General features: G+C 59.3%; 56 protein-coding genes (2 of these 56 cut by a window edge). 28 read left to right on the plus strand and 28 right to left on the minus strand.

The features are described 5' to 3' along the window. Positions 1 to 79 carry the beginning of a DUF4124 domain-containing protein gene (locus ACSAMW_RS14490; RefSeq protein WP_500590885.1) on the minus strand. The gene continues 515 nt to the left of window position 1, outside the view, so only the first 79 of its 594 coding nucleotides appear in the window; its start codon is at positions 77 to 79; its stop codon lies off the left edge, out of view. 2 nt (positions 80 to 81) lie between these two features. Further along, positions 82 to 723, minus strand: coding sequence for an orotate phosphoribosyltransferase (gene pyrE, locus ACSAMW_RS14495; protein ID WP_500590886.1), 642 nt, complete (start codon positions 721 to 723; stop codon positions 82 to 84). A gap of 81 nt (positions 724 to 804) precedes the next feature. On the opposite strand from pyrE, the gene crc reads away from it, so the two are divergent. Beyond that, positions 805 to 1,584: a catabolite repression control protein Crc gene (gene crc / locus ACSAMW_RS14500; RefSeq protein ID WP_168083439.1), complete on the plus strand. Its 780-nt coding sequence runs from the start codon at positions 805 to 807 to the stop codon at positions 1,582 to 1,584. A 49-nt stretch (positions 1,585 to 1,633) separates the two neighbouring features. On the opposite strand, the gene rph is transcribed toward crc, so the two are convergent. Then, positions 1,634 to 2,356, minus strand: a complete 723-nt coding sequence (rph, locus tag ACSAMW_RS14505) for a ribonuclease PH (RefSeq protein ID WP_500590887.1) — start codon at positions 2,354 to 2,356, stop codon at positions 1,634 to 1,636. Positions 2,357 to 2,553: 197 nt separating this feature from the next. Here rph and ACSAMW_RS14510 point away from each other — a divergent pair, with 197 nt between their 5' ends. From ACSAMW_RS14510 to ACSAMW_RS14535, 6 genes are all read left to right on the plus strand, one after another. After that, on the plus strand, positions 2,554 to 3,417 hold the full coding sequence (locus ACSAMW_RS14510; RefSeq protein WP_500590888.1) for a YicC/YloC family endoribonuclease: 864 nt from the start codon (positions 2,554 to 2,556) through the stop codon (positions 3,415 to 3,417). 9 nt (positions 3,418 to 3,426) lie between these two features. Then, positions 3,427 to 4,056 (plus strand): guanylate kinase, encoded by a 630-nt coding sequence (gene gmk, locus ACSAMW_RS14515; protein WP_500590889.1) that lies wholly within the window; start codon positions 3,427 to 3,429, stop codon positions 4,054 to 4,056. A gap of 126 nt (positions 4,057 to 4,182) precedes the next feature. Further along, positions 4,183 to 4,446, plus strand: a complete 264-nt coding sequence (gene rpoZ, locus ACSAMW_RS14520; protein WP_168083447.1) for a DNA-directed RNA polymerase subunit omega — start codon at positions 4,183 to 4,185, stop codon at positions 4,444 to 4,446. Between the two features lie 57 nt (positions 4,447 to 4,503). Next, positions 4,504 to 6,612, plus strand: coding sequence for a bifunctional GTP diphosphokinase/guanosine-3',5'-bis pyrophosphate 3'-pyrophosphohydrolase (gene spoT / locus ACSAMW_RS14525; protein ID WP_500590890.1), 2,109 nt, complete (start codon positions 4,504 to 4,506; stop codon positions 6,610 to 6,612). A 19-nt stretch (positions 6,613 to 6,631) separates the two neighbouring features. After that, positions 6,632 to 7,012, plus strand: a complete 381-nt coding sequence (locus tag ACSAMW_RS14530) for a RidA family protein (protein ID WP_500590891.1) — start codon at positions 6,632 to 6,634, stop codon at positions 7,010 to 7,012. Between the two features lie 50 nt (positions 7,013 to 7,062). Then, on the plus strand, positions 7,063 to 7,794 hold the full coding sequence (locus ACSAMW_RS14535) for a hypothetical protein (RefSeq protein WP_500590892.1): 732 nt from the start codon (positions 7,063 to 7,065) through the stop codon (positions 7,792 to 7,794). Positions 7,795 to 7,799: 5 nt separating this feature from the next. On the opposite strand, the gene ACSAMW_RS14540 is transcribed toward ACSAMW_RS14535, so the two are convergent. After that, positions 7,800 to 8,651: an NAD-dependent epimerase/dehydratase family protein gene (locus ACSAMW_RS14540; protein ID WP_500590893.1), complete on the minus strand. Its 852-nt coding sequence runs from the start codon at positions 8,649 to 8,651 to the stop codon at positions 7,800 to 7,802. A 156-nt stretch (positions 8,652 to 8,807) separates the two neighbouring features. Between ACSAMW_RS14540 and exbB the strand changes: the two genes are divergently transcribed. From exbB to ACSAMW_RS14570, 6 genes are all read left to right on the plus strand, one after another. Further along, positions 8,808 to 9,749, plus strand: a complete 942-nt coding sequence (gene exbB, locus ACSAMW_RS14545) for a tonB-system energizer ExbB (RefSeq protein ID WP_500590894.1) — start codon at positions 8,808 to 8,810, stop codon at positions 9,747 to 9,749. 2 nt (positions 9,750 to 9,751) lie between these two features. Then, positions 9,752 to 10,177, plus strand: coding sequence for a TonB system transport protein ExbD (gene exbD / locus ACSAMW_RS14550; RefSeq protein ID WP_500590895.1), 426 nt, complete (start codon positions 9,752 to 9,754; stop codon positions 10,175 to 10,177). After that, positions 10,174 to 10,905: an energy transducer TonB family protein gene (locus ACSAMW_RS14555; RefSeq protein ID WP_500590896.1), complete on the plus strand. Its 732-nt coding sequence runs from the start codon at positions 10,174 to 10,176 to the stop codon at positions 10,903 to 10,905. Before exbD ends, ACSAMW_RS14555 begins: the two co-directional genes overlap by 4 nt. A gap of 90 nt (positions 10,906 to 10,995) precedes the next feature. Then, positions 10,996 to 11,931, plus strand: coding sequence for a hydrogen peroxide-inducible genes activator (locus ACSAMW_RS14560; RefSeq protein WP_168083459.1), 936 nt, complete (start codon positions 10,996 to 10,998; stop codon positions 11,929 to 11,931). After that, positions 11,928 to 14,003, plus strand: a complete 2,076-nt coding sequence (recG, locus tag ACSAMW_RS14565; RefSeq protein ID WP_500590897.1) for an ATP-dependent DNA helicase RecG — start codon at positions 11,928 to 11,930, stop codon at positions 14,001 to 14,003. The genes ACSAMW_RS14560 and recG overlap by 4 nt, the downstream gene beginning before the upstream one ends. Before the next feature lie 75 nt (positions 14,004 to 14,078). Then, a complete protein-coding gene (locus ACSAMW_RS14570; protein ID WP_500590898.1) occupies positions 14,079 to 15,479 on the plus strand; it encodes an aminoacyl-tRNA deacylase and HDOD domain-containing protein in 1,401 nt (466 codons plus the stop codon). A 73-nt stretch (positions 15,480 to 15,552) separates the two neighbouring features. Here the strand turns inward: ACSAMW_RS14570 and ACSAMW_RS14575 are convergent, their stop codons facing one another. Both ACSAMW_RS14575 and rd read right to left on the minus strand, forming a co-directional pair. Then, entirely contained in the window at positions 15,553 to 15,822 is a 270-nt protein-coding gene (locus tag ACSAMW_RS14575) for an HU family DNA-binding protein (protein WP_500590899.1), read from the minus strand. A gap of 184 nt (positions 15,823 to 16,006) precedes the next feature. Further along, positions 16,007 to 16,174 (minus strand): rubredoxin, encoded by a 168-nt coding sequence (gene rd, locus ACSAMW_RS14580; RefSeq protein ID WP_168083463.1) that lies wholly within the window; start codon positions 16,172 to 16,174, stop codon positions 16,007 to 16,009. 78 nt (positions 16,175 to 16,252) lie between these two features. On the opposite strand from rd, the gene ACSAMW_RS14585 reads away from it, so the two are divergent. The 5 genes from ACSAMW_RS14585 (at position 16,253) to ACSAMW_RS14605 (ending at position 21,366) form a co-directional block, all read left to right on the plus strand. Then, positions 16,253 to 16,819 carry a chorismate--pyruvate lyase family protein gene (locus ACSAMW_RS14585; protein WP_500590900.1) on the plus strand — a complete coding sequence of 189 codons (567 nt, stop codon included), beginning with the start codon at positions 16,253 to 16,255 and terminating at the stop codon, positions 16,817 to 16,819. After that, a complete protein-coding gene (gene ubiA / locus ACSAMW_RS14590) occupies positions 16,819 to 17,709 on the plus strand; it encodes a 4-hydroxybenzoate octaprenyltransferase (RefSeq protein WP_500590901.1) in 891 nt (296 codons plus the stop codon). Before ACSAMW_RS14585 ends, ubiA begins: the two co-directional genes overlap by 1 nt. Before the next feature lie 145 nt (positions 17,710 to 17,854). Further along, the gene (gene phoB / locus ACSAMW_RS14595; RefSeq protein WP_168083466.1) at positions 17,855 to 18,544 is read left to right on the plus strand and encodes a phosphate regulon transcriptional regulator PhoB; all 690 of its coding nucleotides are present in this window, start codon (positions 17,855 to 17,857) and stop codon (positions 18,542 to 18,544) included. Between the two features lie 32 nt (positions 18,545 to 18,576). Beyond that, positions 18,577 to 19,890, plus strand: a complete 1,314-nt coding sequence (gene phoR, locus ACSAMW_RS14600) for a phosphate regulon sensor histidine kinase PhoR (protein WP_500590902.1) — start codon at positions 18,577 to 18,579, stop codon at positions 19,888 to 19,890. A gap of 135 nt (positions 19,891 to 20,025) precedes the next feature. Continuing rightward, a complete protein-coding gene (locus tag ACSAMW_RS14605) occupies positions 20,026 to 21,366 on the plus strand; it encodes a hemolysin family protein (RefSeq protein ID WP_500590903.1) in 1,341 nt (446 codons plus the stop codon). Here ACSAMW_RS14605 and ACSAMW_RS14610 read toward each other — a convergent pair whose 3' ends face one another. The 8 genes from ACSAMW_RS14610 to ACSAMW_RS14645 form a co-directional block, all read right to left on the minus strand. After that, positions 21,367 to 22,263: a peptidoglycan DD-metalloendopeptidase family protein gene (locus ACSAMW_RS14610; protein WP_500594047.1), complete on the minus strand. Its 897-nt coding sequence runs from the start codon at positions 22,261 to 22,263 to the stop codon at positions 21,367 to 21,369. 4 nt (positions 22,264 to 22,267) lie between these two features. After that, positions 22,268 to 23,188, minus strand: coding sequence for a response regulator (locus ACSAMW_RS14615; RefSeq protein ID WP_500590904.1), 921 nt, complete (start codon positions 23,186 to 23,188; stop codon positions 22,268 to 22,270). A gap of 149 nt (positions 23,189 to 23,337) precedes the next feature. Next, positions 23,338 to 24,096: a phosphate signaling complex protein PhoU gene (gene phoU, locus ACSAMW_RS14620; RefSeq protein WP_500590905.1), complete on the minus strand. Its 759-nt coding sequence runs from the start codon at positions 24,094 to 24,096 to the stop codon at positions 23,338 to 23,340. A 65-nt stretch (positions 24,097 to 24,161) separates the two neighbouring features. Next, a complete protein-coding gene (gene pstB, locus ACSAMW_RS14625) occupies positions 24,162 to 24,995 on the minus strand; it encodes a phosphate ABC transporter ATP-binding protein PstB (protein WP_500590906.1) in 834 nt (277 codons plus the stop codon). Positions 24,996 to 25,041: 46 nt separating this feature from the next. Then, positions 25,042 to 26,709, minus strand: a complete 1,668-nt coding sequence (gene pstA / locus ACSAMW_RS14630; RefSeq protein ID WP_500590907.1) for a phosphate ABC transporter permease PstA — start codon at positions 26,707 to 26,709, stop codon at positions 25,042 to 25,044. A 14-nt stretch (positions 26,710 to 26,723) separates the two neighbouring features. After that, positions 26,724 to 28,994, minus strand: coding sequence for an ABC transporter permease subunit (locus tag ACSAMW_RS14635; protein ID WP_500590908.1), 2,271 nt, complete (start codon positions 28,992 to 28,994; stop codon positions 26,724 to 26,726). Positions 28,995 to 29,075: 81 nt separating this feature from the next. After that, a complete protein-coding gene (locus ACSAMW_RS14640) occupies positions 29,076 to 30,095 on the minus strand; it encodes a PstS family phosphate ABC transporter substrate-binding protein (RefSeq protein WP_500590909.1) in 1,020 nt (339 codons plus the stop codon). Between the two features lie 40 nt (positions 30,096 to 30,135). Continuing rightward, positions 30,136 to 31,425: an MFS transporter gene (locus ACSAMW_RS14645; protein ID WP_500590910.1), complete on the minus strand. Its 1,290-nt coding sequence runs from the start codon at positions 31,423 to 31,425 to the stop codon at positions 30,136 to 30,138. Positions 31,426 to 31,634: 209 nt separating this feature from the next. Between ACSAMW_RS14645 and ACSAMW_RS14650 the strand changes: the two genes are divergently transcribed. After that, positions 31,635 to 32,036 carry an acyl-CoA thioesterase gene (locus tag ACSAMW_RS14650; RefSeq protein WP_168083476.1) on the plus strand — a complete coding sequence of 134 codons (402 nt, stop codon included), beginning with the start codon at positions 31,635 to 31,637 and terminating at the stop codon, positions 32,034 to 32,036. Between the two features lie 57 nt (positions 32,037 to 32,093). Then, on the plus strand, positions 32,094 to 32,990 hold the full coding sequence (locus ACSAMW_RS14655; RefSeq protein WP_500590911.1) for a D-hexose-6-phosphate mutarotase: 897 nt from the start codon (positions 32,094 to 32,096) through the stop codon (positions 32,988 to 32,990). 92 nt (positions 32,991 to 33,082) lie between these two features. Here the strand turns inward: ACSAMW_RS14655 and ACSAMW_RS14660 are convergent, their stop codons facing one another. The 5 genes from ACSAMW_RS14660 to ACSAMW_RS14680 form a co-directional block, all read right to left on the minus strand. After that, positions 33,083 to 33,616, minus strand: coding sequence for a DUF3299 domain-containing protein (locus ACSAMW_RS14660; RefSeq protein WP_500590912.1), 534 nt, complete (start codon positions 33,614 to 33,616; stop codon positions 33,083 to 33,085). 57 nt (positions 33,617 to 33,673) lie between these two features. Then, positions 33,674 to 33,919, minus strand: a complete 246-nt coding sequence (locus ACSAMW_RS14665; protein WP_168083479.1) for a GlsB/YeaQ/YmgE family stress response membrane protein — start codon at positions 33,917 to 33,919, stop codon at positions 33,674 to 33,676. 99 nt (positions 33,920 to 34,018) lie between these two features. Next, positions 34,019 to 35,101, minus strand: a complete 1,083-nt coding sequence (locus ACSAMW_RS14670; protein WP_500590913.1) for a 5-(carboxyamino)imidazole ribonucleotide synthase — start codon at positions 35,099 to 35,101, stop codon at positions 34,019 to 34,021. Between the two features lie 2 nt (positions 35,102 to 35,103). Continuing rightward, entirely contained in the window at positions 35,104 to 35,595 is a 492-nt protein-coding gene (gene purE / locus ACSAMW_RS14675; protein ID WP_500590914.1) for a 5-(carboxyamino)imidazole ribonucleotide mutase, read from the minus strand. 173 nt (positions 35,596 to 35,768) lie between these two features. Next, entirely contained in the window at positions 35,769 to 36,668 is a 900-nt protein-coding gene (locus tag ACSAMW_RS14680) for a LysR substrate-binding domain-containing protein (RefSeq protein ID WP_500590915.1), read from the minus strand. Positions 36,669 to 36,842: 174 nt separating this feature from the next. On the opposite strand from ACSAMW_RS14680, the gene ACSAMW_RS14685 reads away from it, so the two are divergent. From ACSAMW_RS14685 to ACSAMW_RS14695, 3 genes are all read left to right on the plus strand, one after another. Next, complete coding sequence (locus ACSAMW_RS14685) at positions 36,843 to 38,267, plus strand: aspartate ammonia-lyase (RefSeq protein WP_500590916.1); 1,425 nt, start codon at positions 36,843 to 36,845, stop codon at positions 38,265 to 38,267. Between the two features lie 227 nt (positions 38,268 to 38,494). Beyond that, positions 38,495 to 39,910: an alanine/glycine:cation symporter family protein gene (locus ACSAMW_RS14690; RefSeq protein ID WP_500590917.1), complete on the plus strand. Its 1,416-nt coding sequence runs from the start codon at positions 38,495 to 38,497 to the stop codon at positions 39,908 to 39,910. Positions 39,911 to 39,913: 3 nt separating this feature from the next. Beyond that, positions 39,914 to 40,918, plus strand: coding sequence for an asparaginase (locus tag ACSAMW_RS14695; RefSeq protein ID WP_500590918.1), 1,005 nt, complete (start codon positions 39,914 to 39,916; stop codon positions 40,916 to 40,918). A gap of 34 nt (positions 40,919 to 40,952) precedes the next feature. Here the strand turns inward: ACSAMW_RS14695 and pdxR are convergent, their stop codons facing one another. Next, entirely contained in the window at positions 40,953 to 42,500 is a 1,548-nt protein-coding gene (gene pdxR / locus ACSAMW_RS14700; RefSeq protein ID WP_500590919.1) for a MocR-like pyridoxine biosynthesis transcription factor PdxR, read from the minus strand. 97 nt (positions 42,501 to 42,597) lie between these two features. Here pdxR and ACSAMW_RS14705 point away from each other — a divergent pair, with 97 nt between their 5' ends. From ACSAMW_RS14705 to ACSAMW_RS14715, 3 genes are read left to right on the plus strand one after another with little or no spacing between them, the layout of a single operon-like run. Continuing rightward, positions 42,598 to 43,239, plus strand: coding sequence for an FMN-binding negative transcriptional regulator (locus ACSAMW_RS14705; protein WP_500590920.1), 642 nt, complete (start codon positions 42,598 to 42,600; stop codon positions 43,237 to 43,239). A gap of 14 nt (positions 43,240 to 43,253) precedes the next feature. Then, on the plus strand, positions 43,254 to 43,700 hold the full coding sequence (locus ACSAMW_RS14710) for a GNAT family N-acetyltransferase (RefSeq protein ID WP_500590921.1): 447 nt from the start codon (positions 43,254 to 43,256) through the stop codon (positions 43,698 to 43,700). 8 nt (positions 43,701 to 43,708) lie between these two features. Beyond that, entirely contained in the window at positions 43,709 to 44,383 is a 675-nt protein-coding gene (locus tag ACSAMW_RS14715) for a GNAT family N-acetyltransferase (protein ID WP_500590922.1), read from the plus strand. 55 nt (positions 44,384 to 44,438) lie between these two features. Here the strand turns inward: ACSAMW_RS14715 and ACSAMW_RS14720 are convergent, their stop codons facing one another. The 4 genes from ACSAMW_RS14720 to ACSAMW_RS14735 form a co-directional block, all read right to left on the minus strand. Beyond that, the gene (locus tag ACSAMW_RS14720) at positions 44,439 to 45,758 is read right to left on the minus strand and encodes an MFS transporter (RefSeq protein ID WP_168083489.1); all 1,320 of its coding nucleotides are present in this window, start codon (positions 45,756 to 45,758) and stop codon (positions 44,439 to 44,441) included. A 163-nt stretch (positions 45,759 to 45,921) separates the two neighbouring features. Further along, positions 45,922 to 47,250: a sigma-54-dependent transcriptional regulator gene (locus ACSAMW_RS14725; RefSeq protein WP_500590923.1), complete on the minus strand. Its 1,329-nt coding sequence runs from the start codon at positions 47,248 to 47,250 to the stop codon at positions 45,922 to 45,924. After that, on the minus strand, positions 47,247 to 48,992 hold the full coding sequence (locus ACSAMW_RS14730) for a sensor histidine kinase (RefSeq protein ID WP_500590924.1): 1,746 nt from the start codon (positions 48,990 to 48,992) through the stop codon (positions 47,247 to 47,249). Before ACSAMW_RS14730 ends, ACSAMW_RS14725 begins: the two co-directional genes overlap by 4 nt. 20 nt (positions 48,993 to 49,012) lie before the next feature. Further along, on the minus strand, positions 49,013 to 50,272 hold the full coding sequence (locus ACSAMW_RS14735; protein ID WP_500590925.1) for an RNA-guided endonuclease InsQ/TnpB family protein: 1,260 nt from the start codon (positions 50,270 to 50,272) through the stop codon (positions 49,013 to 49,015). Between ACSAMW_RS14735 and tnpA the strand changes: the two genes are divergently transcribed. Further along, positions 50,153 to 50,581, plus strand: coding sequence for an IS200/IS605 family transposase (tnpA, locus tag ACSAMW_RS14740; RefSeq protein WP_500590926.1), 429 nt, complete (start codon positions 50,153 to 50,155; stop codon positions 50,579 to 50,581). The genes ACSAMW_RS14735 and tnpA overlap by 120 nt on opposite strands. Positions 50,582 to 50,770: 189 nt before the next feature. On the opposite strand, the gene oadA is transcribed toward tnpA, so the two are convergent. Next, positions 50,771 to 52,579, minus strand: coding sequence for a sodium-extruding oxaloacetate decarboxylase subunit alpha (gene oadA, locus ACSAMW_RS14745; RefSeq protein WP_500590927.1), 1,809 nt, complete (start codon positions 52,577 to 52,579; stop codon positions 50,771 to 50,773). 95 nt (positions 52,580 to 52,674) lie between these two features. Next, positions 52,675 to 54,090, minus strand: coding sequence for an acetyl-CoA carboxylase biotin carboxylase subunit (locus tag ACSAMW_RS14750; RefSeq protein ID WP_500590928.1), 1,416 nt, complete (start codon positions 54,088 to 54,090; stop codon positions 52,675 to 52,677). Positions 54,091 to 54,255: 165 nt separating this feature from the next. Here ACSAMW_RS14750 and ACSAMW_RS14755 point away from each other — a divergent pair, with 165 nt between their 5' ends. Then, the gene (locus ACSAMW_RS14755) at positions 54,256 to 55,197 is read left to right on the plus strand and encodes a LysR family transcriptional regulator (protein WP_500590929.1); all 942 of its coding nucleotides are present in this window, start codon (positions 54,256 to 54,258) and stop codon (positions 55,195 to 55,197) included. Here the strand turns inward: ACSAMW_RS14755 and ACSAMW_RS14760 are convergent. Together ACSAMW_RS14760 and hexR are read right to left on the minus strand one after the other, a co-directional pair. Continuing rightward, positions 55,160 to 55,360, minus strand: coding sequence for a PA3496 family putative envelope integrity protein (locus tag ACSAMW_RS14760; protein WP_500590930.1), 201 nt, complete (start codon positions 55,358 to 55,360; stop codon positions 55,160 to 55,162). The two genes, ACSAMW_RS14755 and ACSAMW_RS14760, sit on opposite strands and share 38 nt — an antisense overlap. Before the next feature lie 93 nt (positions 55,361 to 55,453). Beyond that, a protein-coding gene (gene hexR / locus ACSAMW_RS14765; RefSeq protein ID WP_168083496.1) for a transcriptional regulator HexR crosses the window boundary here: on the minus strand, positions 55,454 to 55,914 show its 3' portion. It continues 406 nt past the right edge of the window; the window shows 461 of its 867 coding nt (coding positions 407-867); its start codon lies beyond the right edge, outside the window; it ends in the stop codon at positions 55,454 to 55,456.

Here is a 55,914-nt window from a genome sequence, read left to right on the forward strand (position 1 = left end):
GAACGGGTGCGACCGGCGGAGCAGCAAATACTGCCAATGGCAGCAGCCACACTGCATACCCCGCCAGGCCGCGGGCCATGATCAGATACCGTACTGAGCGCGGTAGGCCTCGACCGCCGGGAGATGCTGCTTGAGCTGCGCATCCTCGGCAAGGTATTCGAGCACCTGGTCCAGGGATACGATGCTGACCACGGGAATACCGTAATCACGCTCTACTTCTTGAATGGCAGACAATTCGCCCTTGCCGCGCTCCTGGCGGTTGAGTGCGATCAATACGGCGGCAGCATGTGCCTGTTCTGCCTGGATGATGGTCATGACCTCACGAATGGCCGTACCGGCGGTGATCACGTCATCAATGATCAGTACATTGCCCTTGAGGGGGGCGCCCACCAGGCTACCGCCTTCCCCATGGTCTTTAGCCTCCTTGCGGTTGAAGCACCAGGGCACGTCCTGGCCATGCTTGTCTGCAAGAGCTACGGCAGTTGCCGACGCCAGAGGGATGCCCTTGTAGGCAGGGCCGAACAACACATCGAAGCTCAGGCCACTGTTGACGATGGCCGAGGCATAGCACTGCCCAAGGTGCGCCAGGGCAGAGCCGGTATTGAACAGGCCGGCATTGAAGAAGTAAGGACTGGTGCGCCCGGACTTCAGGGTAAACTCACCGAAGCGCAGTACGCCCCGCTCGATGGCAAAACGAATGAAGTCACGCTGGTAGGCTTGCATGTAAAAGTCCTGAATACCACGGATTTAGCTAAATAACTTGACCTCGGGTATCATACACGCACGAGATTTTTGGGGCCATTTATGCGGATCATCAGTGTGAACGTCAATGGGATACAGGCAGCTGTGGAGCGTGGCTTGCTCAGCTGGTTGCAGGCCCAGAACGCCGACGTGATCTGCTTGCAGGATACACGCGCTTCGGCGTTCGAACTGGACGACTCCGCCTACCAGCTCGATGGTTACTTCCTGTATGCAGCGGACGCGGAAGTGCCAGCGCAGGGTGGCGTTGCGCTGTATTCCCGGTTGCAACCCAAGGCAATCATCAGCGGCCTGGGGATCGAGTCATCGGACCGCTTCGGCCGCTACCTGCAGGCAGACTTCGACAAGGTCAGCATCGCGACCCTGCTGTTCCCTTCGGGGCGGGGCGGCGATGAGGAACTGAACCAGAAATTCAAGCTGATGGACGATTTTGCCCGGTATCTGGACAAGCAGCGTCGCAAGCGCCGGGAATATATCTACTGCGGCTCGCTGTACGTGGCTCAGCAAAAACTGGATATCAAGAACTGGCGTGACAGCCAGCAGTCACCAGGTTTCCTGGCGCCTGAGCGGGCCTGGATGGACGAGGTCGTTGGCAACATGGGGTACGTGGACGCCCTGCGCGAAGTCAGCCGCGAAGGCGATCAGTACAGCTGGTGGCCAGACAGTGAGCAGGCCGAGATGCTGAACCTTGGGTGGCGCTTCGACTACCAGTTGCTGACGCCAGGGCTTCGCCGCTTCGTGCGCAGCGCACGGCTGCCGCGCCAACCGCGCTTTTCGCAGCATGCGCCCTTCATTGCTGATTACGACTGGACGCTAACCATCTGAGTTGCCCACCTGCAGGCGCAGTACGCGCCTACAGGAAAGCACCACGGCTTCAGTCGGCCAGTGCAGCCTGCTGCGCGTTGAACAGCTCTGTCATACCCTGGCGCGCCAGGGCCAGCATGGCATTCAGCTCTTCAGGCTGGAACGGTGCACCTTCGGCTGTCCCCTGCACCTCGATAAACCCGCCGCCGCTGGTCATTACCACGTTAAGGTCCGTTTCAGCCGCCGAATCCTCAGGGTAATCCAGGTCCAGCACAGGTTCACCCTGGTACATGCCCACTGAAACCGCCGCGATCATCTGCTTGATCGGGTCACCACCTTTGAGCCCACCGCGCTTTTTGATTACCTTCAGCGCGTCCACCAGTGCAACCATGGCGCCCGTGATGGATGCGGTACGCGTCCCGCCATCGGCCTGAATCACATCGCAATCCACATACAACGTGATATCGCCCAGCTTGGACATGTCCAGAGCAGCGCGCAGCGAGCGGCCGATCAAACGCTGGATTTCCAAGGTACGGCCACCTTGCTTGCCGCGGCTGGCTTCACGCTGGTTACGCTCGCCCGTGGCCCGCGGCAACATGCCGTATTCGGCCGTAAGCCAGCCCTGCCCTTGCCCTTTGAGGAAGCGCGGCACGCCGCTTTCGACACTGACGGTACAGATCACCCGGGTATCACCAAATTCCACCAGCACCGAGCCTTCAGCATGCTTGGTGTAGTTACGGGTGATGCGGATCGGGCGAAGCTGATCGGCGGCGCGACCACTTGGACGTTTCATCTGGCTTACCTGTACGGATTGAAAAACTGCCCGACAGTATAAAGCCGTAGTGCCGGTGCCGGTATTTAAAACACCAAAACCGACACACGGGCCGGGGTTGCACCATCGCCGTGCATTGGGAGCAGCGCGTGCTTGAGGTACACTCTTGCGCCTTTATTGTCGCCTGCAGGCGACCTGCCCCTACGAGGTTCGCGCCCATGGCCCACAGCATGACCGCCTTTGCCCGCGTTGAGCGCGCCAGTGCACAGGGCACCTTGTCCTGGGAGTTGCGTTCGGTCAACCATCGCTACCTCGAGCCGCACTTGCGCCTGCCGGATGCCTTCCGCGAGCTTGAAAGCGCGGTGCGCGAGGCATTGCGCGCCGGCCTGTCACGCGGAAAAGTAGAGTGCACGCTTCGCCTGAACGAAGAAACGCTTACCCACGCACCCCAACTGAACAAGGACCGTGCCCGGGAGCTGATCCAGGCGGCAGAAGCCGTGGCTGCATTAATAGCGCAGCCGGCGTCTATTGACCCGCTTCACGTTCTGGCGTGGCCCGGTGTACTCGCCAGCCAGCCCATGGACACCCAGGCGCTGCAGGCGAGTGCGTTAGCGCTGTTCAGCGAAGGGCTGGAAGAAATGAAAGCTGGGCGAGCACGCGAAGGTGCCGAGCTGGCCAGGCTGATCAACGATCGGCTAGATGCCATGGCCCAAGACATTACAGCCCTGCGTGAGCAGGTACCGCACATGCTGGCCACCCAGCGGCAGAAGATCCTTGATCGCTTTGCCGAGATGCGGGCCGAACTGGACCCTGCCCGCCTCGAACAGGAGATGGTACTGCTTGCACAGAAAAGCGACGTGGCCGAGGAGCTGGATCGCCTTTCCACCCATGTGCAGGAAGTGCGTCGTGTGCTGGCCAGCACAGGCGCCTCGGGCCGCCGCCTGGATTTCCTTATGCAGGAACTCAACCGTGAGGCCAATACCCTGGGCTCCAAGGCTTTTGACCCGCGAAGCACCCAGGCTGCGGTAAACCTGAAAGTGCTGATCGAACAAATGCGCGAACAAGTACAGAACATTGAGTAGGCTATTTTGATGAAACCAACACCCGGCACCCTGTACATCGTCTCCGCGCCTTCCGGCGCTGGCAAAACCAGCCTGGTCAACGCATTGATCGACGCCGACGCTGGCATCTGCGTGTCCGTGTCCCACACCACGCGCGCCATGCGCCCCGGCGAGGTGAACGGCGTGAACTATCACTTCGTGGACCGAGATACCTTCCTGGCAATGATCCAGCATGGGGACTTCCTGGAGCAGGCTGAGGTATTCGGCAACCTCTATGGCACCTCCATGAGCAGCCTTCAGCAGACGCTGGATGCAGGCCAGGACCTGATCCTGGAAATCGATTGGCAAGGCGGTGAACAGGTTCGCAAGCTGATTCCTGGCACACGCTCCATCTTCATTCTTCCGCCGTCCCAGGAAGCCCTATTCCAGCGGCTGACCAACCGCGGCACCGACAGTGATGACATCATCGAGGGGCGGATGCGCGAGGCTGTCAACGAAATGCGCCACTATGTGGAGTATGACTATCTGGTCATCAACGACGATTTCGCCACAGCCTTGTCTGATTTAAAAGCCATATTCCGCGCCAATCGCCTGTCCCAGCCACTGCAGAATACTCGCCATGCGCAGCTGTTGCAGGGCCTGCTGGCCGAGCGCGGCTGACCAACGGCCAGGGAAATACCGGCTCACATAGCGCTAGCCCTTCCATTAAGGCTAGCGTTTTTCTAAACTACCGAGTCCGCTCACCCGCTTATGCGGGGGCTCACTGTATTTGTAACGAGGAACACCATGGCCCGCGTGACCGTTGAAGACTGCCTTGAACATGTCGATAATCGCTTCGAGCTGGTCATGCTCGCCACCAAGCGCTCCCGTCAGCTGGCAACCGGTGGCAAGGAGCCCAAGGTAGGTTGGGAAAACGACAAGCCTACCGTGGTCGCCCTGCGCGAAATTGCTGCTGGCCTGATAGATTACGACGTAATCGCCGAGGCAGAGATCGTTGATGAAGAGCCGCTGTTTACCGCATTCGAAGACGAGGCCAACGAGGCCGTTTAAGGGTATGCCCTGTCGACCTGTTTGGGCGATAGCGCCTTGCTGGCGGGAGGTTCCTCCTTGCCAGGCATAGACGTTCTCGCCGAGCGGTTGTCGGACTATCTCGGTAACGACCAGGTCAACCTGGTCCGCCGGGCGTACTACTACGCCGAACAGGCTCACGACGGTCAGCGCCGCCGTAGCGGAGAGCCTTACGTCACCCATCCTCTTGCGGTGGCCAATATCCTTGCCGACATGCACATGGACCATCAAAGCTTGATGGCGGCCATGCTGCATGACGTGATCGAAGACACAGGTATCGCCAAGGAAGCGCTCTGCGCGCAGTTTGGCGACACTGTGGCCGAATTGGTCGACGGTGTCAGCAAGCTGACCCAGATGAACTTCGAAACCAAGGCAGAGGCGCAGGCCGAGAATTTCCAGAAAATGGCCATGGCCATGGCGCGGGATATTCGCGTCATTCTGGTAAAGCTCGCTGACCGCTTGCATAACATGCGTACGCTTGAAGTGCTCTCCGGTGAAAAGCGCCGACGCATTGCCAAGGAAACCCTGGAAATCTACGCCCCCATTGCCAACCGGCTGGGCATGCACAACGTGCGCGTGGAATTCGAAGACCTGGGTTTCAAGGCCATGCACCCCATGCGCTCCGAGCGTATCCACCAGGCTGTGAAGCGTGCCCGTGGCAACCGCAAGGAGCTCGTCAACAAGATCGAAAGCTCCCTGGCCAACTGCCTGGCAGTGGACGGTATCGAAGGAGACGTGAGCGGGCGCCAGAAGCACCTTTACGGTATCTACAAGAAGATGCGCGGCAAGCGGCGCGCCTTCAATGAAATCATGGACGTCTATGCGTTCCGCATCGTGGTAGACAAGGTGGACACCTGCTATCGCGTATTGGGCGCCGTGCACAATCTGTACAAGCCGTTGCCAGGCCGCTTCAAGGATTACATCGCCATTCCCAAAGCCAACGGCTATCAGTCCCTGCATACCACCTTGTTTGGGATGCATGGCGTGCCCATTGAAATCCAGATCCGAACGCGGGAAATGGAGGAGATGGCCAACAACGGTATTGCCGCGCACTGGCTGTACAAGTCCGACAACGAGGAGTTGCCCAAAGGTACTCATGCACGGGCGCGCCAGTGGGTAAAAGGTGTTCTGGAGCTGCAGCAGCGCGCAGGCAACTCACTGGAATTCATTGAAAGTGTGAAGATCGACCTGTTCCCGGACGAGGTCTATGTGTTCACGCCCAAGGGCAAGATCATGGAGCTGCCTAAGGGCTCCACGGCGGTGGACTTTGCCTACGCTGTGCATACTGATGTGGGTAACAGTTGCATCGCTTGCCGGATCAACCGTCGCCTGGCACCGCTGTCCGAGCCGCTGCAAAGCGGGTCTACTGTGGAAATCGTCAGCGCACCCGGCGCCCGGCCCAACCCTGCCTGGCTTAACTTCGTGGTCACAGGCAAGGCACGCACGCATATACGCCATGCGCTCAAGCTGCAACGCCGGTCAGAGTCTGTAAACCTGGGTGAACGGCTGCTCAATAAAGTATTGAACAGCTTCGACGCCTCGCTGGAGCACATACCGGCTGATCGTATCCAGCACCTGCTGGCCGAATACCGCCTGGACGTGGTCGAGGACCTGCTCGAAGAGATCGGCCTCGGCAACCGCATGGCCTATGTAGTCGCACGTCGAATGCTCGCTTCAGAAGGCGAGGCCTCGCCCAGTCACGAAAACCCGTTGGCCATTCGCGGTACCGAAGGCTTGGTGCTCAGCTATGCCAAGTGCTGTACACCTATCCCCGGCGACCCTATCGTGGGCCACTTGTCTGCTGGCAAAGGGATGGTCGTCCACTTGGAAAACTGCCGCAATATCAGTGAAGTGCGGCACAACCCCGAGAAGTGCATACAGCTGGCTTGGGCCAAGGACGTCAGCGGGGAGTTCAATGTCGAACTGCGCGTGGAGCTGGAACACCAGCGCGGCCTGATTGCCTTGTTGGCCAGCAGCGTGAATGCTGCAGACGGCAATATTGAAAAGATCAGCATGGACGAACGCGATGGCCGCACGAGCGTAGTCCAACTGGTGGTCAGCGTTCATGATCGGGTTCACTTGGCCCGTGTGATTCGCAAATTGCGTGCGCTCAATGGAGTGATCCGTATCACTCGCATGCGTGCCTAGTTCATACAAGGAAACCCTCATGCCTAAAAGCGTCATCCACAGCGACAAAGCCCCGGCTGCCATCGGTACCTACTCTCAAGCCATCAAAGCCGGGAATACCGTGTACATGTCCGGGCAGATCCCTCTGGACCCAGCCACCATGGAGCTGGTTGAAGGCTTCGAAGCGCAGACCGTACAGGTGTTCGAGAACCTCAAGTCTGTGGCGGAAGCAGCAGGCGGCTCGTTCAAAGATATCGTGAAGCTCAATATCTTCCTCACTGACCTCAGCAATTTCGCCACAGTGAACGAAGTCATGGGCCGCTATTTCCAGCAACCCTACCCTGCCCGCGCCGCCATTGGCGTTGCCGCGCTGCCCAAAGGCTCGCAGGTTGAAATGGACGCTATTCTGGTTTTGGAATGACCACTGGCGGCTTGCCTTCAAGCCGCGGCATTTATCTGCAAGGATTCTCCATGCGCACCCTGTTTCTAGCGATCCCCGTGATGGCGACGCTGCTCGCTGGCTGTGCGAGCCACCCTGTTGACGCAAGTGGCGTATGGGTGAACGAAAATGCAATAGAAGCTGCCCTCAAAGGCGGTAACCTGCGCCAGGCCCTGCTTGGCATGGGGCCTACACTGGAATGGCAGATCGACTCGGCCGCCAGCAAGGCTACATCCAGTAATGGCTTCGAAGTGGCTGAGGGCTCTCTTGCTACCACAGGCAAAGGCGAGTGGCGTGTCGACTTCTACGGTAATGGCGCCGAAAACCTTGCGCTCGAAGGCAAGGAGCTCGTTCAGAGCGCCAGTGACACCGCAGCCGAGCAACGCTTCACACGGCCCGAACCTGCTCAGGCTGCACTGCCGCCGGGCGGGGCATTCGAGCACCAGCTGTATGCTGCCTACATGGGCGGTAACTGGGCGGTTAGCGAAGGTACAGGGTTAGGCGCTGCTGTTCGCTTCCTGCCGGATGGGCACGTTGAAGGCCTGGAAGGCATTGATCGCTATGCCCTGTGCCTAGGCGGTGACTGCGCAGCCATGAGTGGCGCATTCGACAGCATCTGGCTGCAGGGCGGCGACCAGGGTGCAGCTTATATTCTTCAGCGTACCGATCATCAGCTGGATATCTATCAGGCCGCCAACCAGGCGGCGGAAGGCGAGATGCCTAGCCTGCGACCCGGTGCAGTAGCCTGGCGGCTTACGCGCTAAGCGGTCTACGTTTCAAGCAGGGTGGCATACCCCTCACGGTAGGTTGTGTAACGAGGCACCCACCCCGTGCCTCTGGCCAAGGCATTGCTGCATCGCTTGCTGCCTGTGCGGCGCAACGGTGCCTGCTGCAGCTCTGCTTGTACACCTAACCGTTCTCTTAACCACGCCAGCACCTCGTGCAGGGCTGCCGGGGCGTCATCCACACCCAGGTAGCAGCCCGCGAGTGACAGGCCGGCCCAATCCTGGCGCAGCAAATGAGCAATGAGGCCAGCAGCGTCGTCAGCATGGATTCGGTTGCCGTACTGGGGTGGCTCTTGCTCGGCGTAATAGCCTTGCCTTGCCTGGTTAATCAACCGCTCCCGCCCAGGGCCGTAGATGCCTGTCAGCCTTACCACCGTCGCAGGCGTTGAGCTGGCATATGCCAGCGCTTCGGCTTCCAGCATTACTGCACCTGAATAGCCTGCCGGTTCAGTGGGCGATGTTTCGGTCACCCAATCGCCGTTTGTCTGCCCATAGACACTGCTGCTGGATACGAACACCAGCCGCCGTGGCGCTTGCCCATGCTGCCTGATCCAGCTCATTACATTAGCTAACCCGTCAATGTAGGCACGGCGATACCCCGCCTCATCGTGCTGGTCGGCCGCTACGGCATAGACAAGGTAGTCCGGGGCAAGCGTTTCCCAGCCCGCTGGGCAACGAGCATCGTTGAAATCGGCGCCAAGCCCCGCCACACCCTGTGGCAAACGTGCCGGATTGCGACGTACGCCCGTCACTCGCCAGCCGGCCTGCTGAAGCTGCAGCGCAAGGCGGCTGCCTACGTCACCGCAACCGGCAATAACTACTTGGGGAATGCTCATGGTTACCTCAATAAAGGGCCGATACACCCGCCCATATGAAAAATCCGACGCAAATGCTTCTGCTATTAAGAATTACTTGCAATAATGCCGCATTCTTTGTCCCGGCGCCCCTCTGCCTGCATGGACTGCCACCTACATTATTCGGGTTCAGCCAGCATGACTTCTACTCCGCTATCTACATCGCTTTCCACGGTACGCCTAGTGCCACGTGCCTGGGCCACCCTTGCCGTTCTGCTTGCGAGCCTGGCAACGCCGGTAGCGTTTGCAGACACGCCTGCAGCATCGTCGCCACCTGCAACCCTGACGGCCCCAGCTACGACCGAGGCACCGGCTACTGATACCCCGGTTCTTGCTGAGGGTGCGCCAGACGTGGCCGATACGTCATTGAACCTTGGCCACGACCTGTCGCCCTGGGGCATGTACCAGAACGCCGACATTGTGGTGAAGGCCGTCATGATCGGCCTCGCCATCGCCTCCATCATCACCTGGACGCTATGGGTTGCCAAAGGCCTGGAAGTACTAGGCGCCAAGCGCCGCCTGCGCCGCGAAATCGACGTACTTAAGCGCGCGGCCACCCTTAAGGCTGCTGGCGACGCCACCAATCATCCCGGCACCCTGGCGCACCTGCTGGTACAAGATGCAATGGAAGAACTGCAGCTGTCTGCAAATGCACGTGACAAAGATGGCATCAAGGAGCGCGTTAGCTTCCGCCTGGAGCGCCTTGTTGCTGCCTGCGGCCGCAAGATGAGCAGCGGCACTGGGGTGTTGGCGACCATCGGTTCGACTGCCCCCTTCGTGGGTTTGTTCGGCACGGTATGGGGCATCATGAACAGTTTCATCGGCATCGCCAAAACCCAGACCACCAACCTTGCGGTGGTCGCGCCTGGTATTGCCGAAGCGTTGTTGGCAACGGCCTTGGGCCTGGTGGCAGCCATTCCTGCGGTAGTGATCTATAACGTGTTTGCCCGCTCTATCACCGGTTACAAGGCGCAGGTTGCCGACGCCAGTGCCCAGGTACTGCTGCTGGTAAGCCGTGACCTGGACCACCAGCCAGCCGAACGTGCAAGCCAGCCTCACACCATGGTCAAAGTGGGTTAAGCATGGGCCTGCACCTGAAGGAAGGCGCTGACGAGCTCGCCGAAAACCACGAAATCAACGTTACGCCCTTTATCGACGTAATGCTGGTTCTGCTCATCATCTTCATGGTCGCCGCGCCATTAGCCACTGTAGATATAAAGGTCGATTTGCCTGCCTCAACAGCCAAGCCCTCGCCCCGGCCTGAGAAGCCAGTGTTCCTAAGTGTGAAGGCAGACAAGCAGCTGTACCTGGGTGACGATGCCGTGGACAGAGCCGCATTGGGCCAGGTGCTCGACGCCCGTACCCATGGAAAAAAGGACACTACGATTTTCTTCCAGGCTGACAAAGGCGTGGATTACGGCGACTTGATGGAAGTCATGGATGCCCTGCGCAGCGCCGGCTACCTGAAGGTAGGCCTGGTAGGGCTTGAGACGGCAGGCAAGCAATGATCGCCGCCAGTCGCCCCCTACCGGAATTCACGCGGTATGGCGGTAGCCTGCTGCTGGTGCTGGCCGTACATGCAGTGGCTATTGCGGTTGCCTTGAACTGGAAAAGCTCACCCTCGCCTGCACCATTGCCACCACCTGCGATGATGATGGAGCTGGCCCCATTACCCGAGCCCCAACCATTGCCGCCACCGGTGGTACAGCCGCCTGCGCCGGTTGAGGAGCCGCCACTGCCCAAGGTCGTGGAGGCGCCCAAGCCTGTGATCGAAGTGCCCAAGCCCAAGCCTAAACCCAAGCCGCAACCGCCTAAGCCGCAGCCTAAGCCACAACCGCAGCCCCCCAAGGAGGTTCCGGTGGAGCAACCCGCGGCTGCCGCTGCGCCTGCACCTGCCAAGGCGCCTGCTGCGCCGCCTGCGCCACCGCCCCCTCCCGCCAATGCAGCGCCAAGCTGGCAAGGCGAGATCATGGCCCGCTTGCAGCGCTTCAAGGAGTACCCTCCGCCAGCACGCGCCCGTGGGACCACGGGTACAGTGGTAGTGGAATTCACCATGGACGCCCAAGGCCGCGTGCTGGATTCTAGCGTTTTAACCAGCTCTGGCAGCAGCCTTCTGGACCGTGCAGCCCTGCGTGCGGTAAGCCGTGCCCAGCCGCTGCCGGTACCGCCCGCAAGCCAATTGATCAATGGCACGGTAAAGCTCAAGGCACCGTTCAATTTCACACTTACGAAATAAACGTATTTTGTTGCACGCTTAAGCGTTCGATAACGTGCGTCTATCGACGGCAGCCGCTATGCTGGGGCGGCAACCTCATGGACGCCCGTTATGACCCTTACAGAACTACGCTACATCGTCACGCTCGCGCAGGAGCAGCACTTCGGCCATGCGGCTGAGCGCTGCCATGTGAGCCAGCCTACGTTATCGGTCGGGGTGAAAAAACTCGAAGACGAACTAGGCGTGCTGATCTTCGAGCGCAGCAAGAGCGCCGTCCGGCTCACACCCGTGGGCGAAAGCATCGTGGCCCAGGCACAAAAGGTGCTTGAGCAGGCTCAAGGCATTCGTGAACTGGCGCAGGCAGGCAAGAACCAGCTCACTGCGCCATTGAAGGTAGGGGCTATCTATACCGTAGGGCCTTACCTGTTCCCCCACCTTATTCCACAGCTGCACCGGGTTGCCCCGCAGATGCCGCTGTACATCGAAGAAAACTTTACCCACCTGCTGCGCGACAAGCTGCGTAACGGTGAGTTGGATGCGGTGATTGTAGCCCTGCCGTTCAACGAAGCCGATGTGCTGACGCTGCCCCTGTACGATGAGCCTTTCCAGGTGCTGATGCCCAGTGACCACCCGTGGACACGCAAGGAAACCATCGACTCGGCCCTGCTTAACGATAAGAGCCTGTTGCTACTGGGTGAAGGCCACTGCTTCCGTGACCAAGTGCTCGAAGCCTGCCCAACCATGGGCAAAGGTGCAGAAGCGGCCAGGCATACCACGGTGGAATCCAGCTCACTGGAAACCATTCGCCACATGGTTGCTTCGGGGCTGGGCGTATCGGTACTTCCTCTTTCGGCGGTCCATAGCCACCACTATGCACCAGGGGTGATCGAGGTACGGCCCATGACGGCACCCGCACCTTTCCGCACGGTGGCCATCGCCTGGCGTGCAAGCTTCCCACGGCCCAAGGCTATTGAAATACTGGCCGACTCGATTCGCCTGTGCTCAGTGGCCAAGGCACCCAACCCACCTGCCAAAGCCTCTGTATGACCGAACTGGCCGGTGTGCCAGTTACGGCACTCAAGGGCGTAGGCGATGCCATGGCGGAAAAGCTCGCCAAGGTAGGCCTTGAAACCGTACAAGACGTACTGTTCCACCTGCCCCTGCGCTATCAGGACCGAACCCGGATAATACCCATCGCAAGCCTGCGCCCTGGCCAGGACGCCGTCATTGAAGGCACGGTGCGCGGGGCAGATGTCATGATGGGCAAGCGGCGTAGCCTGCTGGTGCGCCTGGGCGATGACACAGGCGTGGTGAGCCTGCGTTTTTATCACTTCAGTAATGCGCAGAAGGAAGCCCTCAAGCGCGGGACTGCCGTGCGCTGCTATGGTGAAGCCCGGCCGGGGGCCTCGGGGCTGGAGATCTACCATCCCGAGTACCGCGCACTGATCGAAGACGAGCCTGCCCCAGTCGAACAGACCCTTACGCCCATCTACCCATCGACCGAAGGCCTGACGCAGCAACGCCTGCGCCAACTGTGTGTTCAAAGCCTGGCCATGCTGGGTCCTCGTAGCTTGCCCGACTGGTTGCCTGATGAAGTGGCAAAGGCGCATCACCTGGGTGCATTGGCAGATGCCATTCGCTATCTGCATCAGCCCCCTGCCGATGCCGACGTGGATGAATTGGCCTTGGGTCATCACTGGGCGCAGGAGCGCCTGATCTTCGAAGAACTGCTTACCCATCAATTATCGCAGCAGCGGCTTCGAGAAAGCGTTCGCGCCCAGCAGGCGCCACCCCTTCCTCTTCCTCGGACCCTGCCGGCGCGTTACCTGGCGAACCTGGGCTTTGCGCCTACGGGTGCCCAGCAACGTGTTGGCAAGGAGATCAGCTACGACCTCAGCCAGAATTCGCCCATGCTGCGCTTGGTACAGGGCGATGTAGGCGCAGGCAAAACGGTAGTCGCGGCTTTGGCGGCCCTGCAGGCCATTGAGGCGGGCTACCAGGTTGCCCTGATGGCACCCACTGAAATCCTCGCAGAGCAACATTACCTCAACTTCCAGCGCTGGTTCGAGCCATTGGGGGTTGAAGTGGCCTGGTTGGCTGGCAAACTAAAGGGCAAGGTGAGGCAGGCCGCGCTGGAGCGTATCGCCAGCGGCGCGCCCATGGTGGTGGGTACGCATGCGTTGTTCCAGCCTGAGGTCTGTTTCAGCCGCCTGGCGCTGGCAATCATCGACGAACAACACCGTTTCGGTGTGCAGCAGCGCCTGGCCTTGAGGCAGAAAGGCGTGGACGGTCGTTTATGCCCGCATCAGCTGATCATGACCGCTACACCCATCCCGCGGACGTTGGCCATGAGCGCCTATGCGGACCTGGACACCTCTGTGCTCGACGAGCTGCCCCCCGGCCGTACCCCGGTTAATACCGTGCTGGTGGCAGACAGTCGCCGTATTGAAGTGGTCGAACGCGTACGCGCTGCCTGCGCCGAGGGGCGCCAGGCGTATTGGGTATGTACGCTGATCGAAGAGTCCGAGGAGCTGACCTGCCAGGCCGCGGAAACCACGTTCGAAGAGCTTACCAGCGCCTTAGGTGAATTGCGGGTAGGGCTGGTACACGGCCGAATGAAACCGGCAGAAAAAGCCGACGTCATGGCGCGATTCAAGCAGGGCGAACTCCAACTGCTGGTGGCCACCACTGTAATTGAAGTGGGAGTAGACGTGCCCAACGCCAGTCTGATGATCATTGAAAACCCCGAGCGCCTGGGCCTGTCACAGCTGCACCAGCTACGTGGCCGCGTAGGCCGTGGCAGCGCAGCCAGTCATTGTGTATTGCTGTACCACCCCCCACTCTCCTTCATTGGCCGTGAGCGCTTGGGTATCATGCGCGAAACCAATGACGGCTTTGTGATCGCTGAAAAAGACCTGGAGCTGCGTGGGCCTGGTGAAATGCTCGGTACACGGCAAACGGGCCTGCTACAGTTCAAAGTGGCTGACCTGATGCGAGATGCGCATTTGTTGCCTGCGGTACGTGAAGCCGCGCAGCAACTGATCGCACGCTGGCCTGACCACGTAACACCCCTGCTTGAACGCTGGCTGCGACACGGGCAGCAATACGGCCAAGTGTAAAACGCCTTTCTTAATGTGACCGCGAGTTTTCCCTAGAGGGGTATACTGCGGCTTTGTAAACGTTCGGATACAGCCATGACTGAAGTTGCCCTGGAAGTAGCAACACCGCACGCTCCCGATGCCATCCAGCAGTTGCTGCGCACCCATGGCATCGGCTATCGCGAGGTGACTGACTCACCCCTGCTCAACCCTGCCCGCCAAGTGCAAGCGGTTCTGCTAGGAGATGCGGTTGGCCTGCTTCTGGTGCTGCTGCGCAAGGACCAACTGCTGGACCTCACGCGCCTGGCCGAGATCTATGGCCGTACCCTGACTGCCGTGCCGCTTGAGAAACTCACCAGGCTGCTACACCCCCTGAACCTGGGCGAGTTGCCCGGTATTCCACTGGCCGTCAGCGCGCCTTGTGTCTATGACGAGCGCTTGCTGGACATCGAGTATGTGTTGGTCGCTTCGGGTCAACCGGGCATTCTCCTGGAAATCTCCACCGACCAAGACCAGTTCCGCAAGGCCTTGGCCAATGCCAGCTCGGCCCGGTTTGGCGAAGACGTGCGCAAGCCAACGGTGCAACCGCTATCGGGTTCCTTGAGTGTCATATCCAAGGGTGTGCAGGCGTTTACTGCCCGGCGTATCCAGCAGCGCCTTGAGGACACCATCGAGATCCCGCCCCTGGCGACTACCGCGCAGAAGATCATCAAGCTACGGGTAGACCCGGATGCCAGCACTGACGATGTGACCGGCGTGGTGGAAACTGACCCCGCGCTGGCCGCGCAGGTCGTGAGCTGGGCTGCATCGCCTTATTACGGCTCGGTTGGCAAGATCCGCTCCGTAGAAGATGCCATTGTGCGGGTGCTAGGTTTCGACCTGGTAATCAACTTGGCTCTAGGCCTGGCCTTGGGTAAAACCCTCACCTTGCCCAAAGACAAACCGCAGCATGCCACGCCCTATTGGCAGCAGTCGCTGTATACCGCCGCGGTGGTCGAAGGCCTTACCCGTGCCATGCCGCGTGCCGAGCGCCCTGAAGCGGGTCTTACTTATCTGGGTGGCCTGCTGCACAACTTCGGTTACCTGCTGCTGGCGCATGTCTTCCCGCCACACTTTTCGCTGGTGTGCCGCCACCTTGAGGTCAATCCACACCTGCCTCATGCCTACGTTGAACACCACTTGCTGGGGATCAGCCGCGAGCAGGTAGGGGCTTGGCTGATGAGGCACTGGGACATGCCAGACGAACTGGTCACGGCCCTGCAATATCAGAATGACGCTACCTACGAGGGTGAGCATGCCGTGTATGCCAACCTGGTGTGCCTGGCCGTGCGCCTGTTGCGTACCCGTGGCAAAGGTTTCGAGGTGGAAGAAGAGATTCCCGAAGCGCTATTGGCACGGCTGAGCATTACCCGCGAGAAGGCGGATGATGTAGTCACCAAGGTATTGAATGCCGAACAGCTGCTACGTGAGCTGGCACAGCAGTTCGGGCAAGGTTAAACCTCCTGCCGTGTCGCATGGGCCGGGGCGCCACCCCCGGCTCATGCCTATCAATAGCACCGGCCGCTAGTAGTTAGCCAATACTCTCGCGCAGGTTCTTGCCCGGCTTGAACGCCACGGTGTTGCTTGCGCGAATCTTCACCGGCTCACCTGTCTGCGGGTTTTTGCCCGTACGGGCGCCACGATGGCGCTTTTCGAAGGTACCAAAGCCCACAAGGGTAACGTTGCCCTTGTTGACCGCTTGAGTAATTTGTTCAAGCAGCACGTTCAGCACGCGGTTGGCTTCGTCTTTCGTAATGTCGGCCCGGTCGGCGATAGCCTGGGCGAGTTCAGGTTTGCGCATGAATGATGCCTCTTCGCAATTTTTGTTTTTATGGCCAGCCGGGCGTACCCGTGCCGGATGTGCGCGTGGACCCCTATCCACGGCTGACGCATCGAGAATGGCACGCCCAGCGCACCCGCGCCAGTGCTACAAACGGCTTTATTACGGTTATTTCGGGCAAATTCCGACGGCTAGTACAACCGCCTTACAGGACTTCGATCATTTCAAAGTCGGTTTTCCCCACCCCGCAGTCGGGGCATAGCCAATCCTCGGGGACGTCTTCCCAGCGTGTACCCGGAGCCAGGCCTTCGTCTGGATCGCCCGCCACTTCATCGTAAATGTAGCCACATACCACACACTGCCATTTCTTCATGTCACGCCTCTTCGTTGCGTCTGGCCAAGTACTGGAGCCGCTGACCATTCATGCTAAGCTCACGGCCTGCCTATTGCCATGTTCCATACCGTGCCGCTGCCTGCCGATGTTTCCCGACTGCCCGACTGGGCAGGCCTTGCCAAGCCTGCCGATACCCTGTGTCAGAACTGGTTGTTCGATACAGGTTCATTGACGCGTCGGCTCAAACAGCTTTCAGCCGGTCACTTTTCGGTAACGCCTCTTCGGCAAGGGCTGGCCGAACTGCGCGAAGACGAATGTCAGGCATTGGGCCTTGCGCCAGGGACAAAAGGCTGGGTACGCGAAGTGTACCTCAATGGTCGAGGCAGCCCTTGGGTGTTTGCCCGCAGCGTGGCTAGCCAGCAGGCGTTGGGGCAAGATGATTTTCCTCTGACCGTACTAGGTTCGCGATCCTTGGGCGAGTTGTTGTTTGTAGAAGGCGGCTTCAGCCGAGGCCCGATCGAAACCTGCCTGTATCCAACCGGCCTGCTCCCAGGCAGCCCATTGCATAATGCCCCGTGGGCACGTCGCTCGCGCTTTGATCGCGGTACGCTAAGCCTGCTGGTGGCCGAAGTGTTCCTGCCTGAATTCTGGGCTACGGTGCCCTGCTATCTGGAGACGCCCTGATGTACGTGCGCCTGCTTCACACCATGAACCGCTTGCATCCACGCGCATGGGACTTCATCCAGCTTACTCGACTGGACAAGCCCATCGGTGTTTATTTGCTGTTGTGGCCTACCTTGTGGGCTTTGTGGATTGCAGGCAACGGCCAGCCTTCGCTTGGTAACCTGGCTATCTTCGTATTGGGCGTCATCCTGATGCGGGCAGCCGGCTGCGTCATCAACGACTTTGCCGACCGCAAGGTCGATGGCCATGTACAGCGCACCGAACAGCGACCTTTGGTTAGTGGAAGAATACGCAGCTCAGAGGCGCTGGTGTTCTTTGCCTTACTGGTCAGCCTGAGCTTCCTGCTAGTGCTATGTACCAATGCTGCCACCATAGCGCTGTCGCTGGGCGGGTTGGCCCTGGCGGCTTGCTACCCCTTCATGAAGCGGTACACCTATTACCCCCAGGTTGTATTGGGCGCTGCCTTCTCATGGGGCATGCCCATGGCTTTCACAGCCGAAACCGGCCACGTACCAGCGGCAGCCTGGTGGCTGTACCTGGCCAACCTGCTGTGGACCGTGGCCTACGACACGTACTACGCGATGACGGATCGAGAAGACGATCTGCGCATAGGCGTCAAATCCACAGCAATTTTATTTGGAGCCTGGGACAGGGCAATCATCGGCCTGCTTCAGGGGCTGGCTATCCTCTGCCTGCTGTTGGCCGGCACTTCATTCGGGCTGGGGGGATGGTTCCATGCAGGGCTCGCCGTGGCAGCAGCCTGCTTTGTATGGGAAGCCTGGCACACGCGTACCCGGGAGCGCTTGGCCTGCTTCAAAGCCTTTTTGCACAACCACTGGGCCGGAATGGCGATTTTTGTTGGCATTGTGCTGGACTACGCCGCGCGTTAAGAGCCTGCCCATAATCGCGCGCTCGGCACCTGGAATGCTGTAACACTTGGCTCATAAGTTGTTACCCTTCCCAGGACTGTCATGTGACTGCAATATTTCCGTTATCTAATGCAGCCCAACATCCAGGACAGGCTGAGGTTAAACCATGGTTGGCAAAAGCATTCTCATCGTCGACGACGAAGCACCTATTCGCGAGATGATCGCCGTTGCCTTGGAAATGGCCGGCTATGACTGCCTGGAAGCGGAAAACAGCCAACAGGCCCACGCCGTTATCGTCGACCGCAAGCCAGACCTCATCCTGCTGGACTGGATGCTGCCAGGCACCTCGGGCATCGAGCTGGCCCGCCGGCTCAAGCGTGACGAGCTCACTGCCGGCACCCCTATCATCATGCTGACGGCCAAGGGTGAAGAGGACAACAAGATCCAGGGCCTGGAAGTAGGTGCCGACGACTACATCACTAAGCCCTTCTCGCCGCGGGAGCTGGTGGCCCGCCTCAAGGCCGTGCTGCGGCGTGCAGGTGCCACGGACAACGAAACCCCCATCGAAGTGGGCGGGTTACTGCTGGACCCTATCAGCCACCGTGTCACCATCGATGGCCGCCCTGCCGACATGGGGCCTACCGAGTACCGGCTGCTGCAGTTCTTCATGACCCACCAAGAGCGTGCCTATACGCGCGGCCAGTTACTGGACCAGGTCTGGGGCGGCAACGTTTATGTGGAGGAGCGTACGGTGGATGTGCATATCCGGCGGCTGCGCAAGGCCTTGGGAGAGGCTTATGAAAACCTGGTGCAGACCGTTCGTGGGACCGGGTATCGCTTTTCCACCAAAGGCTGAACGGCCAGGCACTGCAAAGGATTGATTGCCCATTGAACCGGAACTGGCACGCCGTTCTGCTCCGCCAACTACTGCTGCTGATCAGCGCATGCCTGCTGTTAGGGTTGCTTACCGGCCACTACGGCCTTTGCCTTGCCCTGGGCCTTGGCCTGTACCTGGCCAACACCCTGCGGCACCTGCTTCGCCTACAGCACTGGCTTCACCACCAGCAGCCTGACGAGCCACCCCCTGAGGGAACAGGACTCTGGGGCGATGTGCTCGACACTCTTTATAACCTGCAACGTAAGGACAGCCGCGCACGTGCGCGCTTGCAGGGCGTGATCGACCGGGTGCAGGAATCCACTGCCGCCTTGCGCGAAGCGGTGGTCATGCTGGACACCGACGGCAACCTGGAGTGGTGGAACCGTGCAGCCGAAACCCTGCTGGGGTTGAAGACCCCCCAGGATGGCGGGCAGCCCATCACAAACCTGGTACGCCACCCGCGGTTCAAAGAGTACTTCGAAGCCGAGCATTACGCCGAACCGCTGGAGATGCCCTCTCCCCTTAATGACCGCTTGCGCCTTCAGTTCATGATTACCCGGTATGGCAATAACGAACACTTGATGGTGGTACGCGATGTCACCCGTATTCATCAGCTGGAGCAGATGCGCAAAGACTTTATCGCAAACGTATCCCACGAACTGCGCACACCGCTGACGGTGATCACGGGCTACCTGGAAACCTTGCTGGACAATGCCGGCCACCTCAACCCGCGCTGGCTGCGTGCCTTGCAGCAGATGCAGCAACAAGGCAGCCGCATGCAAACCTTGCTTAACGACCTGTTGCTGCTAGCCAAGCTGGAAGCAACCGACTACCCCTCTGACAACCAGCCCGTAGACGTAAATACCCTGTTGCAGAGCATCGCCAACGATGCCACCGCGCTGTCTGGCGAGCGGCATCACCAGGTCACGCTGGAGGCCTCACCGGGCCTGCATATGAAGGGGAGCGAACCGGAGCTGCGCAGTGCGTTCTCCAACCTGGTATTCAACGGCATCAAATACACGCCAGACAACGGCCGGGTTCACGTGCGCTGGTGGCAGGATGAGTACGGTGCACACCTGAGCGTCCAAGACTCGGGCATCGGGATCGAACCCAAGCATATACCGCGGCTCACCGAACGGTTCTATCGTGTGGACTCAAGCCGCAGCTCCAGCACCGGCGGTACAGGGTTGGGCCTGGCCATCGTCAAGCATGTATTGCTACGCCACAAAGGTACGCTGGAAATCACCAGCGTACCCGGCAAAGGCAGCACCTTTACCTGCCATTTTCCCGCTGCGCTTGCAGTGACCGCCGAATGCGATAACTGAACGCGACACAAGCGTTCTGTAGGAATTGGCTACGTTTTAACACTGGCAAAGCGTGTGGGTAATCGCTAAATTGCTTCATTCGTGCCCGCGGAGGGTACGAACCTCCTTAATCAGCATGGATTCCAAACGTCCCCAATGGACCCTTCCCCTGCGTTATCGCTGTCTGCACTCTTCGCCGATTTCGGCATGATCCTTTTTGCCCTGTTTCTCGTCCTGCTCAACGGCTTCTTCGTTGCTGCAGAATTCGCCATGGTCAAGCTGCGCGCCACGCGGGTTGAATCCATTGCCGAAAAACAGGGTTGGCGTGGCAAGATCCTACGTACCGTCCATAGCCAACTGGATGCCTACCTGTCAGCCTGCCAGCTGGGTATCACCCTGGCTTCCCTGGGCCTTGGCTGGGTCGGTGAGCCGGCGTTCGCACACCTGCTGGAGCCTTTGCTCGGCGCCTTGGGCGTTGAATCGGCTGAAGTGATCAAAGGGGCTTCGTTCTTCACAGCGTTCTTCGTGATTTCCTACCTGCACATCGTGGTAGGCGAGCTGGCGCCCAAGTCCTGGGCCATTCGAAAGCCTGAGCTGCTGTCCTTATGGACCGCCGTACCGTTGTACCTCTTCTATTGGGCCATGTACCCCGCCATCTACCTGCTGAACGCCAGTGCCAATGGCATCCTGCGCATCGCCGGTCAGGGAGAGCCCGGCCCGCACCATGAGCACAGCTACAGCCGGGAAGAGCTCAAGCTGATTCTGCACTCCAGCCGTGGGCAGGACCCAAGCGACCAGGGCATGCGCGTGCTGGCATCGGCTGTGGAAATGGGCGAGCTGGAAGTGGTGGACTGGGCCAATTCCCGTGAAGACCTGATTGTGCTGGAGTATGAAGCGCCACTGAAGGAAATCCTCGCCACCTTCCGCCGGCACAAGTACAGCCGCTACCCGGTATACGACAGCAGCCGTGGTGAATTCGTAGGCCTGCTGCACATCAAGGACCTGCTGCTGGAACTGGCCGCACTGGATCACGTGCCTGCGTCGTTCAACCTGGCCGAGCTTACCCGCCCCTTGGAACGAGTGTCCCGTCACATGCCCCTGGCCGAGCTGTTGGAACAGTTCCGTACGGGCGCTGCCCACTTTGCGCTGGTTGAAGAAGCCGACGGTAATGTGATTGGCTACCTGACCATGGAAGACGTGCTGGAAGTCCTGGTAGGCGATATTCAGGACGAACATCGCAAGGCCGAGCGTGGGATCGTGGCCTATCAGCCGGGCAAGCTGCTGGTGCGTGGCGATACCCCTCTGTTCAAGGTCGAACGCCTGCTGGGCGTGGACCTGGACCACATAGAGGCTGAAACCTTGGCAGGCCTGGTCTATGACAGCCTTAATAGGGTGCCGGAAGACGAAGAGGTTATCGAGGTCGAAGGCTTGCGCATCATCATCAAGAAGATGAAAGGCCCGAAGATCGTACTGGCCAAAGTGCTCAAGATCAGCTGATCACTGCCCTCCTACTGCGAAGTTCGGCAGCGCCTGTAGGGGGCTGTCGAATTCGTAAGGGATCGACTCCAACCCTGCCCCTGTATTTCGCTGTACCACGAAGTGCAGGTGGGGCCCGGTGCTGTGGCCGGTATTGCCTGATCGGCCAAGGGGCGAGCCTACCGTCACCTTGTCGCCTTCACGCACGGTAACCGAACCACGCATCAAATGCAGGTAAACGCCCATGGTGCCATCGCCATGAAGCACGCGCACAAAGTTGCCGGACGGCTGTGCACTGTCCGCACCCTGATTGTTCTCCACCTTGATCACTGTTCCGCCACGCGCTGCGATAATGGGGGTGCCTTCTGGCATGGCAATGTCGATGGCATAACGACCGCGTGCACCGGTATGGCTAAAGCGGCCATTAGGGCCCTGGCTGATGCGGAACGGGCCACCGACCCAAGGGAAGGGGTAGCGATAGGCACTGGGGCTGGTAGCAGGGTCCCCAAGGGCATAGCGAAACACAGGCGTGCCGGTGATAGGTGTGCCGGGCTTGGCAGGCGCAAGGGTTACGAGGGTCACCGTAGAGCGCGGCGCAATAGTTCGGCTGATGGTACTTAGAGGTAGCCCGGCCGTGTTGCGCAGCCCAGACAAGCGCAACTCCACCCTTACGGGCGCATACAGGTCATTCTGCGCTTGGTAGGTCACGGCATTGCCTGATCGCTGCGTGTTCAAGCGAACCTGACCCGCCAATGACTCCACCATGCGGTCTTCAAACACCAGCCGTTTGGCGCCTGGCGTAACGCGGTCGGTGTAGTTGACCACGCCTTTGCTATCCACAAACTTGTAGATAGCGGACGCCTGGGCATACCCGCAGGCTATGCAGAGCAACACAGGTAGCAGGCTGCGCCCTACCACTGCTTCAAGCCCCGGGTACGAAGTGCTTCTGAACAGTACCACGAGCAATCAAGCGCGAGATGTAGTCCAGCTTCTGCGCATCCTGGTCGACGAAACGGAAGGTCAACTGCAGCCATTCGCTATCGGGCTTTGGCTCAAAGGCGACCACAGCATGCAGGTAGCCATTAAGCCGGGCGACCTCATTGTCCCCTTGCTCAAGGTCCAGAACAGCCTGCTCCAGTATCTGGGGCAAGGCATCGGTACGCTTGACCACCAACAGCGCTTCCTTAAGGCTCAGCGCCTTGATCACACACGCCATGGTCCCGCCACCGGCCAGGCGCAACTGGCCTTGGCTCCTTCCGCTGGCGGCCGCTGCAGGCTTTGCTGAAGGCGCCGGTGCCGCCGCAGGGCGAGCAGCTGCTGCTGGCGTGGGTGCAGGAGCAGGAGCTGGCGCGGCTACCACTGAGCCTTCCGGCCGTGCACTGGTCAGTGCCGCCAGAGAGTCATTGGCGAACGCTGAAGCATTCGGGCGCGAACCTGGCCCGCTCATCAGCGATTCAAGCTTGCCTGCACGATGTAGAGCCTTCTTCACCTTGGTCAGCAGTTGTTCGTTGGTAAACGGTTTACCCACGAAATCCGATACGCCCGCCTGAATGGCTTGGATAACGTTTTCCTTGTCACCACGGCTGGTCACCATGATGAAGGGAACGGTCTTCGTATGTTCCTGCTCACGGCACCAGCTCAATAGCTCCAGCCCTGTCATCTCCGGCATTTCCCAGTCGCAGAGAATCAGGTCAAAGGTGTCCTTGGACAGCATGGCCTGGGCCTTGCGGCCATTGACCGCATCCTCGATCTGCATGCCGGGGAAAGCGTTGCGCAAACATTTCTTTACCAGATCGCGGATGAAAGGCGCGTCATCCACCACCAGAACACTGACCTTGGCCATTAAGGGCTCCTGAAATTCATCCCCACAGCATAGCGCGCGCTCCGTCGCCATGCGCCCGGACCACACGCCCGCCGGCGAATGCTGAAAAATCTGCTCCCAGTATGAACGAAAACGCCCAGCACAAGCCGGGCGTCGTTACTCGGGTAAACCTACTTATCGTCAGCATGTGGCAAAACATTAGCCCGTTCGGTATTGCGGCGCACTTCTTCTTTCATCCGCTCAAGGCCAAGATGTCGCACATCTGTGCCCTGTACCAGGTAAATCACCAGTTCGGAGATGTTTCGCGCATGGTCACCAATACGCTCCAGCGAGCGCAGCGCCCAGATTACATTCAATACACGGGAAATGGACCGCGGGTCCTCCATCATGTAAGTCACTAACTCACGGAGGGCCGTCTTGTATTCCCGGTCGATGGTTTTGTCGTACTGAGCCACTGACAGCGCCAGGTCGGCGTCAAAGCGAGCGAAGGCATCCAGTGCGTCGCGCACCATCTTGAGCACCTGGTCGCCGATATGCCGTACCTCCACGTAGCCACGAGGTGCCTCGCCCTCCTCACACAGCTGAATGGCACGGCGGGCGATCTTGGTCGACTCATCGCCAATGCGTTCCAGGTCGATGACCGACTTGGAAATACTGATGATGAGCCGCAGGTCCGAAGCGGCAGGCTGGCGCCGTGCCAGGATGCGCAGGCATTCTTCATCGATATTGCGCTCCATCTGGTTGATCTCGTCGTCCAGGTCGCGCACCTGCTGTGCCAGGCCGGAATCGGCCTCGATCAAGGCGCTTACAGCATCGTTGACTTGTTTTTCTACCAGCCCGCCCATGGCCAGCAGGTGGCTGCGAACTTCCTCAAGCTCTGCATTGAACTGTTGAGAAATGTGGTGGTTGAGGCTCAGTTTGTCGATCATGGGTCAGGTCCTTGATACCAAAGGGTTGGCGACAACAGGTTCGATGCAGTAGCGGTGACGCCCATTCAGCCGTAGCGGCCAGTGATGTAGTCCTCGGTCTGCCGCTTCTTCGGGTTAGTGAACATGCGGTCGGTATCGCCAAACTCCACCAGCTTGCCCATGTGCATGAACGCCGTGAAATCCGATACCCGGGCGGCCTGCTGCATGTTGTGAGTCACGATTACGATAGTGAAGCGTGTTTTCAATTCGTAGATCAGCTCTTCCACTTTCAGCGTGGAAATGGGGTCCAGTGCCGAGCAGGGCTCATCCAGCAGCAGTACTTCAGGCTCCACGGCAATCGTGCGAGCAATGACCAAGCGCTGCTGCTGCCCGCCGGACAGCCCCAGCGCAGACTCATGCATACGGTCCTTTACCTCATCCCACAAGGCAGCACCCCGCAAGGCCCATTCCACGGCGTCATCCAATACACGCTTTTTCCTGACGCCCTGGATACGTAGGCCATACACCACGTTTTCGTAGACCGTCTTGGGAAAGGGGTTGGGCTTTTGAAACACCATCCCTACCCGACGGCGCAGTTCGGCAACGTCCTCACCCTTTCGGTAGATATCATGACCGTAGAGGCTGACAGCGCCCTCCACGCGGCAATCGTCCACCAGGTCGTTCATGCGGTTGAACGTACGCAGCAGCGTGGACTTGCCACAGCCAGAAGGGCCGATGAACGAGGTCACTCGCCGCTGCGGGATGCTGAGCGCGATATCGAACAAGGCCTGCTGGGCACCGTAATACAGGTTGAGGCCAGCCACTTCGATCGCTATGGCCTGCGCGGCACTGCCTGAGCTTGGTGTGTTACGGGCTGTCACCAGCCTGCCAGGCCCATGGCCAGGGTTGTGTTGCTGCATGCAAGCTCCAATACGCTAGTGCGTCTTCCTCACAGGGCCTGACAGGTCAGGTATCCAGGGTTCGGTATTTTTCACGAAGGTGATTACGTAATGCGACGGCGGCGAGATTCAACTGGGCGATGATCAGGACCAGCAGCAACGCCGTGGCATAGACGAGCGGGCGCGCTGCTTCCACATTGGGGCTTTGAAAGCCCACGTCGTAAATGTGAAAGCCCAGGTGCATGATCTTCTGGTCCAAGTGCAGGTAAGGGTAATTGCCGTCTACGGGCAAGGAAGGCGCCAGCTTCACCACCCCCACCAGCATCAGGGGCGCCACCTCACCTGCCGCCCGTGCAACCGCCAGGATCAACCCTGTCATGATTGCCGGGCTGGCCATGGGCAATACGATTTTCCACAGGGTTTCGGCCTTGGTAGCACCCAGGGCCAAGGAGCCTTCGCGCAAGGAACGAGGAATGCGGGCCAACCCCTCCTCGGTTGCTACGATGACCACGGGGACTGCCAGTAGCGCCAGTGTCAAAGATGCCCAAAGCAGGCCAGGGGTGCCCAATGTGGGGGTTGGCAATGCTTCCGGGAAGAAAAGCCGGTCCAGCGAGCCGCCGAGCACGTACACGAAAAAGCCCAGGCCGAATACCCCGTATACAATCGCCGGCACACCTGCCAGGTTGTTCACGGCAATGCGTATCAGGCGTGTCATCCAGCCCTGGTTGGCATATTCACGCAAATACACGGCTGCCAGCACGCCAAACGGCGTCACCACGACTGCCATCAGCAATGTCATCATGACCGTTCCGAAAATTGCCGGGAACACCCCGCCTTCGGTATTGGCCTCCCGTGGGGCCGTACTCAGGAACGCCCACAGTTTGCTGATATAAAAACGGGCCTTCTCCAACACGCCCATGGCATTGGGCCGATAGGCGTTAAGTACGTCGCTTAAATTAACCTCAAGCAGCCGCCCTTGTGCATCGCTCAGGGTGAGGCTGTCTTGGGAAGCCTGTTGCCTCAGGTCGTTCAACTGGGCTTCAAGCCCTTGGTAGCGGGCGTTAAGTGCGCTGCGCTCGGTGGCGATATCGGCTTGCGCCATGGCACTGAGCTGCCCTTTGAGTTCAAGGCTTCGGCTTTGCAGCCGCAACCGCTCAAGGGCATGATTGATGCCGCCCACCTCGTTTTTTTCAAGCTGGCTCAGCTGTGCGCCCAAGGCCTGAGCTCGCGCGAGCCGGGCCGGCAACTGGGCCCAGGCCTCTTCGCCCTCAGCGACTACACGGCCAGCTTCGCGAAGGTCGGTCACGCGCCCGTAGGCATTTCCCCAGGCTTGGCGTTCCAGTGATACCAGTTCAGGAGGGTACGAAGGATGGGCCAGCCAACGGGTCGCCACCCAATTGAAATCACTGCCACCCAGGTCACGGTTGCCGGTCTTGATCAAAGCTCGGGTAACCGTGGCCTCACGTTGGCCAGCCGACAATGAGCCGGCTTCACGTAGTGGTGCTGACACCTGTTCCTGCTGTATCACTTCGCCAATTAGGGAGACCGCCGGCTGGCCGGGGGCTTCATAGGAGGCTTGCATCAGGTCTGCGGGCCAGAAGTGACCTAGCCCGCGTATGGCGATAAGTGCCAGCAACCCGAGGGTCATGATCACAGCCACGGACACAGCACCCGCGCTGAGCCATACGCCGGGAGCACCACTGCGCACCCAGGCCAAAGGGGAAACCTTGCTCACAGCCCTATCCCTGCTCACAGTGACGAATACTGCTTGCGTAACCGTTGGCGGATCAGCTCCGCCACGGTATTCATTACAAACGTAAACAACAGCAACACCAAGGCGGCAAGGAACAGCACGCGGTAATGGCTACTGCCTACCTCGGACTCTGGCATCTCTATGGCAACGTTAGCCGCCAACGTGCGCATGCCCTCGAACAGGTTCAGGTCCAAGATGGGTGTGTTACCCGTGGCCATGAGCACAATCATGGTTTCCCCTACCGCGCGGCCCATGCCGATCATCAGCGCTGAAAAAATACCGGGGCTCGCCGTCAGCAGCACTACCCGCGTAAGGGTTTGCCAAGGCGTAGCCCCTAGCGCCAGCGAGCCGAACGTGAGGCTGCGCGGTACGCTGAACACAGCGTCCTCGGCAATGGAATAAATTGTGGGAATAACAGCGAAGCCCATGGCAAAACCCACCACCAAGGCATTGCGCTGGTCGAACGCCAGGCCCAAAGCCGTGCTGAGCCACTGGCGCATGTCGCCGTCAAACAGAAGGTCTTCGAGCCAGGGGCTCAGGGCAAGCGAGCCAATGCCTATGATCAGGATCACAGGTATGAGCAAGGCACTTTCCCAGCCCTCTGGCACACGCAGGCGAAGCCGCAGCGGCATGCGGCTCCACAGCAGCCCAAACAGCAAAATGCCCAACGGTGTTACAAGCAGGAGGCTGAACAGGCCGGGCAAGTGACTTTCCACAAAGGGTGCCAACACTAAGCCAGCAATCAACCCGAGGATAACGGTCGGCATTGCCTCCATCAGCTCGATCACCGGCTTGACCTTGCGGCGCATGCCCGGGGCCATGAAGTAGGCGGTGTACACAGCCGCCGCAACCGCAAGGGGCGCCGCTAACAGCATGGCGTAAAAAGCGGCCTTTAATGTGCCGAACGCCAAGGGCACCAGGCTCAACTTGGGCTCGAAATCCGCGTTCGACGCTGTGGACTGCCATAGGTATTCAGGCGCGTTGTAATGCTCGTACCATACCTTGTCCCACAAGGCGCTCCAGGAAACCTCGGGGTGAGGGTTGTGCACATTGAGCCGATGCAGCCTGCCTTGGGTTTCTATCATCACGCGGTCCGCCCGGGGCGATAGGGCCAACAAGCCTGCGCTGTCGGTCACAGGCTCCGCCAGCAACGTCCGGTGCGCCGTACTGTGAAACACGCCCAACCGGCCGCTTTCGTCCAGCGCGATAAAGCCCTTGCGGCGCTGCTCGGCTCGAATGCGGGCAATCGGCGCAGTGCCTAGGCGAAAGTCGCGGATATGGCTCAAACGAGGCTCACCGTCTGGGTCACGGGTCATGAACCACTGCCCTAGGGTCCCAGTATCGCTGCCCACCAACAGTGAAACGCCGCCTACCAGTTGCGCACTGGCGGTAACCCTGGCGTCTGCGCCTTCCAACAGCTTGTAGCGGCCATTGAGGGCGCGTTTGGGCAAGTCAAACACATCGGCATAGGCGCGCCCGTTTATCACGTACAACCACTGCTGACGGGGATCGATATAGAGGGCCTGCACAGAGGCGGTCAGCTGTGGCAGAACCACGGGGTGCTGTACCCAGGTGCCTGTGGCATCCGGTGCCAGGGTCAGCACCTGCAAGGTCGCGTTGTCCGTGCCGGCCAGTACCACACTGTCATCAGTGGCGCTCAGGCTCACATGCTGTACGGCATGGCCCTGCTCGTTCAACGTAAACAGTGCCCGCCCGTAGGGGTACTCCACTGAAGGCGCGATGGTTTTATGGTTATCTGGCCATAGGGTCTGGTACTGGTGCCGAAAGATCAGCACTTGGCCATTGCCCAGGCCCAATGCAACCAGCCCTTTGCCGGGCGGGTCCTGGGATACGGAGGCAACTGTCACGCCTGCTGGAATCGGCAATTGCACCCGGCTGACCACAGAGCCATCGCGGGTGCTGAAAAAGACGACTTCGCCTTGTGAGGACACACGCATGGCCAGGCGATTCTGCTCCTCAAGCGTTAGCAGCACAGGCTGCCCCGCATCGGCGAGCCAAGGTGGTGAAAGCGGCGCCTTTGCCGTAAGGCTTGCACCTTGGAACAGCGGCGCAACTACGTAAGCCAGATAAAAGAAGATCAAGGTAATGGCCGCGAGTACAGCTAGGCCGCCCACCCAAACGTAACCCTGGGTCAAGCGATCGACGAGTGCTCGCACCCGGCGATGGCGTTGCATAGCCGGCGTATGGAAATCAATGCGTGCCAAGGGCATACCCGAGGCGATCTTGCGCGAAGCCGGATCTTTCATCCGCACACCCTAGCCGCCATTTATGACAGAAACATGACAACTTTCCCTGTTGCTCGCTGCCATGTATCAGCCCCGATTCGATCAGTTCGAAGAACCCAAGGAGGCTGCCCCTAGCCCGATGTCGTTGAGCGCTCGGCCTACTGACGCGGCAGGCAGTGGAATATAGCCGTCCCTTGCCACCAGCTGCTGGCCGCCCTGCGACAAGATGAACTTCAGGAACTCTGCTTCCAGGGGCGCCAAGGGCTGATTAGGCACCTTGTTCACATAGACATAGAGGTAACGCGCTAAGGGATAACTGCCGTTTACGGCGTTGGCCTCGGTGTCTTGGATAAAAGGCCCGCCTTCACTGCGGGCAAGCGGCACACTGCGCACACTGGCGGTCTTGTAACCGAACCCCGAATAGCCAATACCGTTGAGCGAGCCGCTGATGGCCTGCACCACAGAGGCCGACCCAGGCTGCTCATTTACGTTGGCCTTGAAATCGCCTTTGCACAGGGCCTGCTCCTTGAAATAACCGTACGTACCTGACGCCGAGTTGCGGCCGAACAGCTGCAAGGGCTGGCGGGCCAGGCTGCCGGTATCACCCAAGTCCTTCCAGTACCTGGCACTGGCTGTAGCGCCGCATAAACGCGTGGCCGAGAAAATCGCATCCAGCTGCGCCATCGTCAGGCCTTTGATAGGGTTGTCCTTGTGCACGAAGATCGCGAGCGCATCAATGGCCACAGCGACAGCGGTAGGCTTATAGCCATACTTCTGTTCGAAGGCCTGGAGCTCTACATCTTTCATCTTGCGGCTCATAGGCGCCAGGTTGGCTGTGCCTTGGACAAGCGCCGGTGGCGCCGTAGAAGAACCGGCGGCCTGGACCTGAATAGTCACGTTGGGATAAATATGCCCAAACGCTTCGGCCCAGAAGGCCATCAGGTTGGCGAGCGTGTCGGACCCTACGCTGGTGAGGCTTCCAGCCACCCCAACGGCCTTTTCATAGTGCGGCAAGGCAGGGTTGGCTTCAGGCAAGGCAACCACACGGGGTACATCAGCCCCCTGAGCAGTCACTTGCCAGGCCACCAGCGCACAGGCCGCCCATCGTCGCAGGACGGTCATGGCGTACTCCAGGCAAAGAGCTGCAAGCGGCCAGTTCCCCTCACTGCCGGCGAGCCATCAGGGCAAGACCTACGCAAAAGCCCAGTACACACAACCCAGCCACATACCAGGCGGCGCCCATGGGGTTGCTTTTCATCAACCAGGTCACGGCCAACGGTGTAAGCCCACCGAAGATGGCATAGGCCACGTTGTAGGAAAACGACAGGCCGGTGAATCGAACGGCAGGTGGAAAGGCTTTAACCATTACGTAAGGTACGGCGCCGATCACACCAACGCACAAGCCCGTGACAGCGTACAGCGGAAAGAGCCAGTCCGGGTGCGCTTGCAGGCTGTGGTAGAAGGTCCAAGAGCTTACCCCCAGCGCCAGGCTACCTAGCGTGAACACCTTGCCTGCGCCGAAGCGGTCCGCCAGGCTGCCTGCCATGATGCAGCCCAGGCTGAGCAGCACGATCGCCACGCTGTTGGCCTGCAACGAGACCTTGGCAGGGAAGCCATATACCTTTTGCAACAACGTAGGGGTCATGAGAATGACCACCACAATCCCTGCCGATAGCATCCACGTGAGCAACATGGACAGCACTACCGCCCTGCGATGGTTACGCAATACGGTATTGAGCGGCATTTGGTCGGCCAACGCTTTACGCTGCTGCATCTCGGCAAAAATCGGCGTTTCGTGCAGCCAGCGGCGCAGATATACCGAAAACAGCCCGAACACGCCGCCCAGCACGAACGGGATGCGCCATGCATAAGCGATGACTTCTTCAGGTGCAAACAGGCTGTTGATCAGCGTGGCTACCAGTGACCCCAACAGAATGCCGCTGGTCAGGCCACAGGTCAGCGTGCCGCAGGCGTAGCCGATATTACGACCCGGCACATGCTCAGACACGAATACCCAGGCACCCGGTACTTCACCCCCGATAGCAGCACCCTGAATCACTCGAAGTACCAGAAGCAATACCGGCGCGGCAAAGCCGATTTGCGCATAAGTGGGCAATAACCCCATGCACAAAGTAGGCAAGGCCATCATGAAGATGCTCAAGGTGAACATTTTCTTGCGGCCCAGCAAGTCGCCAAAGTGGGCCATTACGATGCCACCCAGTGGGCGCGCCAAGTAGCCAGCAGCAAAAATGCCGAAAGACTGCATGCCTTTGAGCCATTCGGGCATGTCGGGTGGGAAGAACAATTGGCTGACGACAACAGCGAAGAATACAAAGATGACGAAGTCGTAGAATTCCAGCGCGCCCCCGAGGGCCGATAGCGACAATGTCTTGTAATCATTACGGTTCAGCGGGCGCGTAGACAGCGCGGCGCTGGAAGGCGCGGTGCTCATGGGGTGTATTCTCTTGTTGATCGCATTCGGCAGCAGGCTGCGCCGGAACACAAGTACCGGCGGGGGGAAGATAGCAAATTGCTTTACCCTGCACATATATCTGTGATTGAACGGTTATGTACGGGCACATCGCTCTATATACTGGTCCCAGTGGCTATAACTGATGACTGCGTGATCATTTCGAAGTGATGGGTCCGAGGCCCCCCGGCATGATTGAACTCGAACAAGAAGATCCTATTCCACAAGGCGACCTCGCCTTGCAAATCACGGCCTTGCCCAGGGAAACCAATGGCTTTGGCGATATCTTCGGTGGCTGGCTGGTGTCCCAGATGGACCTGGCAGGCACTGCCATGGCCAGCAAGGTAGCAGGTGGCCGTGTGGCGACCGTGTCCATTGACCGCATGGCGTTTTTGGTGCCGGTACCCGTGGGCGCTCAATTGTCCTTCTACACCCAGACCCTGGAGATCGGGCGCAGCTCTATCCAGATGATGGTGGAAGTGTGGAGTGACGACCCCCTTTCCAGCGAATGGCGCAAGGTGACCGAGGCGGTGTTTGTCTTCGTGGCCATCGATGGTAGCGGCCGCACGCGCAGTGTTCCGCCCCGGCGTTAAACTTGTGAGGGTGCCCGAGGTCAACGCCACACTCTCATCAGGTATCGAGGAAGCGATATGTCGACCCCTACGCTGGAAAAGCTCAAACAGGGCGAACTGGACATCTGGCAGGTAAAGACCGACCACGCGGAGCTGCTGGTGGCCGAGCAAGGCGCACAGGTACTGAGTTACACGCGTACGGGCGAACAACCGCTGATCTGGCTCAACGACCATGCCGAGTTCAAGCAAGGTAAGGCCATCCGCGCGGGCGTGCCTGTGTGCTGGCCGTGGTTCGGCAACCTGGCGCGTAACCCGCAGGCTATTCAGGGCATGCGCGAAGGCACAGACGCCGCACCGTCCCATGGCTTGGTGCGTACGCTCAAGTGGGCGGTAGATTCCCACGTTGAAGGCCAGAAAGTCACCCTGGTGTTCACCCTCCCCGAAGCCGACGGTCAGTTACCGGGATGGCCCCATGCCGCCCGCCTGGAACTCCGGATCGTACTGGATGAAACCCTGAGCCTTTCCTTGACTACGCTCAACCTAGGGGTGGAGCCACTGCACCTTAGCCAGGCCTTGCATACGTATTTCGCCGTAAGCGATGTGCGCCAGGTAGCTGTTGAAGAGGTAGCAGGGCTGGAGTACATCGAAACACTGGAAGACTGGGAGCAGCGTACCCAAGATGGGCGTTTGGAAGTCACGGGTGAAACAGATCGCGTTTACCTCGACACCCCTGCGCGCCTTAGCATTGCCGACAGCGAATGGAAGCGTCGCATTCTGATCGACACCCAAGGCTCGGCCAGTGCTGTCATCTGGAACCCCTGGATCGAGCGGGCTGCCGCACTGCCCGATATGGATAACAATGGCTGGCAACGTATGTTCTGCATCGAAACCGCCAATGTGCTGGCCGACGCCAAAACCCTCGGCCCTGGCGAATCTCATACGCTGGCCGTGACCGTTTCCAGCGAGGCGTTGTGACCGTTTCGGGCTTCTGCTTCCACAAGGCACAGGCCGGAAACCTGGGATGAAGCGGTACGGCGGGTAGCCGATTTCGCCCGCTACACAGGCTCCTACAGGTCCTTTTCTTCCACTACACGCACCTTGCTGGCGTCCATCGCGTATGCAGCATCAGCAAGGTCGTTGTTCACCGTCTCCACTTTGAGCGTGCCAATGGCCCACAGCGGCGTATAGATATCGTTCAACCTAAGCCCTTTAGGGTAGCGGATGAGGATGAGCTGGTTGGGCGGTGGTGGCGGAACGTGAATGCAGGCACCTGGGTAAGGCACCAGAAAGAACAGGGTGCTTCGGCCCTTGGCATCAGTTTCCAGCGGCACAGGGTAGCCACCGATGCGAATGGTCTTGCCATCGAAGGCAGGTACTGTCTTGGTGGAGTACATCACTGCCGGCAGCCCCTTGGGGTTCTTCAATCCGCCTTTTGCGGTGAAAGAGCCGTCAGCTTCCGGGGTGTTATGGTCGATTTCAGGCATGTCCTCCAGCGCCTTCTGGTCCGACTTCGGCATCAAGGCCAGCCAGTCGGTTTCCGGCGGTTCACCCCAGGCCAGGGTGCAAAAGGACAACAGGCAGGCAAGTAGAGCAGCGCGCATGGCGGAAGCATCCGGAAGCAGGGGGCCAGATTCTAGCCCCCGGATTCGGGAAGGGTGTTAATCCTTTTTGATCATGCCGTAGATTACCAGCAGAACGATCGCGCCCACCAGTGCGCCAAGGAAGCCTGCGCCTTCACCTGCACGGTAGATGCCCAGTGCCTGGCCACCGTAGGTTGCCGCCAGCGAACCACCGATGCCGAGCAGGATGGTCATGATCCAGCCCATGCTGTCATCGCCAGGCTTGAGGAAACGTGCCAGCAGGCCAACGATGAAGCCGATTACGATAGTGCCGATGATACCCATGGATTAAGCCCCTTTTCTCAAGAACAAGGCCAGTAGCAGGGCTACCGGCGCCTTGCAATGAGAGGGCTGGGCCTTGCGGAGGTTCCGCCTCGGTGTGTATCAGTTGCCGATCAGGGCCTGCACCTTGGCAATACTAGCCTGGAGTGCAGACGCATCGGCGGTGCGAAGCGTTGCATGCCCTACTTTACGGCCGGGTTTGAATGCCTTGCCATAGTGGTGCAGATGGCAGCCTTGAATCGCAACGGCCTGCTCAACCGGGGGGACTTCGCTAATAAAGTTGAGCATTGCGCTTTCGCCCACCTTGGCCGTTGAGCCCAGTGGTAACCCGGCAATGGCACGCAGGTGGTTTTCGAACTGGCTGCACTCCGCGCCCTCGATGGTCCAGTGGCCGGAGTTGTGTACCCGAGGGGCGATCTCGTTGGCCTTCAACCCACCGTCCACTTCGAAGAATTCAAAGGCCAGCACGCCTACGTAGTCCAGCGCATTCAGCACACGGCCTACGTAGTCTTCGGCCAAGGCCTGGAGCGGATGCTCATCGCTGGCAACAGACAGCTTGAGAATGCCCGCGTCGTGGGTGTTGTGCACCAGCGGGTAGAAACGGGTTTCACCGTCACGTGCACGTACCGCCACCAGCGACACTTCGCCGGTAAACGGTACGAACCCTTCCAGCAGGCAGGGCACGCTACCCAGCTCGGCAAAGGTACCTGCCACGTCGGCCGCGCTGCGCAGCACCTTCTGGCCCTTGCCGTCGTAACCCAGCGTACGGGTTTTCAGCACCGCTGGCAGGCCAATACTGGCCACGGCAGCGTCCAGGTCCGCTTGGGATTGGATGTCGGCAAACTCAGGCGTAGGAATGCCCAGTTCGCGGAACAGGCTTTTTTCGAACCAGCGATCACGCGCGATTCGCAGGGCCTGTGCACTTGGATACACCGGCACGAATTGCGAAAGAAACGCGACGGTTTCTGCCGGTACGCTTTCGAACTCGAAGGTCACCAGGTCTACGCTGTCTGCCAGTTGACGCAAATGGGGTTCGCTTGAGTAATCCGCCTGTACATGCTCGCCCAGGCCTGCCGCGCACGCATCGGCCGCGGGGTCCAGAAAAGCAAAGCGCATGCCCAGGGGCGTACCTGCCAAGGCAAGCATCCGGCCAAGCTGGCCACCACCGATAACACCGATTTTCATGCTCAGGCCTCGCGAGGGTCCGGGTTGTCCAGCACCGTAGTGGTTTGTTCGGTGCGGAAACGCACCAGCGCGTCGTGGAACTGAGGGTACTTGCCGCCCAGGATACTGGCAGCCAGCAAGGCAGCATTGATGGCGCCCGCCTTGCCAATGGCCAGGGTAGCGACCGGAATGCCGGCAGGCATTTGAACGATGGACAGCAGCGAATCCACACCCGAGAGCATCGATGACTGCACCGGTACGCCCAGCACCGGCAGGTGTGTCTTGGCAGCACACATGCCAGGCAGATGGGCTGCGCCGCCAGCGCCAGCAATGATGACCTCCAGGCCACGGCCTTCGGCCTCGGCTGCGTACTGGAACAGCAGATCCGGGGTGCGATGCGCGGAAACGACTTTCACCTCGTAGGCGATGCCGAGCTTGTCCAGCATATCGGCGGTGTGGCTAAGGGTGGACCAATCGGACTTGGAGCCCATGATCACGCCAACCAGTGCACTCATCGTCGAGCCTCTTTCATTTCGGGCGCCCGTGGCGCGTCGGAAAATAACAAGCCACGCGGCATACGCGTGGCTTGGCTTGGGTTCGCAGGCCAGGTCACTCACCGGCCGAAGGCCGCGCAGTATACCCTATAGCCCTTTCGAATGCGCACGCCTGACGCCTGCCGCCAGCAGCTTCAGGCCAGTGGCGCTTCGAGCTTGCGCCACAGCAGGCGCACACTGGCCTTGCGCACCAACGAACAGCGATACAGCCTTATTTCAAGCGGTACATGCCACTGTGGCCCGCCGCAGATCACCAGTTCTCCGCGCTTGAGTTCTGCTGCCACGTTCAACCGAGGTACCCAGGCGACGCCCAGTCCCTGGAGCGCCATCGCCTTGAGGCTATCGGCCATGGCTGTTTCGTACACGGTGGTATAGCGCAAGGCGCGCTGGCGCAGCAGGGCATTGACCGAGCGGCCTAGGAACGCCCCTGCACTGTAGGCAAGCAAGGGCAAGGTACTGCCGTTATCCAGGTTATGCAGGGGGTGGCCTTGCTCGTCCACCGAACAGACAGGCAGCATTTCTGTGGCGCCCAAGTGCAGTGAAGGGAATATCTCGGGGTCCATCTGGAGCGTGGCTTCTGGGTCGTAAAAGGCCAACATGATGTCGCACCCACCCTCCCTCAACGCGTGAATGGCGTCGCCTACGTTGGTCGCCACCAACCGCGTTGCCATGGGCATGCCTTCGTTGCGCAGTTTTGCGATCCAGCCTGGGAAGAACCCCAAGGCAAGCGAATGGGCTGCCGCCACCTGCACCACTTCACCTGACCCGCCTTCAAGGTGGTGTAAATGACGCAATACCTCTCCTACCTGGTCTACGACATTGCGCGCGGTGATAAGAAAAAGCTGCCCTGCCTCAGTCAATTCCACCGGCGTTTTGGCGCGGTTGACCAAAGTCAGCCCTAGGGCGGCCTCAAGGCTGCGAATACGGCGGCTGAATGCAGGTTGCGTGACAAAGCGTCGCTCTGCTGCCTGAGAAAAGCTGCGGGTGGCGGCCAGTGCCGTGAGATCTTCGAGCCATTTCATTTCAAGATTCATGTCAGGCAACTTCCTTCCGGCGGCACACGCTTTGGGGCGACCATTCGTCACACCTGCTGTTATGCCGTTTGTGCATGGGCCAGCGCGCAACAGCATTGGCCGCATTATCGCCTTAACGCGCAGTATTAGCAGCATTCCGGTGTTTACCGGGTTCATTCAGAGCTGATCGCTATCATGTCCTCCGCTGCATCTTCGCGTATCGAAAAAGACCTTCTCGGCACCCTTGAAGTCCCTGCAGATGCCTATTTCGGCATCCAGACCCTTCGCGCCGTGAACAACTTTCGTCTGTCCGGCGTTCCACTGGCGCACTACCCCAAGCTGGTAGTCGCCCTGGCGATGGTCAAACAGGCTGCCGCCGATGCCAACCGCGAACTGGGCCACCTCAGCGAAAGCAAGCACGCGGCAATCAGCGAAGCCTGTGCCCGCATCATCCGTGGCGACTTCCATGACCAGTTCGTCGTGGACATGATTCAGGGTGGTGCCGGTACGTCCACCAACATGAACGCCAACGAAGTGATCGCCAACATCGGCCTGGAGGCCATGGGCAAGCAAAAGGGTGAGTACCAGTACCTGCACCCTAACAATGACGTGAACATGGCGCAGTCCACTAACGACGCCTACCCTACAGCCATCCGCCTAGGTCTGCTGCTCGGCCATGACGCCCTGCTGGCTAGCCTGGACAGCCTGATCCAGGCCTTTGCGGCCAAAGGGGACGAGTTTGCCCATGTGCTGAAAATGGGCCGTACGCAATTGCAGGATGCCGTACCCATGACCTTGGGCCAGGAATTCCGCGCCTTCGCCACCACCTTGGGCGAAGACCTTCAACGGCTGCGTACGCTGGCGCCAGAGCTGCTGACTGAAGTGAACCTGGGCGGCACGGCCATCGGTACTGGCATCAACGCCGACCCGCGCTATCAGCATGCAGCCGTCGCCCGCCTGGCCCTCATCAGCGGCCAGCCCCTGGTGCCAGCAGCTGACCTGATCGAAGCGACCTCGGACATGGGGGCTTTCGTACTGTTCTCCGGCATGCTCAAGCGCACCGCTGTCAAACTGTCCAAGATCTGCAACGACCTGCGCCTGCTGTCCAGTGGCCCGCGCACCGGCATCAACGAGATCAACCTGCCCGCCCGGCAACCTGGTAGCTCCATCATGCCAGGCAAGGTGAACCCGGTGATTCCAGAAGCCGTGAACATGGTTGCCTTCGAGATCATGGGCAATGACCTGGCCTTGACCATCGCCGCCGAGGGCGGTCAGTTACAGCTCAACGTGATGGAGCCCTTGATTGCCTACAAGATCTTCGACTCCATCCGCACCCTTCAGCGCGCCATGGACATGCTTCGCGAGCACTGCGTAGTGGGTATCACGGCTAACGAACAGCGCTGCCGGGAGCTGGTTGAACATTCCATCGGCCTGGTCACCGCCCTTAACCCTTATATCGGTTATGAGAACGCCACCCGTATCGCCCGTGTTGCCCTGGAAACCGGCCGTGGCGTATTGGAACTGGTGCGTGAGGAAGCCCTGTTGGACGACGCCATGCTGGCTGACATCCTGCGCCCGGAAAACATGATCGCGCCTCGGTTGGTTCCGCTTAAAGCCTGATGTCATACCTGCCTCACCAGGTTGAGGGCCTAGACACCCCTCTCCTTTGCGAGCCCCTTTAGGGGCTCTTTTTTTGCTTCTTTTTAGGGCCGTTCGGCGAAATAAGCCGTCATCTGACCTACGCATGCACCAAGGCTGGGCAGACGATGGCGCGATTCGCGGGTATAGTGCGCCACTTTTGTCGGTGCCAGTGGAAACGCTGCCCGCTACCAACACGAGGAAACAATATGCTTGGAGTCCTGAACGACTTCCTGTCCGGCAAAGTGCTGATCGTGCTGATCGTTGGGCTGGGCGGCTATTTCACGTTGCGCTCGCGCTTCGTCCAGCTTCGCCATTTCCCCCACATGTTCAGCGTGTTCGCAGACAGCCTGCGTAGCAGCTCGGGCCAGCTCAGCTCTTTTCAGGCCCTGATGCTCAGCCTCGCAGGCCGTGTAGGCGCTGGTAACATCGCCGGTGTAGGCGTTGCCGTAACCTTAGGTGGCCCAGGCGCTGTATTCTGGATGTGGGTCACAGCCCTGGTGGGCATGGCCAGCAGCTTCTTCGAATGCTCGTTGGCACAGCTGTACAAGCGCTGCGACGACGATGGCCAATACCGCGGTGGCCCTTCGTTCTATATCCAGCACGGCCTGGGCAAGCGCTGGCTGGGTATGGTCATGGCGGCTCTGTTGCTGCTGACCTTCGGCTTTGCTTTCAATGGGCTGCAATCCCACGCGGTCACTACCTCGTTGAACGATGCCTTCGGCTTTGATGTGAAGTACTCCGGCCTGGCCCTGGCTGTGCTGATGGCGTTGGTCTTCATCGGTGGCATCAAGCGTATCGCCAAGGTGGCTGACCTGCTGGTGCCCGTCAAAACCCTGGCCTACATTGCCGTGACCCTGTATGTGATCGTGCTGCAGTTCGACCACGTGCCCATGATGCTTGCCACTATCGTGAAAAGCGCACTGGGCCTTGACCCGGTGTTCGGTGGCCTGGTGGGCAGCGCCATTGTGCTGGGTGTGAAGCGCGGCGTATTTGCCAACGAAGCCGGCCTGGGCAGCGCGCCCAACGTGGCAGCCGTGGCAGAAGTACGCCACCCAGTGGCGCAGGGTGTGGTACAGGCCTTCAGCGTGTTTCTGGATACCTTCGTGATCTGTACCTGTACGGCCCTGCTGATCCTGCTGTCAGGTGTATACGGCACCAGCTTCGACGGCAACGGCATCGTACTGGCACAAGATTCGCTCGCTGCGGTAGTCGGCCCCTGGGGCAAGGTGTTCATCAGCGTTGCACTGGCGCTGTTCGTGTTCACGTCCATGCTCTACAACTATTACCTTGGCGAGAACAATCTGCGCTTCCTGGGCGGTGGCAAGAAAACCATTATCGCCTACCGTGTGATCGTGCTGGCGCTGGTGGTGTGGGGCGCGATTGAAAACCTGGAAACGGTGTTTGCGTTTGCCGACCTCACCATGACCCTATTGGCACTGGTGAACCTCACGGCCTTGTTCCTGCTGTTCAAGGTAGGCCTGCGCCTGTTGCGTGACTATGACGACCAGCGGGCTGCCGGCGTTAAAACCCCCGTGTTCGACCCGGCCCAATATGCCGACCTGGACCTGGATGCACGCGCCTGGCCACCCAAGGCCGATTCACACACTGTTGACCGGAGCTGACCCATGCCCCTTGCCCAGCCCGCGCGCCATATCAGAGTGCTGTACACCGGTGGCACCATTGGTATGGTCGCCAGTGCCAGCGGCCTGGTCCCTGCTGGCGGCTTCGAACAGCGAATGCAAGACAGGCTCGCAGAAACCGGGTTGCCTACCGCAGCCTGGTCGTTCGAAGAGATGCAGCCTCTGATCGACAGCGCCAATATGGAACCGGTCTACTGGCAGCAGCTGCGTACAGCCATTGTGCGGGCCGTGGATGTGGAGGGCTGTGACGCCGTTATGGTACTGCACGGTACTGACACCCTGGCCTACAGCGCGGCAGCACTGAGCTTTCAGCTGATCGGCCTGCAGGTACCGGTGGTCTTCACCGGCAGTATGCTGCCAGCCGGCGTGCCCGACAGCGACGCCTGGGAAAACGTTGAAGGTACCCTGGCTGCACTGACCCAAGGTGTGCTTGCGGGCGTATGGCTATATTTCCACGGCCAACTGATGCTGCCTACCCGCTGCGCCAAGGTACGTAGCAGTGGGCGCGGGGCCTTTGCCCCCCTGGTACGGGACCAAGCCCCTGTTGCTATAGCGCCACTGCCTGCGCAATTGCATTACCAGCAACCCAAGGTGTTGGCCAAGGTCGCTGCCTTGCCCTTGGTGCCGGGCTTCGATCCCGCCTGGCTGGGAGCGTTAGCCCAGGCAGGCGTACAAGGGGTGGTACTGGAATGTTATGGCAGCGGCACCGGCCCGGGTGACAACCCTGCTTTCCTGGCCGCTTTGCGTCAGGTTCGCGCTGAGGGGGTGGTGGTAGTTGCCGTGACTCAATGCCAGCAAGGGGGCGTGGTATTCGATGTGTACGAAGCCGGTAGCCGTTTGCGCGACGCGGGCGTGGTTGCCGGCGGCGGCATGACTCGCGAAGCCGCCTTGGGCAAGCTTCACGGGTTGCTGGGTATTGGCCTGGGCACCGATGAAGTGGCACGTTTGCTGGGTGTAGACCTGTGCGGTGAACTGTCAGGCACGCGTTAGGCACCTCCCCCCTACCTGCAAAGACCTGCAAGGTTCAAACCTTGCACGCCTTCAGCCCCCAGGCCACTCGCAGCCGCTCGACAGCGGCGGCGATGGCCGCCTCCTCCACGCCTGCAAACCCAAGGACCAGCCCGCTGCGCTTGCCCGCAGGCTTTGCCGTATTGGGTAGCCAATAATGGCTAAGGGGTTGAATTCGCACGTCAGCCTGATGGGCCAGCCTGACCAGCTCTGTTTCTCTTGCCAAGGTATCAACCGCGACTTTGACGTGCAGCCCTGCGCTAACTGTTGGCATGGGTTCACAACCTGCAATCCGCTCGGGCCAGCAGGCCAGCAAGGTATCCCTGCGGCGCAGCGCTGCCTTTCGCATTCGCCGAATATGCCGTTGGAAATGCCCACGCGCCATGAATTGCGCCATTACCCATTGGCTGGCCACTTCGGAGTGTCGCATATCGACTGCCCGTCGCTGAGCGAAGGCGGGGGCCAGCGCCTGTGGCAGTACGAGGTAACCGAGCCGTAACGCAGGAAATGCTACTTTGCCAAAGGTACCGACATAGAGCACTCGGCCGTCAGGGTCCAAGGCAGCAAGGGGGGCCAAGGGGGCACCGCTGTAGCGATACTCACCATCATAATCATCTTCGATGATCCAGGCACCTGTATGCCGTGCCCAGTCCAGCAGCTGTAGCCGACGTGCCAGGCTCAATGTAACGCCTGTGGGGTACTGATGCGCCGGTGTCACGTAAGCCACTTTGCACGTTGCCACTTGCATCAACTCATCACAACGCAATCCGTCCTCATCCACGCCAATACCCACTACTTCAGCGCCTGCGCTTGCCAATGCATGGCCGGCAGCGCGATAGCCTGGGTTTTCCACAGCGGCACGGTCACCTAGCTGCAACAGCAACTGTGCACAAAGGCTAATGGCCTGTTGCGCGCCGCAGGTGACTACTATCTGATCAGCCGTGCAGACCAAGCCGCGGGAAGTACGTAGATAAGCCGCTATCATTTCCCGAAGGTTGGCATCACCTGCAGCCTGTTGATAACTCAGTAAGGCAAGGTCAGGCTTTCGCCAAAAAGCGCTATAGAGCTTGCCCCATACGTCGAACGGAAAGAGGTCAAAGGCAGGAATGCCAACTTGAAATGCATGCGGGGTGCTAGGTTCAGGCAGAGAAATGGGCTGGGTCAGTGCTTGCCTGAATGCAGGTGTTTCAACAGGTGTACTGGATGAAAATACAGGCCCTTCTGTGGGTAAACCTGTGTACAACCCCCCTCCAAAACCTGTGGACAACGTTGTGGATGAATCCGAAGCGCTAGTGCTTTCAGTAGTTGCCGCCAAGGGTCTGGCAATGTATGTCCCCGCCCCCACTCTAGCCTCTGCAAAACCTTCCACCATCAACTGCTCATACGCGCTTATTACGGTATTGCGAGAAACCCCTAGGGAGCGTGCCAGCATCCTGCTGGCAGGGAGGCGGGCACCAGCGGGCAATCGACCATCAAGTACACGGTCGCGCAGCTCCTCGTAGAGTTGGTGTACCAAGCCACGGCCTGGAGCCAGGATTAGGCCGCATGGGTCAAAGTCCAGCATTCGCCCCCTCGATTGGCTCTGTCAACATTGTCGTTAATGGACCTTACAGCGGACCAATTTCGCTCATAGCATAGCTTATCCACAGTAAGGGCCTGCCATGTACCTGCCGAACGCTTTTCGTGAATCCGACCCAGAGACCCTCTACCAGATCATTCAAACCTGCGGCCTTCCCTTGTTAGTGACACAGGGTAATGAAGGCCTGCTGGCCAACCACGTACCCTTGCTGTTGACCCGTGAAGGCGAGCGCACGCTGCTCCATGGCCACTTGGCCAAGGCCAACCCACAATGGAAACACCTTGCTCAGGGTTCACCTGCGCTGGTGGTGTTCAGTGGGCCAGAGGCGTATGTCAGCCCGGGCTTTTACCCCAGCAAAACCGGCAACCCGAGTGTGGTGCCCACCTGGAACTATGTGTCCGTGCAAGCCCAAGGGACCCCAGAAGTCTTTCACGACCCTGAGCGCCTCTATGGGCTGGTCGACCAGTTGACCCAACGCCATGAACGCCATAGTGCTGAACCCTGGGCAATCAGCGATGCGCCACAGGCCTACATCCAGAACATGCTCAAAGCCATCGTTGGGTTTTCCATCACTGTTGATCGCCTCGAAGGCAAGCGCAAACTCAGCCAGAACCGCAGCGTGGCAGACCAGCAGGGGGTAGCCCAGCAGCTGGCCGCCAGTTGTCATGCAACAGACCGGGCGCTGGCGGCAGCCATGGCCCTCGATGCCCAACAAACCCTATAAGAAGGTATTCCACTATGAGCACCATTGACATCCGGCCTGTGCAAGCGAAGGATCAGCCTTTCTGGCATGCACTCTGGAAGGCCTACCAGCAGTTCTATGGTGTAAACATTCCAGAAGCTGTTTCGGCGACCACATGGCAGCGCATTCTAGACGTCGCTGAACCCATCAACGCTGCCCTTGCCTGGCAGGATGGGCAGGCTGTAGGGCTGGTGCACTGGATCTTTCACCGTTCCTGCTGGACCGTAGAGAACTCCTGTTACCTGCAGGATCTAATCGTGGACGAACGCCAGCGTGGCGGTGGTATTGGCCGTCAACTGATCGAATACGTGTATTCCCAGGCTAGAACCGCCGGTTGTACAAAGGTCCATTGGCTGACCCACGAGACCAACACCACTGCTATTACGCTGTATAAGCAGATTGCAGAGCAACCAGGTTTCATTCAATTCCGCAAAGCCCTCTAGGAGCCGTTATGGTAAGCCCCGCAATGATCTGGAAACCGGTAAAGGCCCCCGTCGCTGAGACCACAGAAGGGACCTACATCCGGCTGGAAAAACTGGTGCCCGCGCGCCACAGCGAAGACTTGTGGGATGTTCTGGTAGGCCCGGGCGCAGACCCTCTGTTCTGGGATTTTCTGCCTTACGGCCCTTTCAATGATCGGGAACTGTTCGATATCTGGCTGGACAGCTATGCCATCAGCAACGACCCGCTAGGGTTCTGTGTGGTCGACAAGGAAACAGGCAAAGCCGAGGGCGTATTGAGCCTGATGTCCATCGTGCCGGCGCACGGCCGTATCGAGATCGGCCACGTGGCCTTCGGCGCCCCGATGCAGCGCACACCCAAGGGCACTGAAGCCATTTACCTGCTGGCTCAGCAGGTGTTCAACGCAGGTTATCGCCGTGTTGAATGGAAATGTGACAACCGTAACGAGCGTTCTCGCCGTGCCGCAGCCCGCTTTGGCTTTACGCCTGAGGGTGTATTCCGCCAGCACATGGTGGTCAAAAACCACAACCGCGATACGGCCTGGTTCTCACTGTTGGACTCTCAGTGGCCAGCCGTCAAGGAAGGGTTTGAAGCCTGGCTGGCGCCAGAGAACTTCAAGGATGGAAAGCAGGTGAAAACGCTGGAGGCAGTGCGGGGGCTTTAACCAAAGGCCGAACCAAGCAGCCAGCGCCTGCCAAGGCGCTGGCCAACCTCTAGGCTCAGTCGGTTTCGATACGCGAATGGTGGCGAGTGTCCTTCATGAACACATACACCAGCAGCGAGATGAAGATACAGGCCGTTACATACCAGTAGTAGCCGCTTTCCATGCCTGCTTGCTTGAATTGCAGGGCCACCAGCTCAGCGGTGCCGCCGAAGATCGATACGGTCAAGGCATACGGCAGGCCAACGCCTAGGGCCCGTACCTCTGCAGGGAACAGCTCAGCTTTCACTACAGCGTTGATCGAGGTATAGCCACTCACGATCACCAGTGCTGCCATGATCAGCCAGAAGGCACCCCATAGCGTGCTGACAGTATTCAGCGTATTGAGAATGGGGTAGGTGCACAGGGTACCCAATATGCCGAAGGCAATAAGGATAGGCCGGCGGCCAACACGGTCAGACAAAGCCCCTACTACTGGCTGCAGGCACATGAACAGGAACAGGGTAGCGGCAGAGATCAGGGTGGAGTCCGCCTTGGTCATGCCAACACTGTTCACCAGGTATTTCTGCATGTACGTGGTGTAGGTGTAGAACGCCAGCGTACCGCCCATGGTAAGGCCTACAACGGTTGCCAATTCCCGCGGATGGCGCATCAGCGCACGGAAGGCGCTTTCCTTCTTCTCCTTGGTAGCAGTGGCCTTGAACGATGCGGTTTCTTCCATGCCACGGCGCAGGTACAGCGCTGCGACTGCACACATGGCGCCGATCACGAACGGTACACGCCAGCCCCAGGCATGCAATTGCTCTTCAGTCAGCGTTTGCTGCAGGACAATCAGCACAGCCAAAGCAATAAGCTGGCCGGAAATAAGCGTGACGTACTGGAAGCTGGACCAGAACCCACGATTACGCTGGCTGGCCATTTCACTTAGGTAGGTCGCGGACGTACCGTATTCTCCTCCTACGGACAAGCCTTGCAGCAGCCTGGCGACTACCAGCAGTACGGGTGCGGCTACACCGATGGTGTCATAACCAGGCGTAAGCGCGATGATCAGCGAGCCGAAGCACATTAACAGTACCGAGGCCAGCAACGCCGCCTTGCGGCCCTTGCGGTCGGCATACACGCCCATCATCCAGCCGCCAATGGGGCGCATAAGGAAGCCCACGGCAAAAATAGCAGCCGTGTTGAGCAGTTGGGCGGTGGAATCTCCCTTGGGGAAAAACACGGAGGAGAAATACAGCGAAAATGCAGCGTAGGTGTACCAATCGTACCATTCGACCAGGTTACCCACCGAGCCACTGAAAATGGACTTGAGCCGAGAGCTGGGGGTTTTTGGAGCAGCTGCGCTGGTGGCACCTGCGGATGAGGCAATCGTATTCATCGCATGGAGTCTCTTATTGTTGTTACACACCGGGACGGGCGCGGACACAGACTCTTCTGCATAGGCCATGCCAGCCTTCAAACCCCCTATTTAAAAGGCGAAGAGCAGGCTGGTAAGCGGAAAACCGCTCAAAGGCACATTGTGATAGGCGGATTTTTGCCGATCAATTAAGGAAGCTTTCACGCACCAAACCATGGCGCTGCATTTTTTCGTTAAGGGTTCGACGAGGCAACTGCAGTTGTTCCATCACGGCTTTGATGTCTCCCTTGTGATGCGCCAAGGCACTGCGCAGGCATTGTGCTTCGAACTGCTCCACCTGCTCGGCCAAGGACGACTCCTGGGCCGCAGGCGAGGCGTTACCCAGCCCCAGCGCGTGCCGCTCGGCGGCATTGGCCAACTCTCGCACATTGCCCGGCCAACTGTGCCCCAGCAGCTCGGCCAGCGCCGAATGCGGCAGCAAGGGCGGCTCACGCCCTACTCGAACGGCAGCCTGGCGAGCAAAGTGCTCGAACAGCAGTGCGATGTCCTCACGACGCTGACGTAACGGCGGAACATGCAGCTCCGCCACATTCAACCGGTAGGCCAGGTCCTCCCTGAACAAGCCATCGCGCGCCAGGGCCAGCAAGTCGGGCTTGGTGGCCGCCACGATGCGCAGGTCCACTTCAACACTGCGGTTGCCCCCTAGCGGCTCCAGTTTGCGCTCTTGCAGAACACGCAACAGTTTGGCCTGCTGGGCCAGCGGCAGGCTTTCTATCTCGTCGAGAAAAAGCGTACCGCCGTTGGCATATTCCAGCTTACCCACACGTTTACCCTGGGCCCCGGTAAAGGCACCGCTCTCATGCCCGAACAGCTCGGCTTCAAACAGGGTTTCAGGAATTGCCGCACAGTTGAGCGCTACGAAAGGCCCTTTGGCGCGCGGGCTGAAGTCGTGAAGGCACTGGGCAACCAGTTCCTTGCCGCTTCCGGTTTCTCCCCGAATCAACACGTTTACGGGCAGCCCTGCCATGTTCAGCAACTGTTCGCGCAGCCGAACCATGGCCGGCCCTGCCCCTAACAACCGTGCCTGAAGCTCAGCTTGTTGCCCAACCTGCTGATGCAGCTGACGGTTTTCCAATACCAACCGACGCTTTTCAAGCGCGCGGTGGAGGGCCTGCAAAAGTGCTTCAGGGTCGAAGGGCTTTTCAATGAAGTCGTAGGCACCGTCACGCAGGGCAGCCACCGCCATGGGTACATCGCCGTGCCCCGTAAGCAGAATGACTGGCAGCCCGGGATCTTGCCGCTGGGCTTGGGCCAGCAGCCCAAGGCCATCGAGCCCAGGCATGCGCACATCGCTCACAATGGCCCCGACCGGTGTTTGCAGCGCCGCCGCCAGGCAAGCTTCGGCATGGTCGAACGTTTGTACCTTGAGGCCTGAGAGGGTGAGGAACTGTTCGATGGACGCACGGATGCTGGCTTCGTCGTCCACTACCAGAATGGGTAGGTCAAGGCTCATGGCGCGCATACCTCCTGGGCGAGCGGCAGATACAGGGTAAAACGGGCCCCAGGTGACAGGTTTTCAACCTCCAGGCGGCCTTGGTGATCCTGCACGATGGAGGCTGATACGGCCAGCCCCAGCCCCAGCCCTTCACCTGCAGGCTTGGTGGTGAAAAAGGGCTCGAACAAATGCACCAGATCCTCCTGTGCAATACCTTGCCCCGTGTCCTCTACCGTAAGGCGCCACTGCGAAGGTTGCGCGTGCAGGGTAAGGGTTAGCCGCTTCAGGGGTTGGCCAGCCATGGCATCAATCGCGTTGCGTAGCAAGTTGATCAATACCTGCTCCAGGCGTATGGGATCGCCTAAGACCCACGCGGGACGAGGCAGGTCCACCACCACCTCTACCGCTTCCTGAGTCAGCCGAGCATTGAGCAGTTGCAGGGCCTGATCGATCACTAACGCCAGGTCCAGGCGTTCGCGCAGCCCCTTGGGGCTTTTGCGGGCGAATGTTTTAAGGTGCTGCGTCAATGCGTTCATGCGCTGCAGCATTTGTTCGAAAGGCAGCAGGGCTGCCCTGGCCTCCTCCAGCCGACCGTGATCGAGGAGCAAGCGCAGGCTGGCCAGTTGCATGCGCTGTGTGGTCAATGGCTGGTTGATTTCGTGGGCCAGCGTTGCAGACATCTGACCCAGGGCCGCCAGCTTGGTCGACTGTATCAGGCCCTCCTGAGCAGTAAGCAGTTCGCGGGTGCGCTCATCCACAACACGCTCCAGCTCGCGCTGGGTGTTACGCCGCAAACGGGCCAGGCGCAGGCGTTGATAGCCAAACAGCAGCCCAAAGATGACACACAGCCAGGCACTTGCGGCTCCCAGCGCTGCGTTGCGCTGGCTGTCATAGTCCTCTTGGCGCGGGCGCAGCAGGTGCAGGGTCCAGCCCTCGCTTGGCAGCGGCATCGATTTCCACAAGTAGGTTTCATCTTCGAGCTGCGCCAGCCGGCTGTTGGCCGCCAGGGTTTGCACAGAGGTCAGCCCAAGCGGCTCCAGAGATTGGCGGTGGTACTGACGCGTCTGCGCCAGCGCCTGACGATCGGCTTCGCTCAAGGGTTGCAGCAAGTGATAGCGCCAGCGCGGGTTACTGGCCAGGAACACCACGCCACGCGAATCGCTGACCATCAGCAGGTCACTGTCCTGCTGCCATTGGTGTTCCACCTGGGGAAACTCCAGCTTCACGACCACAGCGCCCAGAAATTGGCCGCTGTCATCGGTAATTGCGCTGGACAGGAAGTACCCTGGCACACCGCTGGTGACGCCTACGGCATAGAACCGCCCTGTGCCTTGAGTCCGTGTCTGCAGGAAATACGGCCGGAACGCATAGTTATGGCCCACATAGCTGTAAGGCGTGCGCCAGTTGCTGGCTGCTACGGCCCAACCGTTGCGATCAAGCAGCTCCAGCGTCGAGGACTGCGCGGCAGTGTTGATCTGCTCCAGCTTGATGTTCAGTTCCTGCTGCCGCTGAGGGCTGGCTGGCCGGCGCAAGGCATCCACAAGTTCCGGGTCCAGCGCCAGCACGGCAGGCAACGCGCGATAGCGTTCGATCAAAGTGCCCAGGTTATTGGCGTACAGGTTCAAGCGCTGTTCGGAAAGCCTCGAATCTTCGAGCAAGGCATCTCGGGAGGCATGGCGCATGGCGAGCGAAGCACTGATCAAGGTGCCAACGAACACCACGATCAGAATGAGGGCCAGACGCAAATGTCGGTAGGTCATGATTTGACTTCCTCCCCGCCCTAAAGAGCGGGGATTCCTTCTGCAAGCGCCTGAAGTCCCAGGCGGGCGATGTTCCGGGCAGCATTGACGTCACGGTCATGGACCGTTCCGCAATTGCTGCACGTCCACTGCCTTATTCCAAGTCCGACCCTACCTTTCGGACTGCTGGGCGAAACAACACCACAGCACGAGCACGTTTGGGTTGAAAACGCTTCGTTGACCTCTGCGAACACGACTCCACGCCTGATGGCCTTGTACCGGAGTTGTGTTTGGAACGTCGTCCACGCAGCATCGAGCACGGACTTGGCCATGGTCGTTTTTGCCAGCGCTTTTGCGTTCACATTGCCAACGAAAATTGCAGCATGTTTCTTCACCAGCTCAGACGTCTCCTGGTGGAGAGCATCTTTACGCTGATTGGCGATACGGGCATGGATAGCCTTGATACGCTTCTTTTTGCCGGCTCGCTGTGCAATACCCAGCGCTGCTTCAGACGCGCGATACCAACGCTTTGGTTCGAATTTCTCACCGTTGCAATACGTTGCCAGTGTTTTCAGACCCAGGTCGATACCGACGACAGATGAGGGGCTGGCTGCCGGTTTTTTTTCGACCTGCATTTTGACAGCCACATTGAGATACCAGCGGCCACGCGAATCCTCATTGAAACTACCTGCTCTCAATTCGTACTTGGAGAGGCCATAGGAGTCCCACAGCCCAACATGTATGCCTTTGAATCGAACCTGGCCATTCCGGAAAGTCAGTGCCCCAGCCTTGAAAGGTACCCAGCCCAATGAGTATTTGGAGGACTTGCGGTCACTGACGCGCCAGTTCAGGCGTTGCCGCTTGAACTGCCTGAGCCGGGTAGCGAATTCCTCACACACCTGCTGCTGCGTGGTAGAACCTATAGACACCCCTTCGCACTTGCTGAATCCGTTTGTGAGTTTTTGCAGGTCGAAACCTGACAGCCACACTTTCGGACGGTTGCAGTAACGCTTCAGGCTGCGAAACTGTGTTTCGTTGCAGAAATTCCAGACCTGATTGACGTCGCGAGCCATCGCAAGCATTGCCTTGGCATGCTTGTCCCTGATTCTCAACTTCAATGTCTTGGTGATTTCCATGGCAGCATTATACAATTGGTCATTGAAATCACTCAAGAGGCTATCATGGCTAGGCCGCGTAAGCTTGATGGAGATATTCGGCATGGTCGCCATTGCGTATTTGCGCTTCATGCTCACTTGGTCTTTGTTACCAAGTTTCGACGCAATGTGTTTCAGAAAGAACATCTGGATGCGATGCAGCCGGTACTGGCAAGCGTCTGCCAGGATTTTGAGGCCGAACTGCTGGAGTTCAATGGTGAGCATGACCACGTTCACCTGCTAGTCACCTACCCGCCGAAAGTGGCACTGTCCAATCTTGTCGCGTCCTTGAAAGGTGTGTCCTCACGGAGGCTACGACAACAGTTTGGAGACTTCCATCCTTGGCTCAAGCGTCGAGGCGTGCTGTGGTCACCGTCCTACTTTGCATCGTCATGTGGAGGAGCGCCGATGGAAATCCTGCGCCAATATATTGAGGATCAGCGAACGCCCGATTAGGACGCCTACGGCGTCCATGCTCTTGACCCCGAACTGAACTTCGGGGCTTTCCGCACTTCCGGTAACCCCGAATACAGGCCCCAGGGGCGGCGCCTGTAAAGGGGGAGCAGCGTATACCAGTTGGCCGCCTGTGTGCTGTAAGCCTTGCACACAAAAAAAGGGGCCGAAGCCCCTGAGGAAAACCTTTAACTACCCTTCGATTTCAATCAGTACTTCGCCAGGTGTCACTCGGTCACCTTTGGCCACATGGATGGTGCCCACTGTGCCTGCCACCGGTGCCTGAATTTCAGTCTCCATCTTCATGGCCTCGGTGATCAGAACGGCCTGGCCCGCGTGGACCTGATCGCCCTCCTTGACCAACACTTCGACGATATTGCCGGGCATGGTTGTACTAACGTCCCCTGGTGCGCTGGCCTGCTTGCGCTTGCCTACTCCGCCGCCTACGAACTCATTCAGCGGTTCGAATACGACCTCTTCCGGCATGCCATCAATGCTGAGGTAGAAATGGCGTTTGCCCTCGGCCTTTACACCTACCCCGGTAATGTCCACGCGATAGGTTTCGCCGTGCACGTCGATCACAAATTCGGTAGGCACGCCTTCACCTTTGCCAGACGTCACCGCACCGGCTTCTGGTACAGGCAGCAAAGCCTCAGGCTTGAGAGCGCCTGCGTTACGTTCTTCGAGGAACTTGCGGCCAATGTCCGGGAACATGGCAAACGTCAGCACATCCTCTTCAGTGCGGGCCACTTGACCAATGTCGGCGCGCAGCTTGTTCATTTCAGGTTTGAGCAGGTCTGCCGGGCGAACATCGATAACCTCCTCGCTCCCAATGGCCTGGCGGCGCAGCTGCTCGCTAACTGTTCCCGGCGCCTTGCCATAGCCACCTTGCAAATACAGCTTCACTTCATTGGTGATGGTCTTGTAGCGCTCGCCTGCCAGTACGTTGAAGAAAGCCTGGGTACCTACAATCTGTGACGTAGGCGTGACCAGCGGCGGATAGCCCAGGTCTTCGCGCACCCGTGGAATCTCGGCCAGCACTTCGTTCATGCGGTTGAGGGCGCCCTGTTCCTTGAGCTGGTTGGCCAGGTTGGAAATCATGCCGCCTGGCACCTGGTTCACCTGTACACGGGTATCCACGGCAGTGAATTCGCTCTCGAACTGGTGGTACTTCTTGCGTACGGCGTAGAAGTAAAGGCCAATGTCCTGGAGCAGCTCCAGGTCCAGCCCTGTGTCGTATTCCGTACCCTTGAGCGCGGCGACCATGGATTCTGTGCCTGGGTGGCTGGTACCCCACGCCAGGCTGGAAATAGCGGTATCAATGTGATCGGCACCGTTTTCCACCGCTTTCAACTGGCACATGGCAGCCAGGCCAGCGGTGTCGTGAGAGTGAATGAATACGGGCAGGCTTTGCTCGGCCTTCAAGGCCTTGACCAGTTCACCTGTGGCATAAGGGGTCAACAGGCCGGCCATATCCTTGATTGCGATAGAGTCACAGCCCATGGCTTCCATCTGTTTGGCCTGCTCAACGAACGCCTGCACGGTGTGCACAGGGCTCGTGGTGTAGGCCAGGGTGCCCTGAGCATGCTTGCCGGCCACCTTCACCGCCTCGATCGCTACCTGCAGGTTACGGATGTCATTCATGGCGTCGAAAATACGGAACACGTCGATACCATTGGCGGCCGCACGCGCCACGAACGCCTGTACCACGTCGTCGCTGTAGTGCCGATAGCCCAGCAGGTTCTGGCCGCGCAGCAGCATCTGCAAGCGGGTGTTTGGCAACGCCGCGCGCAGCTGACGCAGGCGCTCCCACGGGTCCTCCTTGAGGAAGCGCACACAGGCATCGAAGGTGGCACCACCCCAGACTTCCAGTGACCAGTAACCCACCTTGTCCAGCTTGTCGCAGATGGGCAGCATGTCCTCGGTACGCATACGGGTCGCAAGCAGGGATTGATGGGCATCGCGCAGCACGGTATCGGTGACGAAGATCTTCTTGGGCATGTTCACAGTTCCTTTCTAGCGCCAAGCTTCAAGCCGTAAGCTACAAGTGAACGCCTTTATGCCTTCACTTGGGGCTCGCCGCTTGCAGCGGCTGTTCAGAGCCCGGCGTGGGCGGCAATGGCGGCGGCGATGGCAAGCGCCAGTTCTTCGGGCTTGCGCTTGATCGAGTACTGGGTGAGCTCCGGGTGGCTTTCTACAAAGCTGGTGTTGAACTCCCCGCTTCGAAACTCAGCGTTACGCAGGATCTCCTGGTAATACGCCGCCGTGGTTTTCACCCCTTGTACCCGCATGTCATCCAAGGCACGCAGGCCGCGGTCCAGGGCTTCTTCCCAGGTAAGCGCCCACACCACCAGTTTCAGGCACATAGAGTCGTAGAACGGTGGAATGGTATAGCCGGTGTAGATGGCGGTATCGGTTCGCACCCCTGGGCCGCCTGGGGCGTAGTAGCGCGTTATCTTGCCAAAGCTGGGAAGGAAGTTGTTTTTCGGGTCTTCAGCATTGATGCGGAACTGCAACGCATAGCCGCGATGTTGAATGTCTTCCTGCTTGACCGACAAGGGCAGCCCTGAGGCGATGCGGATCTGCTCGCGAACAATATCCAGGCCGGTGATTTCTTCGGTAATGGTGTGTTCCACCTGCACGCGGGTATTCATTTCCATGAAATACACTTCGCCCTCGGCAAGCAGAAACTCTACGGTACCGGCATTTTCGTAGTTCACGGCTTTGGCGGCGCGTACGGCCAGGTCACCGATGTACGCCCGCTGTTCAGGCGTAAGCTGGGGGCTGGGTGCGATTTCGATCAGCTTCTGGTTGCGCCGCTGAATGGAGCAATCGCGCTCGAACAAATGCACCACATTGCCGCTGCTGTCTCCTAGCACCTGCGCTTCGATGTGCTTGGGGTTGACGATGCACTTCTCCAGGAACACTTCGGCAGAACCGAAGGCCTTGGTCGCTTCAGAGATCACCCGGGGAAAAGCCTGCTCCAGCTCTTCACGGCTATTACAGCGGCGAATGCCACGCCCGCCGCCACCTGAGGTGGCCTTGAGCATCACCGGGTAGCCGATGCGATCACCCTCGCGAAGCGCTTCGGCAATGTCTGCCACATTGCCCTCGGTGCCCGGCGTGACCGGTACACCGGCTGCCATCATGGTGCGTCGAGCCTCTGTCTTGTCACCCATGCGCCGAATGACGTCGGCCGACGGGCCAATGAACTTGATGCCCCGCTGTGCACAGATGTCTGCCAGCTCTGCGTTTTCCGATAGAAAGCCGTAGCCTGGATGCAAGGCATCACACCCGGTTTCTACTGCCAGGTTGACCAGCTTGCGTGGGTTCAGGTAGCCCGCCAGTGGCTCGGCGCCGATGTTATGGGCTTCGTCCGCGCGCTTTACATGCAAGGCATGGCGATCGGCGTCCGAGTAGACGGCTACCGAGCGAATGCCCATTTCAGCACACGCCCGAACAATACGAACCGCGATTTCGCCTCGGTTGGCGATGAGGATTTTTCTTATCACGCTGGTTTCCCTCGTCCATTAGGCGGCAACGTACGGTGCCTTGTAACGCGTTGCCAGGCACCTGTTCACCCTAACCCCAGGGATAGATAAATAATAATCAGAGTTTGTTGGGCCAGGCATAAGCAAAAGCTTATAGTCAGCGTTTCCCAGCATCTCTGGAGCGGTATGCGTCACTCCCTCATGCGGCTTACCCTTCGCCAGCTACGCATCTTCAACGAGGTGTGTGACCTGCGCTCCTTTAGCCGCGCCGCTGAAGAGATGGCCCTGACTCAACCCGCAGTCAGCTTGCAGATCCGGCAGTTGGAAGAAGTGGTGGGGCAGCCGCTGTTTGAGTATGTGGGCAAAAAGCTGTACCTGACCGAGGCGGCAGAAGCCTTGCAAGCGGCCAGCCGGGACATTTTTGGCCGGCTCGACAATTTCGACATGCAGCTCTCACACCTGCAGGGTTCGCTTCAGGGCCAATTGAAATTGGCAGTTGAAACCAGTGCTACCTACTTTGTGCCGCACCTGTTTGCGGCGTTCAAGCGCAAGCACCCTGAAGTGAGCCTGACGCTAAGCGTGGTCAATCGCGCACAAGCCCTGCGCCGCCTTGTGGACAACCGCGACGATCTGCTGATCATGTCGCTGGTACCCCAAGGGATGGACTTGGAGTTTCTACCCTTCCTGACCAACGACATTATTGCCATTGCCGCCCCGGATCACCCCTTATGCGATGTGCACGAACTAGGCCTGAGGGCATTGGAGCCCTGGCCGTTACTGGTCCGGGAAACCGGTTCGGGAACACGCATGGCCTGCGAAGCTTTTTTAAAGGAAAAACGGGTGCACTTTAAGCAGACACTGGAGGTGGGCTCAGCCGAGGCTCAGCGTGAAGGGGTAATGGCCGGCCTTGGGCTTGCATTGCTAAGCCGGCACGCCGTGGTAGGCGAACTACGTGCCGGCCTGTTGCGCGAATTGCCTGTAGCCGAGCTACCCCTGCGCCGCAGCTGGTGCCTTGTACAGGCCAAGGCCAGAAGACCGTCGCCCGTAGCGGCGGCGTTCCTGGCATTTATTCGAGAGGATCGCGCACAACTTAATAGCGTGGTTGAACGCTTTGCCGCGTGTCCGTAACGCCGGCCTGCCACGGATACAGCTCAGGGAAGTCGAACGTACTGGCCAGTAACCTACGCGCCTCGATACGGCTTTCAATGGCACGGCGGAACGCCATCCGCCGAGCGTCTTCTTCCTGACGGCGAGTCTTGCTGTTGCCTGATCCTTCATAGGAACGCGCCATGCTGCCTCTCCCGGTAAGTATGCGAGAGCTACACCATGGCAAGGCCGCGTTACGCTTTAAGGGCAGCCCAGTGACGGCCAGGTTACAGCCAGGTCAGTCTTCTGGGTGCTTGATCGACTTGGGGGACAGGCGAAGGCTGCGCAGGCTGCGCTTCACGCTCTTGAGGTGGTTGACCAGCGTAGGGCCACGGGCCATGGCAACCCCCATGGCCAACACGTCGATCACCACCAGGTGGGCGATACGAGACGTGAGGGGCGTGTAGATTTCAGTGTCTTCATGCACATCGATGCCCAGGTTCACCGTGGACAGCTCTGCCAAGGGCGTTTGGCTGGGGCATAGGGTCACCAGGGCCGCCCCCGCTTCGCGCACCAGGTTGGCGGTTATCAGCAGGTCCTTAGAGCGACCTGACTGCGAAATGCACACCGCTACATCACCCGGCTGCAAGGTAACTGCAGACATGGCCTGCATGTGCGGGTCCGAATAGGCGGCCGCGGTCAGCAGCAAACGAAAGAACTTGTGCTGGGCGTCTGCCGCCACAGCGCCGGAAGCACCAA

It is taken from the genome of Pseudomonas sp. AB39(2026), assembly GCF_059831485.1.

Bases quoted from the DNA above. Each gene is read 5' to 3' on its own strand.
- pyrE (WP_500590886.1), bottom strand. From the start codon at position 723: ATGCAAGCCTACCAGCGTGACTTCATTCGTTTTGCCATCGAGCGGGGC.
- crc (WP_168083439.1), top strand. From the start codon at position 805: ATGCGGATCATCAGTGTGAACGTCAATGGGATACAGGCAGCTGTGGAG.
- rph (WP_500590887.1), bottom strand. From the start codon at position 2,356: ATGAAACGTCCAAGTGGTCGCGCCGCCGATCAGCTTCGCCCGATCCGC.
- ACSAMW_RS14510 (WP_500590888.1), top strand. From the start codon at position 2,554: ATGGCCCACAGCATGACCGCCTTTGCCCGCGTTGAGCGCGCCAGTGCA.
- gmk (WP_500590889.1), top strand. From the start codon at position 3,427: ATGAAACCAACACCCGGCACCCTGTACATCGTCTCCGCGCCTTCCGGC.
- rpoZ (WP_168083447.1), top strand. From the start codon at position 4,183: ATGGCCCGCGTGACCGTTGAAGACTGCCTTGAACATGTCGATAATCGC.
- ACSAMW_RS14530 (WP_500590891.1), top strand. From the start codon at position 6,632: ATGCCTAAAAGCGTCATCCACAGCGACAAAGCCCCGGCTGCCATCGGT.
- ACSAMW_RS14535 (WP_500590892.1), top strand. From the start codon at position 7,063: ATGCGCACCCTGTTTCTAGCGATCCCCGTGATGGCGACGCTGCTCGCT.
- ACSAMW_RS14540 (WP_500590893.1), bottom strand. From the start codon at position 8,651: ATGAGCATTCCCCAAGTAGTTATTGCCGGTTGCGGTGACGTAGGCAGC.
- exbB (WP_500590894.1), top strand. From the start codon at position 8,808: ATGACTTCTACTCCGCTATCTACATCGCTTTCCACGGTACGCCTAGTG.
- exbD (WP_500590895.1), top strand. From the start codon at position 9,752: ATGGGCCTGCACCTGAAGGAAGGCGCTGACGAGCTCGCCGAAAACCAC.
- ACSAMW_RS14555 (WP_500590896.1), top strand. From the start codon at position 10,174: ATGATCGCCGCCAGTCGCCCCCTACCGGAATTCACGCGGTATGGCGGT.
- ACSAMW_RS14560 (WP_168083459.1), top strand. From the start codon at position 10,996: ATGACCCTTACAGAACTACGCTACATCGTCACGCTCGCGCAGGAGCAG.
- recG (WP_500590897.1), top strand. From the start codon at position 11,928: ATGACCGAACTGGCCGGTGTGCCAGTTACGGCACTCAAGGGCGTAGGC.
- ACSAMW_RS14570 (WP_500590898.1), top strand. From the start codon at position 14,079: ATGACTGAAGTTGCCCTGGAAGTAGCAACACCGCACGCTCCCGATGCC.
- ACSAMW_RS14575 (WP_500590899.1), bottom strand. From the start codon at position 15,822: ATGCGCAAACCTGAACTCGCCCAGGCTATCGCCGACCGGGCCGACATT.
- rd (WP_168083463.1), bottom strand. From the start codon at position 16,174: ATGAAGAAATGGCAGTGTGTGGTATGTGGCTACATTTACGATGAAGTG.
- ACSAMW_RS14585 (WP_500590900.1), top strand. From the start codon at position 16,253: ATGTTCCATACCGTGCCGCTGCCTGCCGATGTTTCCCGACTGCCCGAC.
- ubiA (WP_500590901.1), top strand. From the start codon at position 16,819: ATGTACGTGCGCCTGCTTCACACCATGAACCGCTTGCATCCACGCGCA.
- phoB (WP_168083466.1), top strand. From the start codon at position 17,855: ATGGTTGGCAAAAGCATTCTCATCGTCGACGACGAAGCACCTATTCGC.
- ACSAMW_RS14605 (WP_500590903.1), top strand. From the start codon at position 20,026: ATGGACCCTTCCCCTGCGTTATCGCTGTCTGCACTCTTCGCCGATTTC.
- ACSAMW_RS14615 (WP_500590904.1), bottom strand. From the start codon at position 23,188: ATGGCCAAGGTCAGTGTTCTGGTGGTGGATGACGCGCCTTTCATCCGC.
- phoU (WP_500590905.1), bottom strand. From the start codon at position 24,096: ATGATCGACAAACTGAGCCTCAACCACCACATTTCTCAACAGTTCAAT.
- pstB (WP_500590906.1), bottom strand. From the start codon at position 24,995: ATGCAGCAACACAACCCTGGCCATGGGCCTGGCAGGCTGGTGACAGCC.
- ACSAMW_RS14635 (WP_500590908.1), bottom strand. From the start codon at position 28,994: ATGAAAGATCCGGCTTCGCGCAAGATCGCCTCGGGTATGCCCTTGGCA.
- ACSAMW_RS14640 (WP_500590909.1), bottom strand. From the start codon at position 30,095: ATGACCGTCCTGCGACGATGGGCGGCCTGTGCGCTGGTGGCCTGGCAA.
- ACSAMW_RS14645 (WP_500590910.1), bottom strand. From the start codon at position 31,425: ATGAGCACCGCGCCTTCCAGCGCCGCGCTGTCTACGCGCCCGCTGAAC.
- ACSAMW_RS14650 (WP_168083476.1), top strand. From the start codon at position 31,635: ATGATTGAACTCGAACAAGAAGATCCTATTCCACAAGGCGACCTCGCC.
- ACSAMW_RS14655 (WP_500590911.1), top strand. From the start codon at position 32,094: ATGTCGACCCCTACGCTGGAAAAGCTCAAACAGGGCGAACTGGACATC.
- ACSAMW_RS14660 (WP_500590912.1), bottom strand. From the start codon at position 33,616: ATGCGCGCTGCTCTACTTGCCTGCCTGTTGTCCTTTTGCACCCTGGCC.
- ACSAMW_RS14665 (WP_168083479.1), bottom strand. From the start codon at position 33,919: ATGGGTATCATCGGCACTATCGTAATCGGCTTCATCGTTGGCCTGCTG.
- ACSAMW_RS14670 (WP_500590913.1), bottom strand. From the start codon at position 35,101: ATGAAAATCGGTGTTATCGGTGGTGGCCAGCTTGGCCGGATGCTTGCC.
- purE (WP_500590914.1), bottom strand. From the start codon at position 35,595: ATGAGTGCACTGGTTGGCGTGATCATGGGCTCCAAGTCCGATTGGTCC.
- ACSAMW_RS14680 (WP_500590915.1), bottom strand. From the start codon at position 36,668: ATGAATCTTGAAATGAAATGGCTCGAAGATCTCACGGCACTGGCCGCC.
- ACSAMW_RS14685 (WP_500590916.1), top strand. From the start codon at position 36,843: ATGTCCTCCGCTGCATCTTCGCGTATCGAAAAAGACCTTCTCGGCACC.
- ACSAMW_RS14690 (WP_500590917.1), top strand. From the start codon at position 38,495: ATGCTTGGAGTCCTGAACGACTTCCTGTCCGGCAAAGTGCTGATCGTG.
- ACSAMW_RS14695 (WP_500590918.1), top strand. From the start codon at position 39,914: ATGCCCCTTGCCCAGCCCGCGCGCCATATCAGAGTGCTGTACACCGGT.
- pdxR (WP_500590919.1), bottom strand. From the start codon at position 42,500: ATGCTGGACTTTGACCCATGCGGCCTAATCCTGGCTCCAGGCCGTGGC.
- ACSAMW_RS14705 (WP_500590920.1), top strand. From the start codon at position 42,598: ATGTACCTGCCGAACGCTTTTCGTGAATCCGACCCAGAGACCCTCTAC.
- ACSAMW_RS14710 (WP_500590921.1), top strand. From the start codon at position 43,254: ATGAGCACCATTGACATCCGGCCTGTGCAAGCGAAGGATCAGCCTTTC.
- ACSAMW_RS14715 (WP_500590922.1), top strand. From the start codon at position 43,709: ATGGTAAGCCCCGCAATGATCTGGAAACCGGTAAAGGCCCCCGTCGCT.
- ACSAMW_RS14720 (WP_168083489.1), bottom strand. From the start codon at position 45,758: ATGAATACGATTGCCTCATCCGCAGGTGCCACCAGCGCAGCTGCTCCA.
- ACSAMW_RS14725 (WP_500590923.1), bottom strand. From the start codon at position 47,250: ATGAGCCTTGACCTACCCATTCTGGTAGTGGACGACGAAGCCAGCATC.
- ACSAMW_RS14730 (WP_500590924.1), bottom strand. From the start codon at position 48,992: ATGACCTACCGACATTTGCGTCTGGCCCTCATTCTGATCGTGGTGTTC.
- tnpA (WP_500590926.1), top strand. From the start codon at position 50,153: ATGGCTAGGCCGCGTAAGCTTGATGGAGATATTCGGCATGGTCGCCAT.
- ACSAMW_RS14735 (WP_500590925.1), bottom strand. From the start codon at position 50,272: ATGTTCTTTCTGAAACACATTGCGTCGAAACTTGGTAACAAAGACCAA.
- oadA (WP_500590927.1), bottom strand. From the start codon at position 52,579: ATGCCCAAGAAGATCTTCGTCACCGATACCGTGCTGCGCGATGCCCAT.
- ACSAMW_RS14755 (WP_500590929.1), top strand. From the start codon at position 54,256: ATGCGTCACTCCCTCATGCGGCTTACCCTTCGCCAGCTACGCATCTTC.
- ACSAMW_RS14760 (WP_500590930.1), bottom strand. From the start codon at position 55,360: ATGGCGCGTTCCTATGAAGGATCAGGCAACAGCAAGACTCGCCGTCAG.